This window comes from Marinococcus salis (assembly GCF_054971365.1).
In genome coordinates this window covers 286602-343888 of sequence record NZ_JBQOJB010000001.1, presented here as the reverse complement: position 1 = coordinate 343888, position 57287 = coordinate 286602, and the positions used below count along the sequence as shown (strand labels likewise).

Genomic DNA, 57287 nt, shown 5'->3' with positions numbered 1-57287 from the left:
GCATCCGTGGACAGCCGGGAAGAGCTTTCAAGCGTCTCAATCACTTTCTGCTGATCCTCGTTTAAAGCACCAGTCGATGCCGAAGCGGCTTCTTTTGTTTCGGTTTCGGCACCGTCCTCTGTTTCAGCGGAAGGGGAGGCGCTATCTGCTTCCTGGTATTTATCCTGCAGGTCATCCTTGAGCGTGCGGAGCACGTCCGGCAGATGATGAGTAATCCAGCCTGCTTTATCCGCTTCATCGTCCGGCACAGAGCCGGTAACGCTTTTGATGACATCATCGGCGAAGTCGGGATGGAACGGCAGCAGACCAAGCATCGGGTACCACTTATCCTCTACAGGAACTAAAAAGGCAAGGAATACAATGTTTTCCTGCAGATCGCGGAAAAAGGACAAAGGTTCAATATGGTGAACTTCTTCGCTCAGCAGGTCAGTGACTTCGTACCAGTCGTCGGTCATTTTATTCAGGCGGAACAATGACAGGTTATGTCCGGTCCAGTTGGAATAAAGCCGCTGGAGCCGGGGATGCTGATTATTTTGCTCGATCTGCTGGTGAATATTCATCCATTTCCGGCGTTCGTTGCCGTGCAGTAAAAAGTCGGCAAGCGCCAGGTTTTGGACAAATTTATGCCAGGCGTAAGGAAAATAATTCGGCCGGTAGACGCGGCGGTAATAATGGCTGAAATCCTTCCGGCTGTCTTTGTTGGCAGCGGCGGCAAGATCCAGCTGTATGTTGGTTACTTCTTCGGTCGTATAAGCTGGCTGGTTGGCGGGATCGCCGCAGCATTTTTTGTATTTTTTTCCGCTGCCGCAAGGGCACGGGTCATTTCGTGAAATACTCATACATTCAAGCTCCTTCTCACTAGTATGTTGCTATTCCTTCAAATTCTAACATACATTGCCCCAAAATGGGGAATCACTGCGCTTTAAGGGCCTGCGGACAGAGAAAAACCCTCCACAGCGGAAGGGCTATTCAGGCTTTAAGTTTGTTTTAATAAAGGGATCGCTTAGTTTGTTGTCTGCCCGTTCGCGTTTTCCCATACACGGCGGAGCGTATCTGCGCTGTGACGGAAATTATCCGTTTCTTCTTCGTCCAGCGGTAGTTCGATTACTTCCCGTATACCCTCGCGGTTAATTACAGCCGGAACGCCAATGCACAGATTGTGTTCTCCGTACTGTCCCTCGAGATAGGCACTGACGGTCAGAACGCTGTTTTCGTTCTTTAAGATGGCGTTTGTGATGCGGGTAAGGCCCATAGCAATGCCGTGACTCGTAGCGCCTTTACGTTCAATGATTTCATAAGCAGCTCCGCGCACGTCTTTAATCATCTTTTTTACTTCATCTACGCTTTTCCTTTCCTGCTTCTCTGCTAAATCCAGAACGTTCCGGCCGCCCACGTTAGCCTGGCTCCAGACGGCAAGTGAGGTATCCCCGTGTTCACCAATGATATAGGCGTGAGCATTCTGGGCGGCAGTGTCGAAGTAATCACTCAGCATAAACCGCAGGCGGGCAGTATCAAGAATGGTGCCGCTCCCGATGACTCTTTCACTCGAAAGCCCGCTGAACTGCTGCGTGGCATACGTAAGGATATCCACAGGGTTAGTAGCGATAAGAAATATCCCGTCAAAGCCGCTGCCCATTACCTGTCCGACAATATTTTTAAAAATTGCTGTATTTTTGCCAACAAGGTCGAGACGGCTCTCGCCGGGTTTTTGGTTGGCACCGGCTGTAATACATACAATATCGGCATCCCGGCAGTCTTCATACGTGCCAACCCATGTTTTGGTAGGATGGGGCGCAAAGGCTTTGCCGTGGTTCAGGTCCATCACGTCACCTTCGGCTTTGCGTTCATCCAGATCGATGATCACGAGCTCCTCGACGACAGCCTGATTAATTAACGAAAATGCATATCCGCTGCCGACAGCTCCGGCTCCGACAACAACAACCCGGTGGACGTGATTTCTTTTCATGTATAAAATCCCCTTTCGAATTTAAATCATGTGAATACCTGAGCAATATTTACCTACTTGCATTGTGCACTATTTCACAAAAGGATGCAAGCAGGAAGATTATATAATTGTGAACAAATAACGAATTTAAGTATTGGTCAGGTTTTGCAAAGGGAAGAGTCAGAAAAGAGGAGGAATGTTTCAATGGAAAATACATTAAAATACGCCCTCCCGGCAGCATTGACATGGGCGGTTATTGGACTGCTTGCCGGCCTTAATCTGGAGCGGGGATGGCTGTGGGTGCTAGCTTTTGTAGTTTTTGGTTTCCTTGTCAGCTTTGTTACGATGATAATTGCGCAATGGATTATTTCAAAAATAAATATGTAATTAACTCCGGAATAATTAGGGAAAGGTATACGTAACGATTCTAGACAAAAAGGAGCGTGTGGAGATGGAGAGAACAAACAGCCGGCGGCCAGTCATAGCTATAACTGGAGCGAGCGGTTACATCGGAAGAAATCTGATGACGGAGCTGAAGAAGCATGCAGATATTATTGCCCTGTCGAGAAATATAAGCACAAAAGAAAACGAAGAGCACGTAACGTGGCGCTCGTGTGACTTGTTTTCACTAAAGGACGCAGAGAAAGCACTTGAAGGCGCAGATTACGCGCTGTACTTAGTTCATTCTATGATGCCGACGTCCAAATTAACCCAGGGCCGGTTTGAGGATATGGATGTCATTCTGGCGGATAATTTCGCGCGCGCTGCCGAGCAGCAGCAGGTAAAGCAGGTCGTTTATTTGAGTGGCATCATTCCTAAGGCCGACCGGTTGTCCCGTCATTTAAGCAGCCGCCTGGAAGTCGAAAATATCCTAAAGTCGTACCGTACCCCGGTAACTGCCATACGGGCTGGATTAATCGTAGGTCCGCAGGGATCGTCATTCCCTATTCTGGCAAAGCTGGTGAAACGGCTGCCGGTGATGATTCTTCCGAAATGGACACAAACAAAGACCCATCCGATCGCCCTCTCCGATGTATTGAACAGCCTGCAGAAGAGCATCGGGGAAGAGTCACTCTACAACCGCTCCATTGATGTTGGAGGCCCGGATGTCATGACGTACCGGAAAATGATGGGGGTCACATCACAGGTGATGGGGAAAAAGCGGTACGCAGTTACTGTTCCGTTTTTCACCGTGCGTCTTTCCAGACTGTGGGTGAGTGTGACGACTGGAACGCCGAAAAGCCTTGTCTACCCCTTAATTGAAAGCCTGATCCATCCGATGGTGGCCGATCCAGCCAAAAGTGTAAAAGGGATTAGTGATGGAAAAGTTTCATTCCGGGAGGCGGCAGAAAATTCCCTGCGTGAGAGCAGGAAAGATCAGTCCTCCATCCTGGCACGCCTGAAGCCGGCGCCGGTGGAACGGAATGTGCGCTCCGTCCAGCGCGTGACGATTCCAAATGGCAGAGACGCAGACTGGACGGCACGCTACTATATAAAATGGCTGCCGAAGCTTCTGCGCCCGTTTGTAAAAGTGGAAACGACCGACCGTTATCAGTATGGGCTCCGGCCTGCTTTTATGAAAAGAACATTTCTTGAGCTTTCTTATTCCAAGGAGCGCAGTGAAGAAGACCGCGCGCTGTATTATATTACCGGGGGGCTCCTGGCTCAGGTAAACGAAGGAGAGCGGGGCCGGTTGGAATTCCGTAAAATTCCTCATACCAATCAGTGCATTGTAGCGGTCCATGACTACGTCCCGGCTATGCCATGGTATTTTTATCAGTACACCCAGGCATTTATTCACCTTTGGATCATGAACCGCTTTAAAGCCCATCTTGAAAAAGACCAGTGGACGCTAAGAGAATCCTATCCGCTCCAACCGGAGTCATAAATTTTCTTGTTTAATTATAATTTTTTAAAGGAACATGAAACATGATATAAGTAGTTTCCACACAGAAGGGAGACGGTGCCGTATGAGCACCAACCAGTTGATCCGTGATTATTTTGTCAATCACGCAGCGGAGATGGCGAAATCATGGTACGAAACGTTAGAGGAATCAGATAGAGAATCTGTTTACGCAACCACGGATCCAAAAGAAGTCGAGGAGCTGAAGGCCCAGACCTACGAATTTCATTTACACTTTTCAAGCATTTTTGTTGAAGACTGGAATACGTGGGAGAATACCTTAGCAGTATGGATAGATGGCATTATAAGCGATCCTAAGTACTTCCGTACGAAGGACGCGCGGGTTGTCCGGGAAATGATGAGGCACCGGGAGCAGTATACAGCCTATTTGAAGCGTTTTTACGCTGAAGAGCATACCGAGCTTTCCGCCAATATGAAAGAACAGCTTCGGGAGGTCGTCACAAACGGCGTGGACCAGATTATTCTTTCGTATGTGGAAAAATCCAACCGGCTGCTCCTGCAGAAGCTGGAAGCTAAAGAAAGCATCATCAATGAACTGAGTGCACCAATCATTTCGCTGAATAAATCCTCTGCCCTTCTTCCGTTAATAGGAGAAATTGATGAAGAAAGGGCCGCAGTAATACTCGAACACTCGCTTGAGGCGTGTGCGAAAAAACAGGTGTCCGAACTTTTTATTGATCTATCCGGCGTAGCCGGTATTGATACCCATGTTGCCCATCAGATTTTCGGCCTGATCCGTTCGCTGAAGCTGATTGGCGTGAAGCCTGTCCTGGCAGGGATGCGTCCTGAAATTGCCCAGACCTCCGTCAATCTCGGCATTAGCTTTAAGGATGTGCCGATCGCTTCGTCGCTTGCCCAGGCTATGGATCAGGAACACTATAAAGGCCGACACCCTTTTTAAGGGGCGCCGGCCTTTCTGTGTTTTCAAAACAAATGGACGCTGTTTTTAGACTTTTTCTACAACGTACGTTGGTTTTTCAACGAATTCTTTTCCGCCAAGTTCCTTCGAATGATCGAAATAGCCGCCGAATTTATAGACGACTTTGTACTCGCGGTCAGGTTCTGTAAACAGTTGATTTTCGTTGTTAGAAATAACCGTAACATGATTGTTTTCTACAAAGCTGTCGATTTCACTCGCTTTATAGTTCGTACCTGCGGTTAGTTCGGAAACGGATTGGCTTCCCATATATAATCGCTCCTTTGTTTAATAATTTGTCCACTAGTACAATTACCCGGGATGAAACTGTGTTAATCATACGATTTAATATCCGCCCCGGATGCTTGGCTCCACGTCCTCTAAATAAAACTTCGTCAGCTTCTCCTGCTCCTCCCTGGAGAAGGACGGCACACTGACTGCTTCGAGGCTGTCAGACACTTGTTTTTCATTCCGGAATCCTGGTATAACGCAGGTAACATCGTCATTATCCAGAATCCAGCGAAGAGCAGCCTGCGCCATCGTACCCCGTTCCTCTTTAATCCACTGGAGGGAGGAACTGAGCTCCACGCCCTTTTGAAACGGAAGGCCGGCAAAAGTTTCCCCGACGTTGAAGGCTTCCCCGTCCCGATTGAAATTGCGGTGGTCATCTTCAGCGAAAGTCGTTTCCTGCGTGTATTTCCCCGTTAATAGTCCGCTGGCAAGCGGTACACGGGTCAGGATGCCGACACCCTGCTTTTTCGCCTGTGGAAACAGTCGTTCTGCCGGCTTTTGGCGGAAAATATTGTAGATCACCTGAAGGGCCTTCACATTCGGATAACGCAGGCATTCCAATCCCTCTTCCACTGTCTCCACGCTGACCCCGTAATGACGGATTTTTCCTTCTTTCTGCAGATCATCAAGCACCTGAAACACCGAGCCGTCTTTTAAAATATCAATCGGCGGGCAGTGAATCTGATAAAGATCCAGGCGTTCGCGTCCAAGACGCTTCAGCGTAGCGTCGAGATAAGCAGTGACGCTTTCCTTCGAATAAGTATTTGGGTCATTGATATCGCCGCCGCGGGCAAACTTGCTGGCAACATGTACTTCCTCTTCCTTCCCTTTCGTTGCTTTTCCGATCAATTCCTCGCTGTGTCCGTCCCCATACACGTCAGCGGTGTCGAAAAAATTCACGCCGGCGTCCATGGCGGCCTCGAGGCCCTTCAGTGCTTCGGTATCATTTGTTGCTCCCCAGGCTCCGCCAATGGCCCACGTGCCAAAACTCAGTTCACTTACGTTCAAATCAGTATCTCCCAATTGCCGATATTTCATATCGTCCACCTGCCTTTTAATCAAAGTATGGTACGCTATTCCCGTTCTGCAAATATTTAAGCGTTCTCATGATTGATGGTTTTGATTTGATGCAATGTTTCCTATAATAAAAATAGCTCACTTTAAAGGAGGCGGAGTCCGTGTATTTATTTAAAGAAAAACCGATCAGAAATACGATTGACGTTAATCAACAGGCCCTTGCTCTCATTGAAGACGGTTTCCGGCGCCTGCAGGCAGGAGAGGTAACCATGCCCCCGGTTCTTAGTATGCCAATTGCTGACAAAAACGGTGAAATGGACGCAAAAACGGCGTATGTCAAAGGCATGGATCAGTTTGCCCTGAAAATTTCGACCGGTTTTTTCGACAATCCGGACAAAGGACTTCCAAGCCTTAGCGGCATGATGCTGTTATTTCATTCGGATACCGGCTTCCCGGCAGCGGTACTTCAGGACAACGGATATTTAACCGATGTGCGTACAGGCATCGCCGGTGCTGCAGCAGCAAAGTATCTGGCTAAGGATGAGGCGAAAATTGCAGGTATTGTCGGCACCGGTACGCAGGCGCGCTTTCAGCTTCGGGCGCTGAAAATGGTGCGGCCTTCAATTGAGAAAGTCTACGTGTACGGACGCAAAAAAGAACGGATCGAAGCGTATCAGCGCGAGATGGAGCACGAGCTTGGCGTTACGACAGAAGCAGCCGATCTGGAAACGGTAGTACGAAATTGCGACGTGCTCGTAACAACGACACCGGCGACGGAGCCGTTTATTAAAAAAGAATGGCTGCACCCGGGACTCCACATTACTGCTATGGGCTCGGATGCCGCGGAAAAAAATGAAATCGAGCCGGAGGTGCTGGGAGCGGTGGACATTCTTGCCTGTGATGCTGCTTCGCAGGTGTTTTCCATCGGAGAACACCGGACGGCCAAAGAAGCGGGAGCCATTGATGAAAGCAGCACGGTGGAAATTGGGGCGATCATCAGCGGAGACACGCCCGCCCGGGAAACGATGGAGCAGATAACCTTTTGCGATCTTACGGGCACCGGGGTGCAAGACACAGCTATTGCTGTCTACACGTATGAGCAGCTCAAAGCGGCTGGAGAAGGACTTGAAATAACAGAAGACGAATAAACAGAGGGCGCCGGGGGCCATAGACCCGGCGTCTTTTTTATGCCCTTTGCAGCGGAGGGGGGGGTGGCGATTTTTGGGAAAAGTTATATAATTATTTGTAAGCGATTTCAAAAAAAGGGGGGGCAGCAGTTATGGGCAAACGGCGAAAGCATTGGATGTTTGCGGTTTTCTTTTTCGCGTGTCTGGCCAGCCTGGTGGCTACCGTTTATTTTGGGACAAAGGCTTTTTACGTGGAACCGGTAAATTCAGAGGAGAACGAAACATACCAGACGAGAGTAGCGCTCATTATGGAAGAGGCGGGAAACCCCTACTGGGAGCAGATTAAAGAGGGAGCCGTCGAAGCCGGCAAGGAATCGGGAATTTACGTTGAAACGCATGGCCCTGCCAAGGCGGATAAAAATGAACAGCTTGAAACGATGAACCGGATGATTGAAAGCAACGTGGATGCCATTATCACCCAGGGCATCGATGATCCGGTTTTTCAGGAGCTGGTGCAGAAGGCGCTTGAAAAAGGCGTGCCGGTTCTTACAGTAGACAGTGATGTACCCGGCAGCGGGCGGCGCGCCTATATCGGCACAGATAATTATGAAGCCGGCATTTTAGCAGGCGAGGAGCTTCTGCAGAAGACAGAAGGAACACAGCAGGTCGGCATTGTTTCGGGAAGTGCGCAGGCAGTTAATCAACAGGAGCGGGTGAAGGGTTTCCGGGACACGGTGGAAGCAAGCGGGCGTGTGGAAATTAAAGATATCGGTTATTCCGGGATATCTGAGATCGGGGCCGCCCAGGCCACGTACAGTTTATTAAAGGAGCATCCTTCCATCACGGCAATGTACGGCACAAGTGCCCTGGATGCTATCGGCATTTCCCAGGGGATTGAAGAGATTGAAGGTGCCGGTGATCTGTATGTAATCGGGTTCGATACGCTGCCTGAAACAGTACAGCTGCTTAAAGAAGGAAAAATTGACGCCGCGGTCCGTCAGCATCCCGGGCGGATGGGAGAGCAGGCAATCTATGACGTGGCCCGGCTGCATCAGCAGCAGCATGTACCGGCAGTGCAGCATACAGAGACAATTATCTGGCGGGCTTCTGAAGCTGCCCGGGAAGGAGAGCTGGAGCAGTGATACGGTCTATTCGCTCGAAAATGGTGTTCTTTTCCTTTGCGTTTATTGTGCTCTTTAACGCAGTAGCAATCGGTATCTACTGGAGTTCGGAGCGTATTACCAATGAATACAGCTCAAGCTTTGACCGTTTTGTATTACTTAATTCCATTTCCCGCCAGGCTGAAGAATGGACGGCTGCGACTCAGCAGGTCGCCACCAATCCTTCTCAGGAAACGTGGGCTGCTTATTATCAAGCATCCGGGGAAATGAAAGCTCTGACGAAAAAAATCGCAGAAGAGGAAAATCAGCCGGGATCGGTAGAGATGCAGAGCTACATGCAGCTGCTTGAGTCGCTCGAACAAAACAGCGAAACGACTGCCGGATTCGTGCTCCAGGGAGATATTGAAAAATACGGGGACAAGCTTGCGGAAACCGAGCAGTCGAATACGTATATCCAGGAAAGTACGCTAACCCTCATCGACCAGTCCCTGACAGATTATCAGCAGCTCTATGCCCAGCTGCAGGAGCGAAATACCGCATTTGGCTATTTTATCATTTGCTTGTTTGCCACATCGCTGTTGATTGCGGCTTTTATCGCATTCAAGTTTTCTTCAAGCATTACAAAGCCCGTGCACGAATTGTCCCAGGCGGCAGGGGAGGTCTCACGCGGCCATTTTCAGGGGGAGCCGCTCCGTATTCGTTCTGGAGATGAACTGGAGCTTCTCGGCCACACGTTCAACCGCATGCGTACAGATCTTCATACGTACGTGGGCGAAATGGAAAAAAAGGCCGAGATGGACCAGCTCATGAAGCAGCTCGAGCTGAAGCATCTGCAGAATCAAATCAATCCGCATTTTTTATTCAATACGCTGAATACCATTTCGAAAATGGCTTATTTAGAAGATGCAGAGGAAACGTCGGAATTAATAGGGTCGGTTTCTTCTCTGCTCCGCTACAGTTTGGGGAATATCGAAAAAGAAGTAACGCTCCGGGAGGAAATTGACGTGATCCAGAGCTATTTTCACATACAGGAAACAAGGTTTCGGAACCGCTTATCTACGCATATTGATATCGAAACAACGGAGCTCGATCTCCCAATCCCGAGGCTAACGCTGCAGCCGGTGATTGAGAATGCCTTTATCCACGGGGTGGAAGGCATGGAGGAAAATGCCGAAGTACGGGTGCAGGTGCGCATGGAAGACAACCAGATCGTCGTCCGGATAACGGATAATGGAAAAGGGATGAACGAGCGGCAGCGTCAGCAGCTTCTCGGTGCCGGTAAAGAACCGGAAGCGCATATTGGCCATTCGACCGGTCTCGGCATGCAGAACGTCCGCAGGCGCCTGGAATTGTTTTTTCACGCTGAAGCGCTGGTGGATGTGGCCTCTGTGCCGTCACGCGGCACCACAGTGACACTTCGTATGCCTTTCAGAGAATGGCAGACAGGGGGGCAGGCAGGATGATACGACTACTGATGGCAGAAGACGAATGGCTTGAACGAAAAGCGATGAAAAAACTGATAGCGGCACACTTACCGGAAATAGAAGTGATAGGAGAAGCGGAGAACGGCCTCGAGGCGATAGAGCAGGCCACCCGGAGCAAGCCGGATATTATGCTGATGGATATTAAAATGCCGGGATGTAACGGCCTTGAAGCCATCCAGCATATCCAGCAGAAAGCTCCTGGTATTCACTTTATTATGGTCACCGCCTATGATTCCTTTGATTACGCCAGGGAGGCACTTAAACTGGGCGTGAAAGAATATCTACTGAAGCCCGGCAAAAAAGATGAGACTATCCAGACACTCGAACGCATACAAACGGCTGTGCTCCGCAGCAGGCAGGAGCAGAAGCAGTACAGCCACAGACTGCAAAAGCTCCTTTTTCAAAGTGTCTGCCACGGAGAACCGCATGAAAATTATGCAGAGCTCCTGGCGGAAGCAGTGCCCCGTGCTTCGTACGGTTTTGCGGCAGTGATGCGTGAAGAGGAAGCGCCGGAAGATATAGAAGAACGACTGGCGCAGTGGACGAGTGATGTCTTTCTCACAGACCGTCAGCCGAACGGCTGGTTTCGGGCATTTTTCTTCCACACGGGGAAAAGCAGAGGGTCCGAAGAGATTGAACGCCTTCGGCGCCGCATGCATTTTGAGCTCGGGAAAAAAGCAGCGGTCGGCGTCTCTCATAAAGAATACGAAATGAAGCTGCTGTTTCAGGCCTACGTGGAAGCTTTATCCGGACTTGAAAAAAACCAGGCGGCCATGCCGGAGCAGAGCAGCCAGTGGGTTTCCTCCATTGTAAATGCACTGCGGACAGGCGAAGAAAAATCCGCCGTCTACTATTGGAGTGAATGGTGGCACACCCATCCCCAAAAATCATCCCGGAGGCATTTGTGGCTTCAGCTTGAGGAGCTGGTCAAAGAAATGAACGGAACGCTTGAAGAAGATATGCCGTCTGACGCTGCCGAATGGAAACGGCTTCTTCATCTTGTAGGAGCTTACAGAGGTCTTCATTTCCAGGAGCATCACCAGATTGAAAAAGTGAAAGCTTACGTGAAAGAGCACTACGCGAAATCACTTCAGCTCGAGGACATGGCAGGATACGTGCAGTGGAGCCCGGCCTATTTTTCCCATCAGTTTAAGGAAGTCACCGGTGTCTCGTTTGTTGATTATGTCGCGCGTATACGGATGCAGGAAGCCAAAAGGATGCTTCAGGACCGCGAACGGCCATTAAAGGAAATCAGCATCAGCATCGGGTACAAAGACCCGAACTATTTCAGCCGGGTGTTTAAAAAACAGGTGGGGTGCTCTCCAAAACAGTACCAGCAGGGCAGAAAGTAATAGGATAAAGTAACCTAAAGATAATGCAGAAAATCAAAAGATTGTATAGAAAATAATTCCATACAAACATTGCAAGCTAACTTATAATCAAATTTGTAAGCGTTATCATAAAATATAATTATTCCTGCAAGGGGGAGGGTTCATGTTGAAAAAAAGTGTTGGTCTGGTAGGGAGTTCACTGCTGTTGTTCGGTTTGGCAGCCTGTGGCGGAGGCGGCTCGGATTCCGGGTCCGGTTCGGAAAATGAAGGAAGCTCCGGAGGGCCCGGGGAAGGCGGAAGCGACGCTGAAGTTGAAATCTTCAGCTGGTGGACAGGCGCAGGCGAGGAAGACGGCCTGATGGCTTTAATCGACATGTTTGAAGAGGAGCATCCGGATATTTCGGTGGAAAACGCAGCTGTAGCCGGCGGAGCCGGCACAAATGCTAAAGCAGTGCTCGCAACAAGAATGCAGGGCGACGATCCGCCATCCACGTTCCAGGTGCACGGCGGTGCTGAGCTGAATGACAGCTGGGTTGCAGCCGACAAGATGGAGCCGCTCAATGATTTCTACGAAGAAGAGGAGTTAAATGACAAGTTCCCGGAAGAACTGGTCGATATGGTCAGCTCTGACGGCGATATCTATTCCGTCCCGGTTAATATCCACCGCGGCAACGTCATGTTTTACAATATGGAAGTGTTTGAAGAGAACGACATTGAGCCCCCAAGTGATATCGACGAATTTTTTGAAGTCGCAGAAGAGCTTGAAGCAGCAGGGGTGACGCCGCTTGCGATGGGCGATAAAGAATCATGGCCGGCTACACAGATTTACGAAAACCTGCTCCTTGCTAATCTTGGTCCAGAGGACTATGAAGCTCTTTGGGAAGGAGAAGTCGGCTTTGATGATAAGCGCGTAGCAACAGCTACCGAGCAGTTCGGGCAGATGCTTGAATATGTCAACGAAGATCATGCTTCGAGAAACTGGCAGGATTCAGCGCAGATGGTTGCAGATGGCGAAGCTGCCATGATTAATATGGGCGACTGGGCAAAAGGCTACTTTGTAAATGACCTTGGACTCGAAGTAAATGAAGGCTTCGGCTACACGCCGTTCCCTGGCACTTCAGAAGAATTCATGGTTATCACTGATACGTTCGGCCTGCCAAAAGGAGTTGAAAATCCGGAGCAGGTAAAAGAATTCCTGAGTGTCCTCGGTTCGAAGGAAGGCCAGGACACGTTCAATCCGTTAAAAGGGTCGATCCCGGCACGAGTGGACGCGGACGAATCTAAATATGACGAATACGGACAGGACACAATGGAAGATTTCCAGGAAACCTCGCTTACGCCAAGTCTTGCGCACGGTTCAGCTGCCTCTGAGGGCTTTGTGACTAAAGCGAACCAGGCAGTAAATATCTTCGTTACCCAGGGCGATGAAGAAAAACTGATGGAATCGATGCAGACAGCACTGGATGAAGAACAACAATAGGATGGTTAACAGAAAGAAGCCCCGTGCCGGTACAAGCGGTGCCGGGCTTCTTTTGTTCAAAGGAGGGATGGAAGATGGCCGACGAAGTAATAGACAAAGCAGCAGCAAAAGATCGGGTGAAACGTAAAAAGGCAGTCAAGGACCGCTGGTGGGCCGTGGCGTTTATCGCTCCCTCGTTTTTACTGGTCGCTGTATTTGTATACGGATTTATCGGCTGGACGGGGTACGTATCACTTAGTAACTGGAACAGCCTGACGCCCGATTTTTCGTTTGCCGGGCTTGCAAACTATATTTATTTATTCCAGGACTTCCGTTTTCAAGCGGATTTAAGAAACACATTGTTTTTCACTCTATTATTTATCGGATTTGTGATCGTGAGCGGATTGGGACTGGCCGTGCTTATTGACCAGAAATTAAAAGCAGAAACGCTTTTCCGCAATATTTTTCTTTTTCCAATGGCGCTGTCCTTTGTTGTAACGGGCGTTGTATGGCAGTGGCTGTTAAACCCGTCTACGGGCTACAATACGTTTTTGGCGTTTTTCGGCATACAGCCGCTCTGGTACACCGATACAACGATTCTGGGCGGCTTTCAGTGGGGCAGTATTGAGTTTGGCCTCCCGGTAGCCATCATCGCGCTGGTTATTGCGGCTGTCTGGCAGATGACCGGTTTTTCCCTGGCGATGTATCTGGCCGGCCTGCGGGGCATTCCGGAGGAGCTCCGGGAAGCCGCCCGGGTCGACGGGGCGTCGGAGTGGAAAGTATACATGAAGGTAGTCATTCCGCTGCTTCTGCCGATTACCGTAAGTGTCGTTATCATTATGGCACACATTTCGCTGAAAATCTTCGACCTTGTGTACGCCATGACTGGTTCGGGTGCGAACTTTGTGACCGATGTTCCGGGTGTGTATATGTTCGAAACAACATTCCGGGCTAACTACTATGCAAACGGGGCAGCCATTGCAATGGTTATGCTCATCCTGGTCGCCATATTCATCGTACCGTACTTACTCGCCAATCGAAGGAGGGAGGGCTGATGGCCATTCGATTAACGCCGGTGTTCAAATACGCACTCGCCATTTTCATGTCGCTTCTGTTTTTATCGCCTATCTACGTTATCGTAGTAACCAGCCTGAAGCCGCTCGATGAAGTGAGTCTCGCTACGATGTGGGCATTCCCGACAGCGATTGACTTTTCAAGCTACGCAGAAGCCTTTAGTGCTTTGGCTCCGAATCTGGCCAACAGCCTGTATCTGGTTATTCCAGCAACGATTTTATCCGCGCTGCTCGGGGCAATGAACGGATACGTATTGTCCAAATGGAAGTTTAAAGGCTCGGAAATTCTCTTTACCGTCCTGCTGTTTGGGATGTTTATTCCGTATCAAAGTATCCTGATTCCACTGATTCAGTTTCTCAGAACCATCGAATTGTACAACTCGATTCCGGGGCTGATTCTCACCCATGTTGTATACGGTCTGCCGATCACCACCCTGATGTTTAGAAACTTCTACGCCAACATTCCCGATACAATGATCGAGGCAGCGAAAATTGATGGTGCTGGTTTTCTGCAGATATTTCGGCGCGTTATCATTCCGCTGTCCATTACAGGGTTTGTAGTGGTAGCCATCTGGCAGTTTACAAACATCTGGAACGAATTTTTGTTTGCAGTAACGATCACAAACGCAGACAGTCAACCGGTTATGGTGGCGCTGCAGAATTTATCCGGCAGCCAGATCGTGCAGTGGAACGTGCAGATGGCTGGTGCTATGCTTGCGGCCCTGCCAACGCTGATTGTCTATATTGTACTCGGAAGATACTTTGTCCGCGGGCTGCTTGCGGGCTCGGTAAAAGGGTAATCAAAGCTTCTCTGCTCCGGCAGGGGAGCTTTTTCGTGCCTGGGCTTTTCAATTGATCAATTTTCCCTTCTCAATGCGCGAAGACGTGTTAAAATAAGACAGTGATTAACCGGAACGTTAAAAGCGAGTACATGCAGGCATAGAGAAAGGTGGCTCATCGTGGCAGACACAGCGAAGACCCTGGTAAAAGTCGCTATGACGACCAACATGCAGCAGGAAGACGAACGTGAAACCATTCAGCTGAACGCAGATGGTGAAATGTATGAAAAACAGGAATGGACGTATGTCCGTTTTGAAGAAGAGCTCGAAGGCATAGGGAAAGTACAGACCACACTGAAAATCGGAAATGCGGAGGTTATGGTACTCCGAAGCGGGGCCGTGGCCATGCGACAGGTATACGCGTACGGTGAACGTACCGAAGGCACCTACGATATGGGCTACGGCCGTCTTCATACAGAAGCGGTAACAGATCATCTGGCTATAACGAAAGCCAATCTCGGCTGGATGATGCATATTGATTTTCATTACCGGCTAGTGTTGCAGGGAACGCCGGTAGGGCGTTACGAAATTTCGATCGTTATTGAGGAGGACGCATGAGCATATGAATATAATGGATCAGGTGAAAGAACAGCTAAAAACAGAAATTGCGGCGGCAATTGAAGCAGCAGGGCTTGCCCGGGAAGAGGAGGTCCCGGAAATTGTACTCGAAACCCCGAAGGAAAAAAGCCACGGGGACTTTGCGTCCAATGCAGCAATGAAGCTCGCAAGCGTGGCAAAAAAAGCACCAAAGGCCATTGCCGAAGACATCGTAAACCACTTGAACACGGATAAAGCCTCTGTTAAAGAAATTGAAATTGCAGGGCCCGGCTTTATTAACTTTTTCATGGATAACCGTTATTTGATCGATGTAATTCCGGAAGTGCTTAATCAGGGAGCGGACTATGGCCGTTCTGACGTTGGAAACCAGAAGAAGGTTCAGGTGGAATTTGTATCGGCGAACCCGACCGGCAATCTCCATCTTGGCCACGCCCGCGGCGCGGCTGTGGGGGACTCACTCTGCAATATTTTGGACTTCGCCGGCTATGATGTGACGCGTGAATATTACATTAACGATGCCGGCAATCAGATCGTAAATCTGGCAAGATCAGTCGAAAGTCGGTATTTCGAAGCCCTTGGCATGGAAATGGAAATGCCTGAAGGCGGCTATCAGGGGGCAGATGTGCGCCAGTTTGGCGAAGAACTGGCCAGTGAGCAGGGTGACCGGTTCATCCGCGTCGAGGAAGAAGAACGGCTCGAATTTTTCCGTGAGTACGGCCTGAAGCGCGAAATTGAAAAGCTGAAGCAGGACCTTGAAAAATTCAGAGTCCGTTTTGACGTATGGTATTCGGAAACCTCCCTTTACACAAACGGCAATGTTGAAGAAACCCTGCAGTATCTGCACGAACAGGGCGAGACGTACGAAGAGGAAGGGGCGGTATGGTTCCGCTCGAGCCGGTACGGAGACGATAAAGACCGGGTGCTCGTGAAAAACGACGGTACCTACACGTACCTGCTGCCGGATATTTCGTATCACCGGGACAAATTTGATCGCGGGTTTGAAAAAGTTATTAATATCTGGGGAGCGGACCACCACGGCTATATTCCGCGGATGGAGGCAGCAGTGCAGGCGCTCGGTCATGATAAAGAACAGCTTGAAACGCAGATCATTCAGATGGTAAATCTGTTTGAGAACGGCGAGCGCGTGAAAATGAGCAAGCGGACTGGCAAGGCCGTAACGCTGAAGGACCTGATGGAGGAAGTCGGCATCGATGCTACCCGGTATTTCTTTGCAATGAGAAGCCCGGACACACATATGGACTTTGATTTGAGTTTGGCCAAATCGCAGTCGAACGAAAACCCAGTATACTATGTACAGTACGCCCATGCCCGTCTTTGCAGCATTTTCCGTCAGGCGGAGGAGCGCGGCATTATCTTTGACCCCCGGGCAGATTTGACGCCAATTCACAGTGAAAAGGAACTGGACGTGCTGAAGAAAATCGGGGAATTCCCGGAAGAAGTGGCAATTGCAGCGGATAAATACGCTCCGCACCGCATGACCACCTACCTCCATGAGCTGGCTTCTGCTTTTCACAGCTTCTACAACGCAGACCGCGTCATGGACGCGGAAGACGAGCCTAAAACCCAGGCAAGACTCGTGCTGGCGAAGGCAGTCCAGACGACGGTTCAGAACGGTCTGGATCTTATCGGCGTAAATGCGCCGGAAACGATGTAATAAAAAGGCACCACCCGGGGCGGGAGGTGCCTTTTTATTATGCTTTGGCAGGTGCTTTTTCATATGTCGATTCGATCTGCTCGTCGACTGGGAATTTGGTTCCCATGTAGGCGCGGGCCCGTTTAACAAATAGGGCGATCACAACGAGCGTTCCTACGGCTGCAATCATATAGCTTAATTCCATTGGCAGCCCGAAGCCGATGGGGGCGTTTAAAATGTAGGTAAACGTTGCCATAGTCATAAAGGTGGCTGGAATGGAAGCGACCCAGTGATTTTTGCCGGCAAGTACGAGATACATGGCTCCCACCCACAGGGCGATCATAGCGGTCGACTGGTTAGCCCAGGAAAAATACCGCCATAAAATGGTAAAGTCCATGTTCGTTAAAGCAAACGAAGCGACAAACAACGGAAGCGCGATCCACAGCCGGTTTGGCATTTTCTTTTGGTTGATCCGAAAGTAATCGGCAATAATCATCCGGGCACTTCTGAACGACGTATCACCGGACGTGATTGGAAGCACTATAACCCCAATGACCGCGAGCGTACCGCCGACAGCGCCTAGCATTGTCATCGAAACCTCGCTTACGACCGCTCCCGGCCCTCCGGCAGCGATAATTTCATTCAGGTTCACCCCGTTGAAAATGCTCATGGCAGCAGCGGCCCAAATCATGGCGATGATGCCTTCGGCAATCATCATGCCGTAGAAAATTTTTCTTCCACTGCCTTCGCTCTGGGTCGTCCGGGAAATAATTGGCGTCTGGGTAGCATGGAAGCCCGAAATAGCCCCGCAGGAAATCGTTAGAAAGAGCAACGGGAAAATAGGTGCCTGATCAGGGTGCATGTTCTGGAACGAAAGCTCTGGAATCGGCTGTCCCTGGACGATGAGCCCGCCGCCGATACCGACAGCGCTGAGCAGAAGCAGCGCCCCGAGGATCGGATAGATTTTTCCGATAATTTTATCGACGGGAAGAAGCGTCGCAAGAGTATAATAGGCAAAAATAACTGTAATAATAACAGCAAGGCCGATGCCTGCAGGAAGTATTCCGCTCAGCAGTTCCGCAGGAGCAGTGACGAAAACGGTTCCAACCAATAATAAAAGAAGCACAGAAAATCCGTTTACAATATGCTTCATCGATTTTCCAAGAAATTTTCCGGCAAGCTGCGGAAGGTGGGCACCGCCGTTGCGGATGGAAATCATGCCGGTTAAGTAATCATGCACTGCACCGGCGAAAATAGCGCCAAACACGATCCATAAAAAAGCAACGGGCCCGTAAAGAGCGCCCATAATCGGGCCGAAAATAGGGCCGACGCCGGCAATGTTCAGCAGCTGAATCATGGAATTTCGTTTTGTTCCCATAGGTAGGTAGTCTACGTCGTCCTGTTTCGTGAAGGCAGGCGTTGCCCGCTTTTCATTTGTAGTGAATAATTTTTCAATAAAAGCGCCGTATGTAAAATAGCCGATAATCAGTAACGCTACTGCGATGATAAAAGTAATCATGATGTCGTCCTCCTGATAAATTTGAATACGCTTACAAATTAGTTATACAACTGGAAATGACAAACGTCAAGTAGAAAACGGGACAGGTCTGTACGGTTTTTATTGTAAACAGGAAGGGTAAATAATGGTAGACCGAGAAGAATATACAGGAAGGTGTGCTACTATGCAGAAGGAGGAAGCGATATGACTGTAATTATCCGTCCGATGGAATATAAAGATTTGGACAGAATCCGGGAAGTAGCAAGAGACTGCTGGCATGATGCCTATGAGGGCATTATTCCGCTGCCGGCCCAGGAGATGTATTTAAGCCAGGCTTACAACGATGAGATGTTAATGCGCCGGATATCGGGGCATACGTCCAAAGTAGCTGAAGTGGACGGGGAAGTCGTGGGGTTTTCTGATTTAGGGCCGATCGACGACAAACGAAGCTGCAAAATGTCTGCGATGTATTTGCTTCCTGATTATCAAAGCCGGGGAATTGGAAAACAGCTGTTTGACGAGACGCTGATGGAAGAGCCGAATGCTAAAAAGATCCGCGTCTATATAGAGGAAAAAAACACGCGCGGGCAGAAGTTTTACGAAGCGCAGGGATTTGAGAGAAAAGAAAAGCTGCAGGGGGAATTCGGCGGCTATCAGATACCAATGCTGATTATGGAGAAGGAGATGTAAAAGAAAAGCGGAGCCGACTTGAACAGCCGTTCCGGACGGCTGGTGTAAGCCTTGTTGGAAGCGTCGTTAGACGGTGAAACAAGGATGAAGCCAATGGACCGGACGGCTGGGAGGCGGAGCTGGACAGGTAGAGACACGGCTGACTAAACGTCGAACTGACCCGCATCGTGCGGGATCGAAAAGCGGGGGAGGTGTCTTCCATCGAATTGATAACTTTAGGGATTTCGCTAGTATTATTGATTGGTATGATTGCCCAATGGCTTTCATGGAGGTGGGGGATACCTGCTATCGTAGGGATGACCCTGACGGGGTTATTTATTGGCCCGGGAATAAAACTTGATTCATCCGGAACAATTGTTTGGGGATTTGCTTGAGCCGATTATTTCTTTAGCCGTTGCGATCATTCTGTTCGAAGGAAGTCTAAGCTTGGATCGAAGGGAAATTTTTCATTTTAAAGGACCGGTCAGGCGGATGTACACGTTAGTGCCGTTAATATCCTGGCTTTTAACAGCGGTCATTGCCAACGTGGTAGTTGGCCTGTCCTGGGTGACCGCTTTTGTCATAGGCGGATTGTTTATTGTTACGGGCCCTACGGTTATTACTCCGTTATTAAAGAACGCCAATTTAAAAGAAAGACCTGATAGGATGCTCCGTTGGGAAGGGATTATTGTCGATCCCATGGGCGCCCTGGCGGCTTTATTTGCTCTTCAAATTGGCCTTGCGGCAAGCGGAGTCATAGATTCTGCTGCTCTTGGATTCTACATTTTGGGAGCATTTACAGCTCTCGTTTTAGGAATAGGGGCTGGGCTTGGGACCAGCTATTCTTTCCGGCGATCCATAATCCCCGTCGATATGCAGGCGCCTATGATGTTTGCGCTGGTTATTTTTATCTTTGCGGTCTCGGATTTGATCATGGAAGAGAGTGGATTACTGGCTGTGACAGCCATGGGTATTACCCTGGCCAACAGGGGGTTGAATGTTCCTATCTTAAATAACATACGCCATTTTAAAGAGAACATATCAACGTTGTTTATCAGTGCTGTATTTGTTTTGTTAACTTCTTCTCTTACGCGAACAGAATTAATGGAGCTATGGGATATCCGGATCATCGGGTTCGTACTTCTAATGATGTTGGTTGTGCGGCCATTGTCAGTCTGGATAGGCTTAGCGAACACGAAAGTGAGCCTGGGGGAAAAAGCCTTTATTGGCTGGATCGCCCCGCGTGGTGTTGTTGCTTTGACTGTCAGCGGCTATTTTCAGACAATATTGGTGGAAGCAGGTTTTACGGATGCGGAGCGGATACTCCCAATGACGCTGGCACTTGTGTTTATTACGGTAGTCATCCATGGTTACACATTGACACCCCTGGCAAAAAGGTTGAAATTGACCAAATAACAATTAAAGAAATATAAGTAATGCCCAAAAGCAAGACCGGCTCTGATAGTGAAGGTTATCGTCCTTTAGAGCTTTGAGCCGCCTTTTTATTTTGAGGTCATAAACAAAGACCTCCGAAAATAGATTCCCGGAGACCTTTGGCCAAATTTTAAAGCTGCTCCTCTATTGTGAGAAAGCAGCTTTGCACTTAATAAATGATTATTTTAATGGGTTACTTCATTTTTTAAGAGGACGATGCGGTGGTAAGGAAACTCTTCTTCTTTTCCTACAATTGGGTAATCACTGAATTCCACAATAACTGTGCGTTCAAATTCAGAAATGACTTTCATTTCATACCCCTCGTAATGAACTACCTCTCCGGGTTCGAATTGGTCGAATTGTTTTTCGCCAGCCATTTATATCAACACCTTTAACTTTATTAAAATATAATACCCTTTTTTATAGTAATTAAACGTTGTTTGAAAATACAGGCATATTACGTATATTTTCGTGAAAGAGGAACGATTTGTCAATAAGGTTGCAGCATACTGGTAAATCAGCTAAACTAATTGAAGTTTTTGATAGAACGAAAAAATGGAGGATGGTCATGAGCCTGGAAGAAAAAGAGAGGAAGCTGCAGGAGCTCACAGCGAGGGAAGCGCTTCTTGGTGTTGCTATTGCTGTCGGCCATTTTATCTGGTGGCTTGGTTTTGCATACGGGCTTGGAGGCAGAGACCCGCAGAATTATCAATACATACTTGGCATGCCTGACTGGCTTTTTTACAGCTGTGTGCTTGGACCGGTTCTTTTACTCCTCACTCTATGGTTTGTCGTAAAATATGTACTGCGTGATATTCCTCTTGACCAGGAGGAAGACAAATGAATATAGAAGTGATTATCCCATTAGTCGTATTTTTACTATTTACATTTTTAATCGGTATTTGGTCGGCCAAAAAAAGGTCGGGAGCCGCTTCTTTTCTTCATGACTATTACTTAGGAAGCCGTGAACTCGGCGGCCTGGTGCTTGCGATGACGATGGTCGCGACATATGGCAGTGCTAGCAGCTTTGTCGGGGGCCCCGGAATTGCTTATGACCGCGGGCTTGGCTGGGTGCTTTTATCCATGGCCCAGGTGGTTACCGGCTATTTCACGCTGATGATCCTTGGCAAGCGTTTTGCCATCATGGCCCGCCGGTACAAGGCTGTGACCCTCGTGGATTTCCTCCGCTCCCGCTACAACAACGGGATGGTCGTTATTTTAGGGGCGTTCAGCATTGTGATCTTTTTATTTTCTGCCATGGCTGCCCAGTGGGTCGGCGGAGCCAGGCTCATCGAATCGGTGACAGGCATGAGCTATCAGGCGTCCCTGTTCCTTTTTGCTGCGGCCGTGCTGTTTTATGTCATTATTGGAGGCTTCCGGGCGGTGGTAGTCACTGACGCAGTCCAGGGTATTATTATGGTAGTTGGAACATTAATTATTTTCACCGCGACGCTGATAGCCGGCGGTGGCATGAACAATATTATGACTTCCCTGTACCAGGAAAATCCGAATCTCGTTACCCCATTCGGGGCGGACGGGGACTTAACCGCGCTTTACGTTTCTTCCTTCTGGATTTTAGTCGGTGTGGGGGTCGTCGGGCTGCCTCAGGTAGCTGTCCGTGCGATGTCGTATAAAAGCTCGGCTGCTATGCACCGTGCGCTTCTGATCGGAACGGCGGTAGTTGCTTTTATGATGTTTGGCATGCATATGGCCGGAGTTATGGGACGTGTCGTCGTCCCGGGCATTGAAGTTGCTGATACCGTTATGCCGGAGCTTACGATGACCGTCCTTCCCGGATGGCTGGCGGGCATCGTACTAGCAGCGCCAATGGCTGCCATCATGAGCACCGTGGATTCTCTGCTTTTGATGATCAGCTCCTCGGTAGTAAAAGATGTGTACATCAACTACGTAAAACCTGATGCCCGGGAACACAGAATACGTCTGCTGAGCCTGATTGTTACGGCCGCAGTTGGCATTATTGTCGTAGCTATTTCATGGAGTCCGCCGGAATTTTTAATCTGGCTGAATCTGTTTGCTTTTGGAGGGCTTGAAGCAGCGTTTATATGGCCAATCGTTTTAGGGTTATACTGGAAAAAAGCAAACGGCTGGGGAGCGCTGTCTGCAATGGTTACCGGCATTGCCTCTTACATGGTTATTTCGATCTGGCTTCCGGGGTGGCTTGGGATGCATGAAGTAGTGATGCCCGTTCTTTTTTCCCTGGCAGCGTTTGTACTTGTTTCCCTTATCACAAATCAGCGGCAGAACGGCTGGGCTCCGTTGGAGAATGATTAAGCAGGCAGGAAGGAAATTCTGTCAGGAAGAATTGAATAATAATTATGGAATTTTCCTTCAAAATATGTTTATAATTTTAGGTATGAATTTTCGTAGCGATGAAGCGATTAATATAAAAATAGTAGTATAAGGGCATGTTCGTGAAAAGGAGCGATGAAGCTGTGAAAATAAATGAGTTAAGCGAAGAAAAAGTACGGGAAATGTCTTCGATGGAACTGGCGTATATGATTCTTGAAGAAGAGGGCGGAGCATCAGGCTACACGAGAGTCATGGATCGTCTGACAGAGCTAAAAGGGTACACGGAGGAAGAAAGAAAAAGCCGGATGATCAAGTTGTTTACCTCCATGAATCTGGATGGCCGGTTTGTGCATCTGGGTGAAAACCACTGGGGACTTCGCGGATGGTATCCTCTTGATCAGTCAGATGAAGAACTGAGCCATACTGTGCAGGGCTCAGATGAACTTGCCGATGAGATCGATCCGGAAGAAGAAACGTATGATGACGACCTGGTAGACATCTCTGATGATCTGGACGCCATCTCTAAAAAAGATGATGCCGATGAAGACACTTTTGATGACAATGATCTCGAAGGCTTCGAGCCAGGCAATGCCGGTGCAGGATACGACGAGGACGAAGAGGAAGACGAAGAAGAAAGTGAAAGCGACAATACAGAAGAAAGTGAAGAAGAGCGGTAATTTTATCGTGGGCATATCTTGACTTTCGAAACACGTATAGGTACAATCATTTTTGGGCTGTGACGTAAAGGTGAAAATGATACCTATATAAGCATGAACGACAAACAAAAGTGTGCCCCCTCCATATGGTGGCAGGGCACCACTTTTGTTTTTTTTATGAATAAAGAAAAGCGAAGGAGCCTTGCTTAACCGCGACAGGTACTTCCCAGACGTGCAGGACAGCCTGCTGCCCGAAACCGGCTGGAAAGTAACCCCGAGCGGTTAGGCTCCGAAGCTGGACATCGAAAAGCGCAGGAAGCCTGTTCAGCAGCGCGGACCCTGGAAACACTATTTTAAAGGACATTTATATAAAGAGAGGCAGATAGGTATATGGCGAGTAAATATATTTTCGTTACTGGCGGCGTTGTATCTTCATTAGGTAAAGGCATTACAGCAGCTTCCCTTGGAAGACTGCTTAAAAACAGAGGACTTAGTGTTACTATCCAAAAGTTTGACCCGTATATCAACGTGGACCCGGGAACAATGAGCCCGTACCAGCACGGGGAGGTTTTTGTTACAGATGACGGAGCGGAAACTGATCTGGATCTCGGACACTATGAGCGCTTTATCGATATTAACCTCAGCAAAAACAGCAATGTCACCACCGGAAAAGTATACTCATCCGTTATTCGTAAAGAACGGCGCGGTGACTATCTCGGGGGCACCGTGCAGGTGATCCCGCACGTCACAAATGAAATCAAAGAGCGCGTGTACCGCGCCGGGAGAGAAACAGGAGCCGATGTAGTAATTACAGAAATCGGCGGCACGGTCGGGGATATTGAAAGCCTGCCGTTCCTCGAGGCCATTCGCCAGATTAAAAGCGATGTCGGACGCGATAATGTCATGTATGTACACTGTACATTAATTCCTTACTTATCTGCGGCGGGGGAAATGAAATCCAAACCGACGCAGCACAGTGTCAAAGAACTTCGCGGCATCGGTATCCAGCCGAACATCATTGTGCTTCGGACAGAAAAACCGGTACCGGAAAACATGAAAGAAAAAATTGCTTCGTTTTGTGATGTCCCATCAGAATCGGTCATTGAGGCAGGAGACGCAGAAGTGCTGTACCAGATCCCGCTGGAACTGCAGCGCCAGCATATGGATCAGATCGTTTGTGATCACTTGAAGCTCACAGCGCCACCGGCGGAAATGACTGAATGGACTGCGCTTGTCGACCGGGTAAAGAACTTAAGTAAAACCATACGTATCGCGCTTGTCGGAAAATACGTTGCTCTTCCGGATGCGTACCTGTCGGTAGCAGAGTCGCTGAAACATGCCGGCTACCACTTTGATGCAGATATTGAAATCGACTGGGTGCAGTCGGAGGATCTCGATAAAGACAACGTGGCAGAACGCCTGAAGGACGCTGATGGAATTCTCGTGCCTGGAGGCTTTGGAGACCGGGGCATTCAAGGTAAGATTGAAGCCATTACCTACGCCCGGGAGCAGAAAATTCCGTTTCTCGGAATTTGCCTCGGCATGCAGCTTGCAAGCGTGGAGTTTGCAAGAAACGTGGCTGGCATCAACGACGCCGGTTCGGCAGAATTCCATCCTGATGCCAAGAACGCAGTCATTGATCTGCTTCCGGAGCAGAAGGACGTAGAAGACCTTGGTGGCACGCTTCGGCTCGGTCTGTACCCTTGTAAATTAAAAGAAGGGTCCCGGGCAAAAGAAGCTTATGATGATGCTGAGATCGTTTACGAACGTCACCGCCACCGCTATGAATTCAGCAACGCTTACAGAGAGCAGCTTGAAAATAACGGATTTATCTTCAGTGGCACGAGCCCCGACGGCCGTCTGGCGGAAATTATTGAAGTAGCAGACCACCCTTACTTTGTTGCTTCGCAGTTCCACCCGGAATTTGTATCCCGCCCGACCCGCCCGCAGCCTTTGTTCCGCGAATTTATTCGTCACTCTGCAGGGGAATAACACGAAAGCAAGCCTGGATGGTGCATACCATCCAGGCTTTTTTGGGCCGGAAAAACAACTGCGTTATTCGAGTTCATCCGATAATTCTTTAATGTATAGATAGAAAAGCTGGCCGGCGAAAAAGGCTGATAAAGCAAATGGGTTCCCGTAGCGCTCTCCCTTTTCATCGGGAATCACCGGCTCGGCCGAAGGCGCAGAAATATGGCAGTTTAACGGCCCGAGCAGTTCATTTATCCGGGCCTCATCCTGCGAATAAATAATGAGAGGTGTTTCGCTGGCTTCGCACGTTTGGATAAACGAAAGCATTTCCTCCCCCTCATCGGGATGAACGATTAGAAACAGGCGGTCGACCTCGGACAGCGCTTCTGTATCAGGAGACGGCACAATAGCTGTCGTTCCTTCGGGGGCGTCAGGGTGGTCCGCAAGCGCCAGGGCAATCGAATGGGCAGACGGGGAGCCCGCGATCCAGAGCCTGCCCAGTCCCCGTACAGCCTGTACGGCTAAACGCGCTGCATCCTCAAATTCCTCCTCCTGGTCCATGATGCTTTGAAATTTCCCCTGTAGCTGAGTAGAAAAAATTTTCATAAAAATCCTCTTTTCTGCTTTGGAATTGATGCCTGGCTGAAACTTACGTGGTCATAAACCTCATAGTAATATATACTGCAGGGAGAAGAAAGTGGAGAAGGAGGGAATTGTGTCATGGAACGGGTGTTAATTGTAGATGATCAAATGGGGATCCGGCTTCTCTTGAAAGAGGTGCTCGAAGAAGAAGGCTATACCGTTAAAGAAGCCCATAACGGCGAACTTGCTTTACATATGGTGGAGGAGTGGACGCCTGACATTTTTATCATTGATATGAAACTCCCGGGCATCAACGGACTCACTCTGCTTAAAGAGCTCCAAAGTTCTTCGCGTCTTGACGATGCCTATGTAATTATAATGACTGCCTTTGGCGAAAAGGAGCAGGTGGAAGCGGCCAGGCAAAACGGAGCGGATTACTATATCGCCAAGCCTTTTGATATCGAAAACTTAAAGAGCGTCATCGGCAAACTTTCGGAAGAAGGGTGACAACCAGGCTTGATATGCTATAATGAATAAAGAATTTGAGTAAGATCTACATAGCATAGTTGGTTTGTTTTTAAGCAGAAGTATTTGTCAGTAAGGAAGCCCTGATTATACTATTTTCGCGCTTTTATACCCACTATTCGATGCAGCCTGCATAAAAGCTGCAGATACTTTCGTGTGCTTATATATATTTACTATGTATGGGAAGATGCTCAAACATTTTGCTTGAAACGAAGAGGGAGGATATTTTTTATGCCATTGGTATCAATGACGGAAATGCTGAAAACAGCACAAAAAAATCAGTATGCCGTAGGACAATTCAACTTGAACAACATGGAATTCACCCAGGCTATTCTTCAGGCGGCTGAAGAGGAAAAATCTCCAGTAATCTGCGGAGTTTCTGAAGGCGCGGCCCGCTACATGGGCGGTTTTGAAACAGTCGTTACTCTGGTAAAGGCGTTAATGAAAGAATACAACGTAACAGTGCCTGTAGCCATTCACCTCGACCACGGTTCGAGCTTTGAGAACTGCATGAAAGCCATGAAAGCGGGATTCACTTCTGTGATGATCGACGGATCACACCACCCGCTCGAATACAATATCGAAATGACTAAGCGCGTCGTAGACGCAGCCCACGCGATCGGCGTATCTGTAGAGGCTGAGCTTGGCCGTGTTGGCGGCCAGGAAGACGACCTGATCGTTTCTGAAGCGGAAGAAGCTTATGCTATTCCGGCAGAGTGTAAAGAGCTTGTAGAACAGACAGGCGTCGACTGCTTTGCAGCAGCGCTTGGTTCCGTGCACGGCCCTTATAAAGGGGAGCCGAATCTCAGCTTCACACGCATGGAAGAAATCCAGCAGCTCGTGGAGGTGCCATTTGTCCTGCACGGCGGCACAGGCATTCCGACCGAAGACGTGAAAAAAGCGATCCGCTACGGTCACGCAAAAGTGAATGTAAACACGGAAAGCCAGATGTCTTCTGCGGCAAAGGTACGTGAAGTATTGGCAGAGCAGCCGGATCAGTATGATCCTCGTAAATACCTCGGCCCGGCACGTGATGCTATTAAAGAAACAGTGAAGTTCAAAATGCAGGAATTTGGTTCTTCCAACCAGGCATAACTAATAAGCATAAAAGCGAAGAAAAGGGGCCCGCTGCCGGGCCGCCTTGTTCTCCGCCTTACTTTCTTCTTTTCATAGTAAAATAGTTTGCAAGCGTTTGCTTAGTCCGGATAAAGAGTATCAAATAATAGGAGGGAACATGTATGCAGTTTTTTGTAGATACAGCGAATGTCGATGAAATTAAAGAGGCGAATGCCCTCGGGATTCTTGCGGGCGTTACGACAAACCCGAGCCTGGTCGCTAAAGAAGGCGTCGATTTTCACGAACGGTTAAAGGAAATTACTGCGATTGTCGACGGCTCTGTCAGCGCTGAAGTTATTTCAACTGAAGCGGAAGGCATGATTACGGAAGGCCGGGAGCTAGCAAAAATCGCTCCGAATATTACAGTCAAAGTTCCGATGACGCTTGAAGGCATGAAGGCCGTAAAGGTTTTTACAGAAGAAAATATCCAAACAAACGTTACGCTCGTCTTTTCTTCCGTGCAGGCTCTGATTGCAGCGAGAGCGGGAGCGACATATGTGTCGCCTTTCCTTGGACGTCTCGACGATATCGGGCATAACGGACTGGATTTGATCAGTGAGATTTCCGAAATCTTTAACGTTCACGGCATCGAGACGAAAATTATTGCTGCTTCTGTGCGCCATTCCACTCACGTAGCAGAAGCAGCGGCCCGCGGTGCCCATATCGCGACGATTCCGTTTAAAGTGGTTCCTGGCCTTTTGAAGCACCCATTAACAGATCAGGGCATTGAAAAATTCCTGAACGACTGGGAAAACCGCAAGCAGTAAAAACAATAGCACAGGCTTCTGCAGCGTTTCTGCAGAAGCTTTTTTTGTATGAAAATTCAGCCAAATTCTCTTGCTAATAAGTGGAAAAACATCTATGCTAAAAAAAGAAAACACTTTTGTTAATTAGTAGGTCACAAATAGCCGAAAAGAAGCAGCATCTGGCAAGCACTGCTGCAGGATGCAGCTTTTACATACCGGTTCATATAAACTAGCTGTGGATTCCGGAAAATGACTGTAGAGGATGATTACATGCAGAAAATGATCATTGAAGGCGGCAGGCCTTTGGAAGGAAGGGTGTCGATCAGCGGGGCAAAAAACAGTGCGGTGGCCTTAGTGCCGGCTGCTTTAATGGCAAATGGCCACGTCACCCTGGAAAACCTTCCGGACATTGATGACATAGATACCCTGGCAGAGATTTTGCAGGGCGTTGGAGCGAATGTAAAAACAGAAAATCACCGAATGAAAATCAATGCGAAAGACGTTCGTCCGCTGCCGATGCCAAATGGCAAAGTAAAAAAGCTGCGTGCTTCCTACTATCTGATGGGAGCGATGCTCGGCCGGTTCAAAAAAGCGGTCATCGGCATGCCTGGTGGATGCTACCTGGGCCCGCGGCCGATTGATCAGCACATTAAAGGCTTTAAAGCTTTAGGTGCCACGGTCGAAAATGAACACGGTTCGCTCCATATTTACGCTAAAGAGCTGAAAGGGGCCCGTATTTATCTAGACGTAGTGAGTGTCGGCGCGACCATTAATATTATGATGGCAGCGGTGATGGCCAAGGGGCAGACAGTCATCGAAAATGCCGCGAAAGAGCCGGAAATCATCGATGTAGCCACGCTTCTGACGAATATGGGGGCAAATATTAAAGGCGCAGGAACAAACGTGATCCGCATTGACGGTGTAGAAGAATTAAACGGATGCACTCATTCGATTATTCCTGACCGGATCGAAGCAGGAACATATATGATTGCCGGTGCGGCTATGGGAAGTGAAGTAGTGATAGACAACGTGATCCCGGATCATTTAGAAGCGTTAACGGCAAAACTCCGGGAAACAGGAACGGGCGTTGAATGGTTTGACAATTCAGTCCGGGTTACCGGGGTAGACCGCCTGCAGGCAGTCCAGTTAAAAACACTCGTCTACCCCGGCTTTCCGACCGATCTGCAGCAGCCGTTTACGGCACTTATGACGAGAGCTGAAGGAAAAACAATTGTTCACGACACCATCTATCCGTCCCGGTTCAAGCATGTGGATGAGCTTGCACGAATGGGAGCAGAGGTAACCACAAGTGAAGGAACGGCAATTGTGCGGGGTCCGGCGGACCTTCAGGGCGTTCAGGTAACGGCGAGCGATCTGAGAGCAGGCGCCGCATTAATCGTGGCCGGGTTGATGGCCGACGGCAGGACCGTTATCACCGGGTTTGAACATGTGGCCCGGGGATATGAAAAAATCGAACATAAATTGCGTTATTTAGGCGCTGAGGTCCGTTTGGAAACCATCAGCGAACAGGAAATGCAGGAAATTCAAAATTCATAAGCCTGGGGGAATGTAACAATGGAAAGAAGTTTATCGATGGAGCTGGTACGAGTTACGGAAGCAGCAGCGCAAGCCTCTGCCCGCTGGATGGGCCGGGGCAAGAAGGACGAGGCTGACGACGCTGCAACCAGCGCCATGCGTGACGTATTTGACACAATTCCAATGAAGGGCACCGTCGTAATCGGTGAAGGGGAGATGGATGAAGCCCCGATGCTCTACATTGGAGAAAAACTCGGCACAGGCTTCGGCCCGAGAGTTGATGTAGCGGTAGATCCGCTTGAAGGCACAGAAATTGTTGCCAGCGGCTCATGGAACGCCCTGGCAGTGCTTGCTATTGCTGATCATGGACGACTTCTTCATGCGCCCGATATGTACATGGATAAAATTGCAGTAGGCCCTGAAGCGATCGGGCAAATAGATATCGATGCACCGGTCGCAGATAACCTGCATGCTGTAGCAAAGGCAAAAGGCAAGGATATCGAAGATGTAGTTGTCACTATTTTAGACAGAGAGCGTCATGCCAAGCTGATTCAGGAGGTCCGCGACACCGGCGCCCGCATTAAACTGATCCCGGCCGGGGACGTGGCCGGGGCGATTAATACGGCCTTTGATGAAACAGGTGTAGACATACTACTGGGCTCCGGAGGAGCGCCGGAGGGAGTAATCGCCGCTGTCGGTCTCAAGTGCCTGGGCGGGGAAATGCAGGGCAAGCTTCTTCCCCAGAACGACGATGAGCTGGCCCGGTGCACAGAAATGGGCATTGATGATGTCAACCGGCCGCTTCTCATGCCGGATCTGGTGGGCGGAGAGGACTGCATTTTCGCCGCTACCGGGGTAACAGAGGGCGAACTGCTGAAGGGCGTGAATTTCAAAAGCTCCAAGGCTACAACTCAGTCCCTCGTTATGCGGGCAAAATCAGGGACGGTCCGCTTTGTTGACGGCAAGCACAACGTGCAGAAAAAGCCGGATTTTGTCATTAGAGACGAATAGCACGGGGAGAGGCCGGGGAGATCTGGCCTCTTCTTATTTGATGCAGGAAGCATGTTAAACTGATAATTTTGCTTGCAGACAGAGGCATTCAAAGTTAAAATAATGAAGTACAATCTGTATTTATAATATATGTACGGCCATTCAACAGTTCTCCTCTCCTTTATGCAGAGTGAAGGCATATCTGCTTCAACGCTTCATGAACGCAGGGCACCCATTCCTTTTCTTATCTTTCATTTATCCCAACACGCTGTGCAGGAAAACCATAACAGAAATAAAAAAGACAGCTTACATTCGCAAAGTGTAAGTGTTTCTTCACGTTAATAAAACTAATATACACGATTAATTTGTCCGCATTCAGAATAGAAAAAGAAAGTGGTGACGGCATTGGCAGTCAACATCGCAGAGCTCGAAACAATGACGTTGAAAGAATTGTACCGGCTCGCCAAAGAATACAAGGTATCGTATTACAGCAAATTAAACAAACGGGAGCTTGTGTTTGCGATTTTAAAGGGGCAGGCAGAAAAAGACGGCCTGATGTTTATGGAAGGCGTGCTCGAAATTATCCAGACAGAAGGCTATGGTTTTTTGCGCCCAATCAACTACCTGCCCAGTACAGAAGATATTTACATCTCTGCGTCCCAGATCCGCCGTTTTGATCTAAGAAACGGGGATAAGGTTTCCGGCAAAGTACGGCCGCCGAAGGATTCAGAGCGCTACCACGGCCTCCTGCAGGTGGAGGCGGTCAACGGGGAAGATCCGGACTCTTCGAAGGAGCGACCACATTTTCCTGCTTTGACCCCGCTGTACCCGGAGGAGCGTATGCAGATGGAAACCCATCCAAATCGTGCTTCTTCCCGGATTATCGACCTGATTACCCCGGTCGGCTTCGGCCAGCGCGGGCTTATTGTAGCTCCACCCAAAGCCGGTAAGACGTCGCTGCTGAAAGAAATAGCCAACAGCATCACCGAAAACCATCCGGAAACCGAACTGATTGTGCTGCTTGTGGACGAGCGCCCGGAGGAAGTAACAGACATTGAGCGTTCTGTCGACGGGGACGTGGCTAGTTCGACGTTTGACGAAGTGCCGGAAAATCACATTAAGGTTTCGGAGCTTGTACTCGAACGGGCAATGCGCCTTGTGGAGCATAAAAAGGATGTCGTCATTCTGCTCGACAGCATTACCCGTCTTGCAAGAGCATACAACCTTGTACTGCCGCCGAGCGGACGTACGCTCTCCGGTGGTATTGACCCGGCGGCGCTTCACCGTCCGAAGCGTTTTTTCGGAGCAGCGCGCAATATTGAAGAAGGCGGAAGCCTGACCATTCTAGCGACAGCTCTTGTAGAAACCGGATCGCGGATGGATGATGTGATTTATGAAGAATTTAAAGGCACCGGCAACATGGAACTCCACCTTGACCGCCGATTGGCCGAGCGTCGTATCTTCCCGTCAATCGACATCCGCCGCTCGAGTACCCGGAAGGAAGAACTGCTCGTTTCTAAGGAGCACCTGGATAATTTATGGGCGATCCGCAAAACCATGAACGATTCCCCGGACTTTGTGGATCACTTTATCCGGCGCATCAAACAGACCAAGACGAACGAAGAATTTTTTGAAGAACTTCAAAAAGATAAACAGGGAAAAGTAACGACCGGAAAGAAATAACCGAAATGAACGATTGATAAATTTCGGGGAAGTTGTTATAATCTCGTTATGTGTGAAAAAGAGAAGAATCGAAAGGAAGTGACCAGCTATGAAACAACAGGTGCATCCGGAATATCATAAAGTTGTGTTTATGGATACAAGTACGGGATTCAAGTTTTTGAGCGGTTCGACAGAAAGCTCGTCGGAAACCATCGAATGGGAAGACGGAAACACGTACCCAGTAATCAAAATTGAGGTAAGCTCCGACTCCCACCCGTTCTATACCGGTAAGCAGAAGCAGAATACTGCCGGCGGCCGTGTGGACAAGTTCAAAAGAAAATACAACCGCTAAGCACAATGGTTGGGTAAAGGCGGAAGCTGCGGCTTCCGCCTTTTTTATGTAACAAATAGATGTTGATAAGCAGGGGAGACTAATATGGCGCAGTTATTTTTTAAATACGGCACAATGAACAGCGGCAAGTCCATCGAAATTTTAAAGGTGGCCCATAATTATGAAGAGCAGAATAAACCGGTGCTGATCTTCACTTCTGGTCTTGATGACCGGCGCGGTGTCGGGTTTGTAGCGAGCAGAATCGGAGTGGAGCGCGAAGCCGTTCCAATTTTTGAAGAAACAAACATTTACGATATCGTGCGAAAAGAAGCGGAGCGTCCGTTCTGTATTCTCGTGGATGAGGCACAGTTTCTTTCCCAGGAGCACATCATTCAACTGGCAGAAATTGTAGACAACCTCGATATTCCAGTGATGAGCTTTGGGCTGAAAAACGATTTTCAAAATGAGCTGTTTGAAGGCAGCAAGCATTTGCTGCTGTACGCGGACAAAATTGAGGAAATGAAAACCATCTGCTGGTTCTGCCATAAAAAAGCAGTCATGAATTTAAGGCTCGACGGCGAGGGGCGCCCGATTTATACAGGGGAGCAGATTCATATCGGCGGCAATGACTCCTATTATCCGGTATGCCGAAGATGCCATGCCAATCCGCCTATTGCTCTGTAAAAAGAGAACAAGCCAACCGGTGCAATGCTGGTTGGCTTGTTTTGTTCAGTACAGTGAAGTTATTTCGCACGCCGGATCACCTGTTGCAGTGGATCCCATACCTTGTTGTACGGAGGGGCATAGCTTAAATCCAGGTCTTCAAATTCAGCGATGGTCATACGGTGAAAGAGAGCGGTTGCTAGAACGTCGAGCCGTTTATCGGTGCCGTCCCCGCCGATAAGCTGGCCTCCGAGGATAATGCCGGTGTCCGGACAGTACGTCACTTTAATATGAAGCTTGCTATTTCCCGGGAAATAGCCGGCATGGCTCGATGTAGTAAGTGTTTGGCTGCGGTAAGGAAAACGCATGTCGGCAGCTTCCGCTTCAGAAATACCGGTTTTGCCGAGCGTTAAACTAAAAAAGCGGAGAATAGACGTCCCGGTCACGCCTTTAAAGGACTTTCCGCTTCCGGCCATGTTGAGCCCGGCAACCCGTCCCTGTTTATTGGCATGCGTTCCGAGCGGAAGATAATCATCGATTTCCTTAATCCGGTGGAACTGGGTAGCACAGTCTCCAGCGGCATAAATGCCGGGGACATTGGTCTCCATATAGCGGTTCACCTGAAGAGCGCCGTTGCCGTGCCGGAACAGACCGCATTTGGACACCATCTCCGTATTCGGGCGAAGGCCAACGCCGGCAATTACCGCGTCAGTTTTAACCACTTGCAGCTCCGTATGGACGGCTTCCACCCGGCTGCTGCCTGACAGACGCTGAATGTTTTCCCCGAAAAGCAGTTCAATGCCGTTTGCTTCCGCTTCTTCGGCAATATGCGCTGCCATGTCAGGGTCGAATATGCCCGCAAGCTGGTCGCCGCGCTGCACGAGCGTCACTTTTTTCCCGGCATGAATACAGTTTTCTGCCACTTCAAGGCCGATGTAGCCGCCTCCTACAACAGTAACATGGTCCACGTTAACGAGCTCCGCTTTGATCGTTTCGGCGTCCGGAATCGTTTTTAACGTATGGACGCCCTCGAGCTCCCGGCCCGGCCAGTTGGGCAGGAGCGGACGCCCGCCGGAAGCGATCAGCAGTTTATCATACGAAATTTGAAACGATTCCTCCGTGTCGGTGCGTGTGCCCATCACTTCTTTTTTATCCGCATTGACATCGGTAACCTCGTGATTCACCCGGGCATCGATGCCGTACTTTTCCCGAAACGTATCAACATCGCGGGCAATTAAATTCGAGCTGTCTTCGACTTCACCCCCGAGTATGTATGGAAGTCCGCACTGGGCGTAGGAATACACTTCCCCGGCTTCAAGCGTAACAATCTCTGCGTTCTCATCCTGCCGGTAGATCTGCATGGCTGCACTCATGCCGGCGGCATCTCCGCCAATAATGACGTATTTCATCTTTTTTCCCCCTTCTGCTGGAACAATAGGCACTTACAGAGCGGTTCCCCGCGCCCGGCCTGATCAAACGAAATTTATAGAAGCGGCGGTATTTTGACGCCCCTATGCCCCTGTATTATAATTAGTATACTGTAAAAGAGAGCGAGAAACGTGTAAACGTAACGATATGCCCTTGAAACGGATAAAATTTAAAAGTAGAGGTGAACGGTGTGTTAGAGCGACTGCAGACGGTAGAAGACCGTTATGAATATTTAAACGAACAGCTGAGCGACCCGGAAATCGCGAACGATCCGAATAAAATTAAGGAGCTGTCCAAAGAACAGGCCCAGATGGAGCGGACAGTAGAGGTTTACCGGGAATATAAAGAAGCCCGGCAGCAGCTTGATGAGGCAAAATCAATGCTTGAAGACGAGCTCGATGCAGAAATGAAAGACATGGTGAAGTCGGAAGTGGAAGAATTGAGTGAGCGTATTGAAAACCAGGAGGAAGAGCTTCGGCGGCTGCTTCTTCCGAAGGATCCAAACGACGACAAAAACGTCATTATTGAAATACGGGGAGCCGCAGGCGGCGAAGAAGCGGCGCTGTTTGCCGCTGATTTATATAAGATGTATTCCCGCTATGCGGAAAAACAAGGATGGAAAGCAGAAATCGTGGAATCGACTGCAAGCGACCTCGGCGGCTTCCGGGAAATCATTTTTATGATAAACGGTGATTCGGCCTATTCGAAAATGAAATACGAGAACGGAGCCCACCGGGTTCAGCGGGTGCCGAGCACAGAGTCGGGTGGACGGGTGCATACGTCCACAGCCACAGTGGCTGTGCTTCCGGAAGCTGAGGAAGTCGAGGTAGATATTCACGATAAGGACATTCGTGTGGATACATTCGCAGCAAGCGGTCCCGGCGGCCAGAGCGTTAACACTACCATGTCGGCGGTGCGGCTCACTCACGTGCCGACAGGCATTGTGGCTTCTTGCCAGGACGGCAAATCCCAGATTAAAAATAAAGAAAAAGCAATGACAATTCTCCGTGCCCGCGTATATGATAAATTCCAGCAGGAGGCCCAGGCAGAGTACGATGAAACCCGGAAATCAGCGGTAGGGACCGGGGACCGTTCCGAACGGATCCGGACATACAATTTTCCGCAGACGCGTGTCACGGACCACCGTATCGGACTGACGCTGCAGAAGCTCGACCAGATTCTCCAGGGAGAGCTGGATCAGGTTATTGAGCCGCTCGTGATGGAAGAGCAGGCTGAACTGATGGAAAAAGCAGGCGAAGCGTAATGAAAGAGGAACCATTTGTATTTGAAGCCCGAAAATGGGCTTCTTCTTTTTTAAGTGAACACGGAAGAGAAGAAACGGCGGCGGATTGGCTTTTGGAGCATCACCTGCAGCTCTCCCGCTCCCAGCTGCTGGCTGCTTCGAGGGAGCCGGTAGCTCGACAGACGTGGGAGCAGTTCCAGCAGGACGTACGTATCCACGCAGCGGGAACCCCGGTTCAGCATTTAACCGGGAGAAGCTCCTTTTATGATCGTGATTTTCACGTCAACGCCAATGTGCTGATCCCGCGGATGGAAACCGAGGAGCTTGTCTGGTACGTGATTGACTGGGTACAAAAAAATAAAGATCTGAAGGCTCCGCGCATTGTCGACGTAGGTACAGGCAGCGGAATTATCGCCGTTACGCTTGCACTGGAAATTCCGCCGGCCCGGGTGCAGGCTGTGGATATTGACAGCCGGGCGCTTGAAATGGCTAAGCAGAACGCGGCACGACTCCAGGCGCCGGTCACCTTTCATCAGGAATCATTTCTTGAAGGCATGGTGCTCCGGAAAGAGAAGGCTGATGTGGTTGTATCCAATCCGCCGTATATTCCAAAGAAGGAATGGGAACAGCTTGACCCGCTTGTCCGGGACAAGGAGCCTGCGGTTGCATTGATTGGTGAAGGCGAAGAAGGCATTCACAGCTATGAAGAAATTATTAAACATGCTGTTGATATTCTCGCTCCCGGTGGCCTGCTCGCTTTTGAAATTGGCTGGCAGCAGGGACACTCCGTGAAGAAAGCGGTCGAAAAAGCGTTTCCGGGAAAAATGGCCCAAGTAATAAAAGACTTGAATGGAAACGACCGAATCGTTACAGTTGTGAATAAGTAGGGACGTTATCCCAGAGATGTGGATAAAAAAAGATAAATCATCCTTATATGTGGAAAACATTAATTTTTCGTAAAAAATGTAAATTCAAAGGCTGAATTAACAGGAAAATCCAAAGTTATCCACAGAAAATTAGAGCTTGTTGATAGTGTGAAAAAACAAAAATAAACCAAAATGGACCTTGGTATGAAAGCATTTTAACTTTTTGGAAGGAAAGAAAGCTGCATGAGTTATAAACAGACAGTTATAAGAAATGTGGATAATATTAGCGGGGGAATTCCAGAGAAGTCGGTATTAAAGGAAATGGGGCTGTGGATAAAGCAGGGTAAGACAGTGGCTCTCCCTACGGAGACCGTATACGGACTGGGGGCAAGCGCCGTATGCACGGAAGCCGTCCGGGCTATTTTTAAAGCCAAAAACCGGCCGCCGGACAATCCGTTGATTGCCCATATCGCTGACCGCGCGCAGCTTGACGCACTCGGGGTTACGTGGACAGAGAACATGAAAAAGCTGATGGACACGTTCTGGCCTGGCCCTTTAACGCTTATATTTCCACTGACGAAAGAAACCCCTCTCTCCTCTCTTGTCACCGCCGGGTTACCTACGGTGGCAGTCCGTATTCCGGAGCATGAGGTGGCGAGAGCACTGCTAACTTACGCTGGGGTTCCAGTAGCGGCACCAAGCGCCAATCGTTCCGGCTCTCCGAGTCCGACAACCGCAGAGCATGTTTACAATGACCTGAGCGGAAAAATTGATGCGGTAATTGACGGCGGCGCGTGCGGCTACGGAGTAGAATCCACCGTCGTGGATTGCACCACAGAGGTTTGCTGGATTCTGCGTCCGGGTGGAGTAACGAAGGAACAGCTCGAGCGGGTGGTCGGCCCGGGGACAGTCCGCTATTCCCACAGCGCGTCCTCCGAAGAATCTCCTGCAGCGCCAGGAATGAAATACCGCCACTATTCCCCCGCAACGCCTCTCTATTTAATGGAAGGACCGGAAGAGATGTGGCAGAACAGGCTGAGGGCATACCAGCAGGAAGGGAAAAAAGTTGCGGTGCTTGCTGTGGAGGAAAACAAACCTGCATGGAAGCAGGCGGATGCTTTCTTTAGTTTAGGTTCACGCCGGGCCCCTGAAGAAACGGCAGCAAAATTATACGCAGTACTCCGCGAATTAGATACAATAGATGCAGACGCAGCCTTCTGCGAAGTTTTTGCAAAAGAAGGCATTGGGGCCGCGCTCATGAACCGCCTGGAAAAAGCAGCATCTTCAGAAGCATGAAAATTTCTGCAAGGAGTCGATGACAATGAGTTATCATGTATTGTTTATTTGTACAGGAAACACATGCCGGAGTCCGATGGCAGCTGCGCTGATGAAGCACCACTATCCCGAGGTGGAAGTGGCTTCTGCCGGCGTGATGGCTGCAGGCGGAGAACCGGCAGCGGCCGAAGCCATCCATGCAATGGATGAAAGACAGGTAAAGATTGACCACGAATCCCAGCCGCTCACAAAGGAATTAATCGACTGGGCGGACGTTATCTTTGCAATGACCCAGGGGCATAAAGATATCATGCAGAGGATGTTTCCGGGTGCGGAACAGAAAACCGTGCTGCTGAAGGAATACGCGGGCGCCAGGGGAGACAGGGATATTGGAGACCCTATCGGTGGCGGATCGAAGGTGTACCAGGATACGGCTGAGGAAATGGAAGAGGCTCTGCAGGCAGCGTGGGAACGGTATACAAAAGAAAAATCGCCGGACTGAGCCTGAAGATTTACAGGCTGCCGAATACGTGAGAAACTAAAAACAGTATAATCAAACGGAGGAGAGGTCGAAATGAAAGTAGCGTTGGGTGCCGATCACGGCGGATATGAATTAAAAGAGGAAATTAAATCTGTACTGGATGAAGCAGGAGTGGAATACGAAGATCTGGGCTGTGACTGCAGTGATTCCGTGGATTACCCGGACTACGCTGTTCCGGTGGCTGAAAAAGTCACGGCCGGAGAAGCTGACCGTGGTATTCTTGTCTGCGGCACAGGTATTGGCATGTCGATTGCTGCAAACAAAGTAAACGGTATCCGCTGCGCGCTTGTCCATGATGTATTCAGCGCGAAAATGACCCGGGCGCATAACGACAGCAATGTGCTGGCCATGGGCTCAAGGGTCATCGGCTCCGGCCTGGCCGGCGAAATCGTCAAGGCATGGCTCAGTACGGAACACGAAGGCGGCCGGCATGCAGACCGTATCCAAAAAGTCGCGGCTATTGAACAATAAGGAACGAAGAAAGGACGGGTTGTCATGGTAAACAAAACAGAATGGCAGCAGCCTTTACGGGAATTGTTGACTTCATTAAAAGACCAGGCACCGCTTCGTCGCGGCCAGGTGCTCGTGATTGGGACGAGTACGAGTGAAGTGCTCGGTGAGCATATTGGCAAGGCCGGCTCCGAGGAAGTCGCTGAAGCACTGTTTGATGTCTTTCAGGAATTTCGCGAAGAAACCGGTGTGCGCCTTGCATTTCAGGGATGTGAGCATATTAACCGCGCCTTGACCGTAGAGAGGGAAACGGCAGATGCTTATGGCCTCGAAGCAGTGAGTGTAGTGCCTCACCCACGGGCAGGCGGTTCAATGAGTTCATATGCATATAAACACATGAGTGAGCCGGTCGTTATCGAATCAGTAAAAGCAGATGCAGGCATCGATATCGGATCCACCCTGATCGGTATGCATTTGAAACCGGTAGCGGTTCCGGTGCGCGGCCCAAAGAAGCAGATCGGTTCTGCTTACGTGACGATGGCAAAAACACGGCCGAAGCTGATCGGCGGCGAGCGTGCACGCTACGAATAGCCCTTCGGTGTACGGAGATGAGCCAGAAAAAAGAATCGCATGCCGCGGTTCTTTTTTCTTCACGTCCAGGCGAAGAAAAAAGAAAGAAATCCGAAAAAATTTCGAAAGGTACGGAAATTCGTAAAAAATACGTGTTACAATGAAAAACATGGTGACAAGAGGAGAAAAATAACGAACGAAATATTTTCATTAAAGTCAATCGTTCGTTGTTGTACCGAAGGGAAGGGAGATTTACAGATGGAAACAAAGGTAAATGCAGAAAGTGTACAAACGCAGGATCCGGCCATATTTGAGGCAATGCAGAAGGAACTGGGACGTCAACGCGATAAGATTGAGCTAATCGCTTCGGAAAACTTTACGAGTCGTGCAGTAATGGAAGCGCAAGGTTCCGTTCTTACTAATAAATATGCGGAAGGCTATCCAAACCGCCGCTATTACGGCGGTTGTGAGCACGTGGATACGGTTGAACAGCTCGCGATTGACCGGGCTAAGGAATTATTCGCCGCAGAATATGCAAACGTGCAGCCCCACTCCGGCGCCCAGGCAAACATGGCTGTTTACTATACGGTCTTAAATCACGGTGACACCGTGCTTGGCATGAATCTCTCCCACGGGGGCCACTTAACACACGGCAGTCCCGTTAACTTCAGCGGTGTGCAGTACAATTTCGTGGAATACGGTGTGACCAAAGAAGATCAGGTAATTGATTATGATGAAGTGCTTCGTGTAGCTAAAGAAACACAGCCAAAATTAATCGTTGCCGGCGCAAGTGCGTATCCACGTGAAATCGATTTTAAAAAATTCCGCGAAATCGCCGATGAAGTAGATGCATACTTAATGGTTGATATGGCGCACATTGCCGGACTTGTAGCAGCTGGCGTTCATCAGAATCCGGTCCCTCATTCGCATTTTGTTACGACCACAACCCATAAAACGCTGCGTGGACCGCGCGGAGGCCTGGTGCTGTGTAAGGAAGAATTCGGCAAAAAGATTGATAAAGCAGTATTTCCGGGCCTGCAGGGCGGACCGCTCATGCACGTAATCGCTGCGAAAGCCGTGGCCTTCGGAGAAGCGCTGCAACAGGATTTCGTAGCGTATTCCGAAAATGTTGTGAAAAATGCCCGCAGCCTAAGCGACTCCTTGCAGAATGAAGGCATTACTGTGGTTTCAGGCGGTACGGACAACCATCTCGTGCTGATGGATACCCGCAGCCTGGAACTGACAGGGAAAATAGCGGAAAAGGCTTTGGATGAAGTCGGCCTTACGGCGAATAAAAACGCCATCCCGTATGACCCGGAAAAGCCATTTGTCACAAGCGGTATCCGTCTTGGCTCTGCAGCTGTTACATCCCGCGGCTTTGGCGAAGAAGAAATGAAAGAAATCGGCTCCATTATCGCCTATACGTTGAAAAACCATGAAGACGCGGAAGCGTTAAAAGAAGCGGCCGGACGTGTAAAAACTTTAACGGGCCGGTTTCCAATTTACGAATATCTGTAATATCCCCAGCTTGCGGTAACAAACGAGCATGCTGAAACAGCTGTTCTCCTATTTAAAGGAGGCAGCTGTTTTTTGGCTTTCAGGAGAGACCTGTATTTTTCGGGGGTGAACACAAGTGTGTTAGGGTATATATAGATTGGGAAAAGGAGGAGTTCAAATGGTTTTTGCAATAAATGAGAAGGCACCAATGTTCACGCTTGCTGACGTTCATGGCGAAGAATTTAAACTCGAAGAAAAAATAGGTAAAGGCTGGCAGCTGCTCGTCTTTTTCCGGGGGTCATGGTGCCCGGTATGTAAAGAAGAGCTTCAAGCCTGGGAAGAGCACCGCAGCTTTTTTGAAAAAAATAACGTAAACATCACCGCTATTTCTACCGATAACCCCGAAGACTTGCGGACCATGGCAGAAGAATACGGGCTCACCTTTCCAGTGCTCGTCGATGAAGCCCTGAAAGTACTCGATGATTACGGCGTCTTTTACCACAGCTCGGAAGCTCCTTATGAAGACCACGGAGCGCACGGGGAACCGGCATACTTTCTGCTCGATGAAGAAGGCAGATTTTTATACCAGCACCGCCAGACAAATCCATTCGGCCGTCCGGGCCCGAAAGAGCTTCGCAAAACCGTAAAGTATATCGAAGACAATTTAAAATAAACGTTCGCAGCAGTGCATGCCGGCGCTGCTGTTATTTATAACCGGGCCTTGGAATTGCGGCATATTTCTGTCATTTCATATTACCTTGAATCCACCACGCTTTTTAGGTAGAATTTTTAAAGAATATGTTCGATAGGGACATGGGTTAATAAGCACCGGCTGGCGCCGGGGAAAAAGGAGCCGACTATACTTATGGGAAATGTACATGTATTGGATCATCCGCTCATTCAACATAAACTTACATTCATCCGGGACGTCTCAACAGGAACGAAGGAATTCCGGGAGCTTGTCGACGAAGTGTCTACCCTGATGGCATTTGAAATCACAAGAAATCTACAGCTGCAGGAAGTAACCGTGGAAACACCGGTAGGGCCGGCAAAATCCTATACGCTTGCAGGCAAAAAACTGGGAGTAGTGCCGATACTGCGTGCAGGGCTTGGCATGACCGACGGTATTATCAAACTGATCCCGGCCGCGAAAGTAGGGCACGTCGGGCTGTACCGGGATCCGGAAACACTGCAGCCGGTCGAGTATTACGTAAAGCTGCCAAGTGATGTCGAGGAGCGGGAATTTATTGTGATTGATCCGATGCTTGCAACAGGCGGTTCTGCTATTGAAGCGTTGACCAGCCTGAAAAAACGTGGAGCCCAGAACCTTAAGCTCATGTGTTTAATTGCTGCGCCTGAAGGAGTGGAGCTCGTACAGGAAGCGCATCCGGATGTGGACATTTACCTGGCTTCAATGGATGAGAAACTAAACGAAAAGGGCTATATTGTCCCGGGACTCGGAGATGCCGGCGACCGTTTATTCGGCACAAAATAAAAGGTGACAAGGGCTTTGTCCGCATGCACGGAGAAGCCCTTTGGTTTGTAAAGGATGTATACATCCCAAACAGTCAGGCAGGGAGATGACGTATATGCATATGAGAAATAACGAATATGCATATGCTTCATTTAGTCTTTTCTTGACGTAAGGATATGAAAATGTCACTTAATAGACACAAAATAAAAAATGCCTGAAACGTGCGCCAATACAGGGTTTTGTTAATTTTCGTCCATTGACATCAAGGGGCGGCTATTGTACGATGATGAAGAACGTATGATAAGGTTTACATATGGGAGAAATTTGGAATTCCTTCATGAACGGCATGATTCACGCATTTGTTTCTTTTTTTTGCCTAAAACATGTAGGAGGCAGCTATTGTTACGAAAAGTTGTGTAAAAATTTTCTCAATGGATTTCGTAGTGTATTAACGGACTAATCAGTCTGTTTCGGAGGAAAAGGTGGACCGCGCATGAATGATACAAGCTTGTATCTCCGCTCGTTATTTATAGGATTGGCTGGAATGCTTGTATTGTACATAGCTCCGGCGCTGATTCCAGCGTTCCGGCAGGAAGCAGTGAGCTTATTTGCAGGAGCATGCGGAGGAGCCTTTAACATCTGGCACGCCCACCGGGAAACAAAACGAATCCAGAAGGCGGTACTCGCGGAAAAAAAGATTTTTCCGTTTGGCATGGCCACGAGGCTCGCAGTAGGAGTAGTCATTGCCATGCTCTATGTCCGGTTTCCGGAACAATTCCGTCTGCTTTACCTGGTGATTGGATTGTTCAGTCCTTATCTGCTGCTTTACGCTTTATCCGTTCACTTCAGCAAAGAAAAATAATTTTTAGCTGCAGCGCACAATTGACTAACATAGTAAAGGGGTGACTGAGACTTGAATATAGAGCACGAATCGCCGTATGTTTATGATTTGTTTGGTATACCCGGCTTCCACATTAATCTTTCCAATGTCATGATGCTGACTATTGCAGCAGTTATTGTGTTCATCATTGGACTGATAAGTGCGCGGACTCTTTCGATGAGACCAACCGGCATGCAGAACGTGTTTGAAATGGTGATTGAATTCGTCCGCAATATGATTGGAAGCACCATGGACTGGAAAACCGGAGAGCGCTTCTTCGGCCTGGGAATTACGATCTTCCTATTCATTCTGGTAGCGAATCTGCTCGGGATTCCGTTCATGCTGATTAATGATGAAACCCACGTGCTTTGGTGGAAATCACCGACGGCTGATCCGGTGGTGACGATGACGCTGGCTGTAATGGTCATTGTGCTTTCGCACTTCTACGGTATTAAGCTTCGCGGGGCAAAGGAGTACGGAAAGAACTATTTCCGTCCAAAGAAATTTCTCTTTCCGATCAACATTCTTGAGGAGTTCACCAACACACTGACACTCGGGGCACGGCTTTTCGGCAACCTTTATGCCAAGGAGATACTTCTGACGCTTTTGGCGACAGTGGGTACGACTTTTCCAATCGGTACCGCTCTTGGCATTATTCCAATGGTTGCCTGGCAGGGATACAGCCTGTTCATCGGTTTTATCCAGGCGTTTATCTTCCTGGTACTGACCATGGTCTACATTTCGCACAAAGTGGAAACGGATCATTAATTACAGCAGCATCTGCAGAAACAACGAAATAACAATATAGTTTTAAACTAATTTAAGGAGGATTTGCACATGGGTCTTTTAGCAGCTGCAATCGCAGCAGGTTTAGCAGCAATTGGTGCAGGTATTGGCAACGCAATCGTAATCAAAGGGGCGATCGACGGTACTTCCCGTCAGCCGGAGCTTGGCGGCAGATTGCAGACACTTATGTTCATTGGTATCGGTCTTGTTGAGGCAGTTCCGATCATCGCAGTCGTTGTTGGTTTTATCACGCTTTTCCAATAAACATACAGTTTTGGAAAGGGAAGCAAAATGGCGGAGTGGGGGAACTGGCTTCGCCATTCCTTTTGTATATCTAAGAAAGGAGTGAAATCTTTTGCCATCTACATTTGCGTTCGGAGATGTGCTTTTCTCACTTTTTACGTTTTTCATTTTACTGCTGTTGCTTCGCCGGTTCGCCTGGGGTCCAATTGTTGAACAGATGAAAAAACGTGAAAATCACATTTCCAATGAAATAGAGACAGCGGAAAATCACCGTCAGGAAGCGGAAAAATATTTAGAAGAGCAGCGGGTGGAAATGGAGAAAGCGCGCGAAGAAGCGCAATCTATCATTGAAACGTCCCGCAAGACAGCTCAGGAACAGTCCAAGGAAATTATCCGGGAGTCCCACGAAGAAGCCAACCGTATGAAAGACAACGCCCTTGCTGATATTACGAGAGAGCGGGAGCAGGCAGTTGAAGCACTTCGTGCCCAGGTCGGCCAGCTTTCTGTGCTGATTGCTACGAAAATTATTGAAAAAGAATTAGATGAAGAAGAACAGGAAAAACTGATTCAGGAATACGTACAGGAAAGCGGCGGTCGCTTATGAGTAATCCAACCCTCGCGAAACGCTATGCCCGTGCGCTTTTAAAAAGTGCGGAAGAGCACGGGGCTCTTGAAGAAACGAAGCAGGAATGGGAAGCTATGCTCGAAGTGTTCCACGCGCATCCGGAGATGTACCAGATTTTTAGATATCCGTCGATCAGCCGTGAAAGAAAGCAGTCTTTCATTGCGAGTACATTCGGCTCCTGGAGCGAACGCAGCCGTTCAATGATGAGTGTGCTGCTTGACCGCAAACGGCTTCATCTGATTGATGAAGTGGCAAAGGAAACAATTGCGCTTATCAATGAACGGCTTGGCGTGGCCAATGCAGTTGTTTATACGGTGAAACCATTATCGGATGAAGAAAAACAGGCAGTTTCCCGCAAGTTTGCCCAGCGGGTCGGCAAGCACGAGCTTTATATTGAAAACAGAGTGGACTCTTCTCTCATTGGCGGCATGAAGGTACACATTGGACATACGATTTTTGACGGAAGCATTCAAGGTCAGCTAGACCGCTTGCAGCGTAATATAACGCAAACGAATTTATCATGAATGGGGTGAATCCTGGTGAGTATCAAACCCGATGAAATTAGTTCTTTAATTAAACAGCAGATTGAACAGTTTGAAGCGGAGACAGAGTCCAAAGAAGTCGGCATCGTCATTCAGGTAGGGGACGGTATCGCCCGTGCCTACGGCCTGGACAACGCGATGGCTGGTGAGCTTCTGGAATTCGAAAACGGCGTCATGGGCATGGCTCAGAATCTTGAAGAAGGAAACGTCGGTATTATCATTCTCGGCGCTTACGAAGAAATCCGTGAAGGTGACCAGGTTAAACGGACCGGCCGCATCATGGAAGTGCCGGTCGGCGAAGAGCTGCTCGGACGTGTAGTTAACGCCCTCGGCCAGCCTGTGGATGGACTTGGCTCCACAAACACAACCAAATCCCGCCCAATTGAAAGCGGTGCGCCGGGCATTATGGACCGGCAGTCGGTATCTGAGCCGCTCCAGACCGGTATTAAAGCCGTGGATACGATGATTCCTATTGGGCGCGGCCAGCGTGAGCTTATTATCGGCGACCGCCAGACCGGTAAAACGGCAGTGGCGATCGATACAATTTTGAATCAGAAAGATGAGGACGTTATCTGCATTTATGTAGCCATTGGCCAGAAAGACTCGACCGTGGCAGAGGTTGTGGATACATTCCGCCAGAAAGGCGCGCTTGATTACACGATTGTCGTAAACGCAGGGGCTTCCGAGCCGGCACCAATGCTTTATCTGGCGCCGTATGCCGGAGCTTCCATGGGCGAAGAGTTTATGTACAACGGCAAGCATGTGCTTATTGTATATGATGACTTAACCAAACAGGCAAACGCCTATCGTGAACTTTCTCTCCTTCTTCGCCGCCCGCCGGGCCGTGAAGCCTTCCCAGGGGACGTCTTTTACCTTCACTCCCGCCTGCTCGAACGGGCAGCGAAATTGAGTGACGACAAAGGCGCTGGTTCACTGACAGCTCTTCCAATCATTGAAACCCAGGCAGGGGACGTAGGTGCCTATATTCCAACAAACGTGATTTCCATCACCGACGGCCAGATCTTCCTCCAGGCGAACCTTTTCAACTCTGGCGTCCGTCCGGCCATCAACCCGGGTATTTCCGTATCCCGTGTCGGCGGCTCGGCCCAGACAAAGGCAATGAAAAAAGTATCCGGTACGCTCCGTCTCGACCTGGCCTCGTTCCGTGAACTTGAAGCCTTCTCCCAGTTCGGGTCCGACCTGGACAAATCCACGCAGGATAAACTGGCCCGCGGGGGGAGAACCGTGGAAGTGCTCAAACAGGGGCTGCACCAGCCGCTTCGTATGGAGCTTCAGGTAGCGATTGTGTTTGCCCTGACAAGAGGATTTCTGGACGACATTCCGACAGAAGACATCCGCCGTTACGAAAAGGAACTGCTTGCGTACCTTGAATCAAGCCATTCGGAGTTGCTCGCAGGAATTCGTGACACTGGAAAACTTCCGGACGAAGAAGAGTTCAAACAGGCGATTCAATCGTTTGAGAAGTCATTTAATCCTTCAAAATAAAGCTTGCCGCACGTAAAAAGGTTCAAAAGGTGGTGAACAGATGGCTTCCTTAAAAGAAATTAAAGGCCGTATCCAGTCGACGAAAAAAACGAAGCAGATTACAAGTGCCATGGAAATGGTGTCTGCGTCAAAGTTGAATAAGGCCCAGCAAAATGCTCAGCGATACGAGCCGTACACGAAAAAAATTAAAGACGTTGTCTCCGGCATCGCTGCCGGAAGCAGCGGTATATCTCACCCGATGCTTGAAGAACGGCCTGTAAAGAAGACCGGTTATATTGCCATATTTACAGACCAGGGGCTTGCAGGGGCCTACAACTCGAACATTCTCCGGGACTTAATGCAAACGCTGCGGGAGCGCCACCAGTCAAAGGACGAATACAGCGTCATTGTAATCGGCCGGACCGGGCGGGACCTGTTAAAGCGTTATGGCATTCCGATGTTCGATGAAATCACGGGCCTGCCGGACCAGCCGTCCTTTAACGATATTAAAAACGTCACGCGTCTTGCAGTGGACTTGTACGCAAACGAAGATGTGGACGAATTATATATCTGGTATAACCACTTTATTAACCCGATTCAGCAAAAGGTAACAGAAAAGAAACTGCTGCCGCTGACGGAGGAAGTAAGTGAAGAGAACAGCAAAGGCACGGCGCAGTATGAATACGAGCCTTCGCCTGAGGCAATTTTAAAACAGCTTCTCCCGCAGTACGCAGAAAGCTTAATCTACGGGGCTCTGCTTGATGCCAAAGCAAGTGAGTTCGGGGCCCGGATGACAGCGATGAGTGCAGCAACCGATAACGCAAACAATATGGTCGATGATTTAACCCTTTCCTACAACCGCGCCCGCCAGGCAGCTGTTACGCAGGAAATCACAGAAATCGTCGGCGGTGCAGCTGCGCTTGAATAGAAGAATTATTTCGTCCGGCCCTGCCGGACAGTAAGGAGGGAACGATTACAATGAGTGAAGAAAACGGTCGAATTACCCAGATTACGGGACCGGTTATTGATGTTCAGTTTCCAAGCGGCCAGCTTCCGGAACTAAACAACGCGCTCCGCGTATCACAGCCGGCAACTGAAAATAAAGAAGCCATAGACGTCACCCTGGAAGTTGCCCAGCATTTGGGCGACAATTCTGTGCGTACGATCGCGATGTCTTCGACAGACGGCCTCATTCGCGGAACGGAAGTAACAAACACAGGAGGATCTATTTCGGTACCGGTCGGAAACGATACGCTCAGCCGCGTATTTAACGTTCTCGGGGAGCCGATTGACATGAAAGAGCAGGTGGCAGACAGCGTTGAACGTAAGCCGATCCACCGCAAACCTCCGAAGTTTGACGAGCTCGCTGTGGAAACACAGGTGCTTGAAACAGGTATCAAAGTCGTAGATCTGCTCGCCCCTTACGTAAAAGGCGGAAAAATCGGCCTTTTTGGCGGTGCAGGCGTAGGGAAAACAGTACTTATTCAGGAGCTCATTAACAACATTGCCCAGGAACACGGCGGGATTTCCGTGTTCGCAGGTGTAGGGGAGCGTACCCGTGAAGGGAACGACCTGTACTTTGAGATGAGCGATTCCGGAGTTATTAACAAAGCAGCCATGGTGTTCGGCCAGATGAACGAGCCGCCGGGTGCCCGGATGCGCGTAGCCCTGACCGGCCTGACCATGGCAGAGCATTTCCGTGATGAAGAAGGGGCCGACGTGCTTCTCTTTATCGACAACATCTACCGTTTCACGCAGGCAGGCTCGGAAGTATCCGCCCTTCTCGGCCGGATGCCGTCCGCGGTTGGTTATCAGCCGACCCTTGCAACGGAAATGGGTCAGCTGCAGGAGCGTATCACGTCCACGAAAAAAGGATCGGTTACCTCGATTCAGGCAGTGTATGTACCGGCGGACGACTACACAGACCCGGCACCGGCAACAACGTTTGCCCACCTGGATGCGACAACCAACCTGGAGCGCCGGTTAACAGAGATGGGTATTTATCCGGCTGTGGATCCGCTTGCCTCCACTTCACGTGCACTTGCACCGGAGGTTGTTGGTGAAGAGCATTACGAGGTTGCGCAGCAGGTAAAACAAACAATCCAGAAATACAATGAACTCCAGGATATTATTGCTATCCTCGGGATGGAAGAGCTTTCCGAAGAAGACAAGCTCACGGTAAACCGTGCCCGCCGCATTCAGTTCTTCCTTTCACAGAATTTCCACGTGGCGGAGCAGTTTACCGGCCAGAAGGGTACGTACGTACCCGTAAAGGATACGGTACGCGGATTTAAGGAAATTCTTGACGGGCAGCACGATGACGTGCCGGAAGACGCCTTCCGCCTTGTCGGCCCAATTGAAGATGTAGTTGAAAAAGCAAAATCTATGTCCTAAGGACGACACGGGGGAGGGAGAACACAGATGGCAACGATGCATCTCAGCGTAGTGACTCCGGACGGGTCCGTCTTTGATGGAGAAGTAGAGATGGTCAGTGTTCGTGCGGAAAGTGGCGAAATGGGGATTCTCCCCGGCCACGTTCCGACCGTGGCTCCTCTAAAAATCGATGCAGTCCGCATTAAGTATGAAAACAAAGTAAAGTTACTGGCCGTGAGTGAAGGATTCGTAGAAGTCCGCTCCGACGCCGTTAATATTTTGGCGGAAGCTGCAGAAACTCCAGGAGAGATCGATCCGGAACGGGCCCGCATTGCCAAAGAACGGGCAGAAGAAAGACTGAACCGGATAAATGAAGAAGAAATTGACGTCATGCGGGCACGGCTTGCCTTAAAGCGGGCAAACACCCGCCTGAAGGTTTCCGAAGGCTCATAAATTACATCTGAAGAATCGTTTTTCCGAAAGGAGAAACGGTTCTTTTTTACATACTCAGCCGACTCCGGGGGAAGGCGGTAGGGAAGGACAGGAAGCTCTGCCTTTTCTAAAGAAGATAGAACTATAGATGTTTGGTTACGAATCCTTTATAATGAAATATGCTTATAGTTATATAAATCATTAAAAATAGTAAAAGAATCCTTAATCCCAATTATCTTCGCACATAGTAGCAGAACCTTTGACTCTTGTTTTCCCTGGTACATTTAATTATTCTGAAACGTAGCTTAAAATTTGCAAAGACATTGTACGGCAACAAAGAAAGACATGAAAGAAAGGCATGATGGCATGAATCCGGACGGTCAGGAAGCACTAATACATATTCTGCTTCATCTCTCTTTTTTTATCTTGACCTGGTGGTGTCTGCAGGCGTTTCGGTTTGACGTTTTTATCCGAAGGCCGGAAAGCCTGAAGGGAAGACTTTTGATTATATTGTTCGCTATTGCAATCAGCTACTCTGTAAGCAGCTTCTTTATTGACTATTTTGATTTTTCTTTGTATCTTCGTTACCTGTTTTTCACACTTTTGGCATAAAAGATTATGAAAATGCGGGAGCGGGTAAAGAATTCTGTATGAAACTCATCGATGGTGCCGGATCTGACAAGGAAAAAAAGGTCTCTTTACCGCTGTAACATTTCAAGACGGGAAGCGACTAATGAAAAGGCTAGACAAAAGGACGAAAACAGTACAGCTTTGCAGGTAAAGCACGCAGCACAAAAAGATAATATGCATAAGTATAGCGGAGGGAATTAAATTGGATAAAATTATTGTACAGGGAGGCAGACGCCTAAAGGGGTCCGTCAAAGCAGAAGGAGCAAAAAATGCGGTTCTGCCTGTTATTGCAGCTACTCTTTTGGCAGAAGAAGGGCAAAGCACGCTTTATGATGTGCCGCCGCTTGCAGATGTAGACACGATTTCTAATGTTCTTCGCCACGTCGGAACAGAAGTCACTTATGAAGATCACCGTTGGATTGCTGACGCTACCGGGGATCTTTCCACAGAAGCCCCGTTTGAGTATGTCAGTAAAATGCGGGCATCGTTTCTTGTCATGGGGCCGCTTCTGGCAAGAAAAGGTATTGCCCACATTGCACTTCCGGGGGGATGTGCAATTGGTTCCCGGCCGATTGACCAGCATTTGAAAGGCTTTGAAGCCATGGGCGCGCACGTTGAAATCGGCAATGGCTATATCGAAGCAAAAGTAGAAGAGCGTCTGCAGGGGGCTCGTATCTATCTGGATTTTCCAAGCGTTGGTGCCACCGAAAATATTATGATGGCCGCGGCGCTTGCAGAAGGCACCACAACGCTTGAAAACGTAGCAGAGGAACCGGAAATTGTAGACCTTGCCAACTTTATTAACGCCATGGGAGGCAAAGTGCGCGGCGCCGGCACCGGCACGATTCGTATTGAAGGCGTGGACAAACTAACTGGAGCGGAACACACTATCATTCCGGACCGGATTGAAGCTGGTACCTTCATGATTGCTGCAGCAATCACTGGAGGCGAAGTATTTGTGGAAGGCGCGATGCATGAGCATTTACGTCCTCTTGTAGCGAAGATGCGGGAAATGGGCGTCAAGATTGAAGAAAGCGACGGAGGTATGCTTGTCACCGGCCCGGACATTTTAAAGCCGGTAGATATTAAAACAATGCCGCATCCCGGTTTTCCAACGGATATGCAGGCACAGTTCATGGCGCTCCTTACCCAGGCAAAGGGTACGGGCCTCATCACAGAAACAGTTTTTGAAAACCGCTTTATGCACGTAGAAGAATTCCAGCGCATGAATGCAAGCATCAAAATTGAAGGACGTACGGCGGTTATCAGCGGGCCGAAAAAGCTGCAGGGCGCCGAAGTATCGGCCACGGACCTCCGCGCAGGAGCAGCATTAATTGTTGCCGGTCTCGTAGCCGAAGGAGAAACGACAGTAACAGAGCTCCGTCACCTTGACCGTGGATATGTGGATTTTCATAAAAAGCTGCAGAGTCTCGGCGCGAACGTAAAGCGCGTGAATGCAGACGAAGCTGCAGATACTTCCTTAAAAACAGCCGAGCGCTCCTAAACGTTACTAACGCAAGCCATCACTACACAGTGGTGGCTTTTTTAATACTTTAAAACTAGGTATATAACGATTGTTAAAATAGGATATACATCACTAAATGCCGGATTCTGCTCCTTGAAGCATGCTCGTGTGGTAAAATAGAACTAATTATCAATAAACAATTCATACGGAAAAAGCATGCCCGCTGAGTTGACACTGGGACTACATGCACGGAAACGGGGAATAGGATTATGCTGAGAGGTTTTTATAATGCTGCTTCTGGTATGGCAGCCCAGCAGAGAAAGACAGATATGCTGAATAATAATATTGCCAATGCCAATACCCCGGGATATAAATCCGATCAAAGCGCGATCCGGACGTTCCCGGAACAGCTGCTTCATGCGGAGAATGCAGGGAGGGGGCCGCACACAATCGGTGCACTCGGTACAGGCGTTTACATGCAGGACCAGGCTCCGTCATTTACTCCGGGAGAGCTGCAGGAAACGAACGCGCCAGCCGACGCCGCTCTGCTTCAGGCAGAGGTGCCGGATGAAAACGGGGCGGTGCTGTTTACGGTCCAGGGAGAAGAAGGAACGGCCTACACCCGGAACGGCAACTGGGCAGTGGATGCAGAAGGGTTTTTAACGACGGCAGATGGGCAGTACATACTGAATAACGAAGGCGCCCCTGTGGAAACTGGAAATGAAAGTTTTCAAATCACCGGAAACGGCACCGTGCTACTTGAAAATGGCGGGGAAGCCGGGCAGCTGGGTGTGGCGTACGCTCCCGATACTAATGATTTAGTTAAAACTGAAGCAGGCATGTTCGAAGCAGAGGAAGAGCTCGGTGCTGCGGCGGATAATGAAAACATCCGCTACCAGATCAAGCAGGGCTTTCTCGAACAATCCAATACCGATTCCACTCAGGCGATGACGGAGCTGATGGAAGCATACCGGATGTTTGAATCCAACCAGAAGGTCATGCAGACGTATGACCGCAGCATGGAAAAGGCGGTAAACGAAGTGGGGCGGCTCGGCTAATCTATTAAAAACGTAAAATAGAATTCAGGAGGAAAACAGCATGTATTCGGGATTACGCATACCATTTCAATCCATGGGGGCCGTTCAGCAGCAGATGGATACCATCAGTAACAATCTGTCCAATGCAGAAACGACAGGATTTAAATCAAGACAGGCGACCTTCAGCGAAATGATGTATCAGCAGGAAGACAACATGCCAATGCCGGAAAATGGAACGGGTCGGCTTACTCCGCCCGGGATCCGGACAGGCGGGGGGGCAGCAATCGGACAGACCGCGCTTCGCATGGAGCAGGGGGCGCTGAAAGAGAGCGAACGGGAGCTCGATTTTGCTCTTGAAGATAAGGATACTTTTTTTCAAATAGAGGCAGAAGATGGGACGACTGAATATACCAGAGACGGGCAGCTGTATCTTTCAGAAAATCCGGCAGCGCCCGGCAGCTATACGCTCGTTGATCAAAATGGCGGCTTTGTATTAAACGAAGCTGGAGGAAGATTCGATATTCCTGCAGGGACTTCGGAGTTTTCGATGCAGGAAAACGGGGAGCTGACAGGAGTAACGGCAGCCGGAGAGACTGTGAATATTGGTTCATTTGGCATCGTGCAGGTGGAGCGTCCGCAGGCGCTGACGTCTGTCGGGGGCAATCGGTACCGTTTTGAGGATTTAGATGGACTCGGGGCAGCGGAAAATGATATGGTTATAGAAGCTGACCCGTCCAGCGTAAAGCAGGGAATGGTCGAGCAGTCTAATGTGGATTTATCGAACGAATTAGTAAATATGATGAATGCCCAAAGACAATACTCGTTTAATTCCCGTGCGCTGACGCAGGGGGACCAGATGCTTGGATTGATTAACAGCATTCGATAAGTCTTTGTGGTTAAGGGAGCATAGATAGTACATATGAGCAATCAGAATAACCGTACAAGGACTTCGAAGCCGAATAGAAAAGAACAGCTGAAAAGAGGCACACAGAAGGTGCGTGCACGTCTTCAGCAGCTGCTCTGGTGGCATTGGCTGATTATTATTGTAATTCTGGCCTTTATTTGTGCGATTATAGGCCTGATGATCGGCTATGCGGTCGGAGGTGGCAATCCTTTTCAGGCCCTGAATCCATCGACCTGGTGGGAAATTTATCAGTTGATTCGAGGAAACTAGTTTAAAAGCGAGGGAAAATGATGCTTTCGATTGAACAAATTAAAGAAATTATTCCCCACCGCTACCCATTTCTGCTTGTCGATAAAATTATTGAGGTAGAACCCGGAGAGCGGGCCGTAGGCATTAAAAATGTCAGCGCCAATGAAGAATTTTTCAATGGGCATTTCCCTGACTATCCGGTAATGCCAGGGGTGCTTATTATTGAAGCGATCGCCCAGGCCGGCGGCGTCGCGCTGATGCAGCAGGAGGACATGAAGGGAAAGCTCGCCTTATTTGCAGGCATTGATGAATGCCGCTTTAAAGGCCAGGTGAAGCCGGGAGACCAGCTCCGCCTTGAAATGGAAGTCACCAAACAGAGACGCTCTATCGTCAAAGGAAAAGGGACGGCTTCCGTGGACGGCAAGGTCGTCGCAGAAGCAGACCTGATGTTTGCGATTCAATAGTAAAAGGGACTGCAGCCAGGTTAAGCTGCAGTCCCTTTTTTGTTATATGCCGTTATTCGTCATTTTCTTCTAATGCGTCTTCAATGTGTTCTTTAAGAGCAGGTCCCGTGGTTCGGGAATAAAGCGTGGAAATATGGTGATTATCCCGGAAAGTGATGACATTACCAATCACGGGATCGCACGTGTCATCATCACAGAAGTAGGTGGACATATCCGCAAAGGTAACATTGTCAGGAATTTTTTCCTCTTCAGTATTTTCCCATGGAGGATTTGCAGCCAAAACCTCATCTCGTGGAACAGCACAATCGGCTGGGTCATCGTTTTCTTCTAAGCAGGTGGGAATGTCTTCCTGCATTCGTGGATTATCGCGTATTGCGAATATTTCTGCATGGCCTTCGAACTCTTTCCAAATTTCCAGATAGCCTTCCGGTATAGTGGCTCCTACGTTTACATTAGCAGTCGTGAAAAGTAAATCAGGATCGTTTTTCTTCAGTGGTTCGATGGAGTCCTCATTCCACTGCATGCATGAGTCAGAGAGGGTGCCATCGAAATCGTCTGTCGAAAAGCGGCAGCCGTCTTTATTAAACACATCGATCCGCAGGCTGAGTTCATCGGACATTTTTTCGAGGGCCGGAAACCAGTGCCCAGAATGAGAACCGCCTACCAAAGCGATGGTGTATTCAGGATCGGTGGTGTCCCCGTAGGAGCACATGCTGATTTCCGTTTCTTCAAGGTCGGAATAGCACTCGCTATCAGAATAAAATTCCGGCATCTCGCTTTCAGCCTGCGCCACGTTATCGAGGGGATCAATGTCAGGGTTTGGTTCAATATCCTCTGATATTGCGCGGGCTCCGGGGTAGTCAGTTACTGTATAATCCTCGCTGATACTGGACTGGCTTTTTTCGACATAATTCTCCCATACGCCGGCAGCTGTCAGCGCGGGCAACAGAAACAAAGCCAGTGCTGTGACTGCTTTTCTTTTAGAATGTTTAATATTTATTTTGCGCAGAGGCGTTTCAATAACCTTGACAGATAGTACCGATGCAGCGAAGGCAAGGACTATAATAGCAATGCCGCCCTCAATTGATACAGTCGTGTTATCGAAATAGGCAAAATAAAAAATAAGTATCGGCCAATGCCACAAATAAAACCCATAGGAAATACTGCCGAAATAAAGAAACGGCTTGGAGCCCAGCAGTCTGTCTGGACCAAAACGGCTGCTGTTTTCGGCCGCTGTAATAATAAGAAGTGCCCCGGAAGTAGGAAGTAAAGCAGCGGCGCCAGGGAATACAGTAGAAACAGGCAGAAGCAGGCCGGTAAGAGAAATGATGGCCAGTCCAAGCCACCCAAGAATAAAACTTACGGTCTTGTTCATTGTTAAGTAAGGGAGTAATAGCGCTACAAGACCACCAAGGCTGAATTCCCATACCCGGGCAAACGTGTCGAAATAAGCCCAGGGCTGATTAGCAAAAGTAATATAGATAGAATAGCTGAGAGATAATGCGAAGACGAGGGCCAGTACGCCCAATAGCGTTTTACGCAGAGGCGTTTTAAATATTTTTTTTGCAAGAAAATAAGTTAGTAATATAAGCAAAGGCCAAAAAACATAAAACTGCCCCTGAATCGAAAGCGCCCAAAAGTGCTGAAACGGACTGGCCTCGTTATTTTGAGCCAGATAGTCGACCGCACTTGTTGCCAATTCCCAGTTCTGAAAATACAGTGCCGAGGCAAACGTTTCTGAAACGATCTGTGCCCACTGGGTTTGAGGCAGAAGCAGGATGGAGCCGACCATCGTAAATAAGATAACAATTATAGCGAGGGGCAGGAGGCGACGACCCAAGCCAAGCAGATATTCAGGCAGGTTGATTGTGCCTTCCCGTTCGAATCTGGATAACAGGGAAGTGGTAATTAAGTAACCGGAAACTACGAAAAATACATCCACCCCACCTGAAACTGAACCTAGCCAGATGTGATACACAGCCACTAAAAAAGCAGCTACAGCCCGCACCCCTTCTACTTCAGGCCGGAATCTTTTCTCAGGTACCCGTAAGTCATTCATGACATCCACTCCTAACTCGTACACTACTTCAGCCAAAACGTAATCACTAATATTCCCGATGCTATGCACTACGTAATCGTTATAAATTTTAACATGAAATATACAAGAATATGTTTTTCAAAGAATTTTTATCTGAAGCATAAGCTGAATTAAATTAAACCTGCCCCGGAAGAAAGGGATGCTGTAAAAAGATTAGTAAATAATGGCTAAATTTGGCGCTATTAATGAATAAAGATTCAGGTAGAAAACTTGCAAAAAGGGTACTATTTATTGATTTTTTAGCGTTTTCGATTCTTTTTGTTACGAAAATGATAAGATAATTTTGTATTACTTGATTTTCG

59 protein-coding genes (1 of these 59 only partly in view) are annotated in these 57287 nt (G+C 49.0%); 50 read left to right on the top strand and 9 right to left on the bottom strand.

Annotated features, from left to right (window positions below; all coding sequences use genetic code 11):
• Together ACTTK6_RS01640 and ACTTK6_RS01635 are read right to left on the bottom strand one after the other, a co-directional pair.
• Nucleotides 1-839: the 5' portion of an SEC-C metal-binding domain-containing protein gene (locus ACTTK6_RS01640; protein ID WP_462832456.1), read on the bottom strand. It extends 208 nt beyond the left edge of the window; the window shows 839 of its 1047 coding nt (coding positions 1-839); its start codon is at nt 837-839; its stop codon lies off the left edge, out of view.
• A 164-nt stretch (nt 840-1003) separates the two neighbouring features.
• Nucleotides 1004-1966, bottom strand: a complete 963-nt coding sequence (locus tag ACTTK6_RS01635) for an L-lactate dehydrogenase (protein WP_079474659.1) — start codon at nt 1964-1966, stop codon at nt 1004-1006.
• 183 nt (nt 1967-2149) lie between these two features.
• Between ACTTK6_RS01635 and ACTTK6_RS01630 the strand changes: the two genes are divergently transcribed.
• The 3 genes from ACTTK6_RS01630 (at nt 2150) to ACTTK6_RS01620 (ending at nt 4770) form a co-directional block, all read left to right on the top strand.
• Complete coding sequence (locus ACTTK6_RS01630) at nt 2150-2332, top strand: hypothetical protein (protein WP_079474660.1); 183 nt, start codon at nt 2150-2152, stop codon at nt 2330-2332.
• A gap of 64 nt (nt 2333-2396) precedes the next feature.
• On the top strand, nt 2397-3833 hold the full coding sequence (locus ACTTK6_RS01625; RefSeq protein ID WP_079474661.1) for an NAD-dependent epimerase/dehydratase family protein: 1437 nt from the start codon (nt 2397-2399) through the stop codon (nt 3831-3833).
• An 82-nt stretch (nt 3834-3915) separates the two neighbouring features.
• Nucleotides 3916-4770, top strand: a complete 855-nt coding sequence (locus ACTTK6_RS01620; protein WP_158219031.1) for an STAS domain-containing protein — start codon at nt 3916-3918, stop codon at nt 4768-4770.
• Between the two features lie 45 nt (nt 4771-4815).
• On the opposite strand, the gene ACTTK6_RS01615 is transcribed toward ACTTK6_RS01620, so the two are convergent.
• A complete protein-coding gene (locus tag ACTTK6_RS01615; RefSeq protein WP_022794616.1) occupies nt 4816-5055 on the bottom strand; it encodes a hypothetical protein in 240 nt (79 codons plus the stop codon).
• 75 nt (nt 5056-5130) lie between these two features.
• Nucleotides 5131-6114: an aldo/keto reductase gene (locus tag ACTTK6_RS01610; RefSeq protein ID WP_462832455.1), complete on the bottom strand. Its 984-nt coding sequence runs from the start codon at nt 6112-6114 to the stop codon at nt 5131-5133.
• A gap of 140 nt (nt 6115-6254) precedes the next feature.
• On the opposite strand from ACTTK6_RS01610, the gene ACTTK6_RS01605 reads away from it, so the two are divergent.
• From ACTTK6_RS01605 to argS, 9 genes are all read left to right on the top strand, one after another.
• The gene (locus tag ACTTK6_RS01605) at nt 6255-7241 is read left to right on the top strand and encodes a cyclodeaminase (protein WP_079474664.1); all 987 of its coding nucleotides are present in this window, start codon (nt 6255-6257) and stop codon (nt 7239-7241) included.
• A gap of 131 nt (nt 7242-7372) precedes the next feature.
• Nucleotides 7373-8362 carry a substrate-binding domain-containing protein gene (locus ACTTK6_RS01600; protein WP_462832454.1) on the top strand — a complete coding sequence of 330 codons (990 nt, stop codon included), beginning with the start codon at nt 7373-7375 and terminating at the stop codon, nt 8360-8362.
• A complete protein-coding gene (locus tag ACTTK6_RS01595; RefSeq protein WP_462832453.1) occupies nt 8359-9804 on the top strand; it encodes a sensor histidine kinase in 1446 nt (481 codons plus the stop codon). The genes ACTTK6_RS01600 and ACTTK6_RS01595 overlap by 4 nt, the downstream gene beginning before the upstream one ends.
• Nucleotides 9801-11177 carry a response regulator gene (locus tag ACTTK6_RS01590; RefSeq protein ID WP_462832452.1) on the top strand — a complete coding sequence of 459 codons (1377 nt, stop codon included), beginning with the start codon at nt 9801-9803 and terminating at the stop codon, nt 11175-11177. The genes ACTTK6_RS01595 and ACTTK6_RS01590 overlap by 4 nt, the downstream gene beginning before the upstream one ends.
• Before the next feature lie 142 nt (nt 11178-11319).
• Nucleotides 11320-12636 (top strand): ABC transporter substrate-binding protein, encoded by a 1317-nt coding sequence (locus tag ACTTK6_RS01585; protein WP_462832451.1) that lies wholly within the window; start codon nt 11320-11322, stop codon nt 12634-12636.
• A gap of 74 nt (nt 12637-12710) precedes the next feature.
• Nucleotides 12711-13670 (top strand): carbohydrate ABC transporter permease, encoded by a 960-nt coding sequence (locus ACTTK6_RS01580; protein WP_462832450.1) that lies wholly within the window; start codon nt 12711-12713, stop codon nt 13668-13670.
• Nucleotides 13670-14488: a carbohydrate ABC transporter permease gene (locus ACTTK6_RS01575; protein ID WP_079474670.1), complete on the top strand. Its 819-nt coding sequence runs from the start codon at nt 13670-13672 to the stop codon at nt 14486-14488. Before ACTTK6_RS01580 ends, ACTTK6_RS01575 begins: the two co-directional genes overlap by 1 nt.
• A gap of 159 nt (nt 14489-14647) precedes the next feature.
• Nucleotides 14648-15085, top strand: a complete 438-nt coding sequence (locus ACTTK6_RS01570; RefSeq protein ID WP_462832449.1) for a YwiB family protein — start codon at nt 14648-14650, stop codon at nt 15083-15085.
• 4 nt (nt 15086-15089) lie between these two features.
• Complete coding sequence (gene argS / locus ACTTK6_RS01565; protein ID WP_462832448.1) at nt 15090-16760, top strand: arginine--tRNA ligase; 1671 nt, start codon at nt 15090-15092, stop codon at nt 16758-16760.
• A gap of 37 nt (nt 16761-16797) precedes the next feature.
• On the opposite strand, the gene ACTTK6_RS01560 is transcribed toward argS, so the two are convergent.
• A complete protein-coding gene (locus tag ACTTK6_RS01560) occupies nt 16798-18258 on the bottom strand; it encodes a carbon starvation CstA family protein (RefSeq protein WP_462832447.1) in 1461 nt (486 codons plus the stop codon).
• Between the two features lie 183 nt (nt 18259-18441).
• On the opposite strand from ACTTK6_RS01560, the gene ACTTK6_RS01555 reads away from it, so the two are divergent.
• Both ACTTK6_RS01555 and ACTTK6_RS01550 read left to right on the top strand, forming a co-directional pair.
• Nucleotides 18442-18927 carry an N-acetyltransferase family protein gene (locus tag ACTTK6_RS01555; RefSeq protein ID WP_462832446.1) on the top strand — a complete coding sequence of 162 codons (486 nt, stop codon included), beginning with the start codon at nt 18442-18444 and terminating at the stop codon, nt 18925-18927.
• A gap of 336 nt (nt 18928-19263) precedes the next feature.
• Entirely contained in the window at nt 19264-20322 is a 1059-nt protein-coding gene (locus ACTTK6_RS01550) for a cation:proton antiporter (protein WP_462832445.1), read from the top strand.
• 203 nt (nt 20323-20525) lie between these two features.
• Here the strand turns inward: ACTTK6_RS01550 and ACTTK6_RS01545 are convergent, their stop codons facing one another.
• Nucleotides 20526-20717 carry a hypothetical protein gene (locus ACTTK6_RS01545; RefSeq protein ID WP_022794603.1) on the bottom strand — a complete coding sequence of 64 codons (192 nt, stop codon included), beginning with the start codon at nt 20715-20717 and terminating at the stop codon, nt 20526-20528.
• A gap of 191 nt (nt 20718-20908) precedes the next feature.
• On the opposite strand from ACTTK6_RS01545, the gene ACTTK6_RS01540 reads away from it, so the two are divergent.
• The 4 genes from ACTTK6_RS01540 to ACTTK6_RS01525 all read left to right on the top strand — a co-directional run bounded on the left by ACTTK6_RS01540 (nt 20909) and on the right by ACTTK6_RS01525 (nt 25298).
• Nucleotides 20909-21184: a YhdT family protein gene (locus tag ACTTK6_RS01540; RefSeq protein WP_462832444.1), complete on the top strand. Its 276-nt coding sequence runs from the start codon at nt 20909-20911 to the stop codon at nt 21182-21184.
• The gene (panF, locus tag ACTTK6_RS01535) at nt 21181-22632 is read left to right on the top strand and encodes a sodium/pantothenate symporter (protein ID WP_462832443.1); all 1452 of its coding nucleotides are present in this window, start codon (nt 21181-21183) and stop codon (nt 22630-22632) included. The genes ACTTK6_RS01540 and panF overlap by 4 nt, the downstream gene beginning before the upstream one ends.
• Before the next feature lie 161 nt (nt 22633-22793).
• Entirely contained in the window at nt 22794-23327 is a 534-nt protein-coding gene (rpoE, locus tag ACTTK6_RS01530) for a DNA-directed RNA polymerase subunit delta (RefSeq protein WP_158219028.1), read from the top strand.
• 369 nt (nt 23328-23696) lie between these two features.
• A complete protein-coding gene (locus tag ACTTK6_RS01525; RefSeq protein ID WP_079474677.1) occupies nt 23697-25298 on the top strand; it encodes a CTP synthase in 1602 nt (533 codons plus the stop codon).
• Between the two features lie 63 nt (nt 25299-25361).
• Here the strand turns inward: ACTTK6_RS01525 and ACTTK6_RS01520 are convergent, their stop codons facing one another.
• On the bottom strand, nt 25362-25883 hold the full coding sequence (locus ACTTK6_RS01520; protein ID WP_462832442.1) for a DUF2529 family protein: 522 nt from the start codon (nt 25881-25883) through the stop codon (nt 25362-25364).
• Between the two features lie 114 nt (nt 25884-25997).
• Between ACTTK6_RS01520 and ACTTK6_RS01515 the strand changes: the two genes are divergently transcribed.
• The 8 genes from ACTTK6_RS01515 to ACTTK6_RS01480 all read left to right on the top strand — a co-directional run bounded on the left by ACTTK6_RS01515 (nt 25998) and on the right by ACTTK6_RS01480 (nt 33449).
• Nucleotides 25998-26366, top strand: a complete 369-nt coding sequence (locus ACTTK6_RS01515; RefSeq protein ID WP_094907700.1) for a response regulator — start codon at nt 25998-26000, stop codon at nt 26364-26366.
• Nucleotides 26367-26615: 249 nt separating this feature from the next.
• Nucleotides 26616-27479: a class II fructose-1,6-bisphosphate aldolase gene (gene fba, locus ACTTK6_RS01510; protein WP_079474680.1), complete on the top strand. Its 864-nt coding sequence runs from the start codon at nt 26616-26618 to the stop codon at nt 27477-27479.
• 143 nt (nt 27480-27622) lie between these two features.
• The gene (gene fsa / locus ACTTK6_RS01505; RefSeq protein WP_079474681.1) at nt 27623-28267 is read left to right on the top strand and encodes a fructose-6-phosphate aldolase; all 645 of its coding nucleotides are present in this window, start codon (nt 27623-27625) and stop codon (nt 28265-28267) included.
• Between the two features lie 249 nt (nt 28268-28516).
• Complete coding sequence (locus tag ACTTK6_RS01500; RefSeq protein WP_462832484.1) at nt 28517-29803, top strand: UDP-N-acetylglucosamine 1-carboxyvinyltransferase; 1287 nt, start codon at nt 28517-28519, stop codon at nt 29801-29803.
• An 18-nt stretch (nt 29804-29821) separates the two neighbouring features.
• A complete protein-coding gene (gene glpX / locus ACTTK6_RS01495) occupies nt 29822-30793 on the top strand; it encodes a class II fructose-bisphosphatase (RefSeq protein WP_079474683.1) in 972 nt (323 codons plus the stop codon).
• Between the two features lie 384 nt (nt 30794-31177).
• Nucleotides 31178-32455: a transcription termination factor Rho gene (gene rho / locus ACTTK6_RS01490; RefSeq protein WP_079474684.1), complete on the top strand. Its 1278-nt coding sequence runs from the start codon at nt 31178-31180 to the stop codon at nt 32453-32455.
• 88 nt (nt 32456-32543) lie between these two features.
• Nucleotides 32544-32786: a type B 50S ribosomal protein L31 gene (locus tag ACTTK6_RS01485; RefSeq protein WP_022794589.1), complete on the top strand. Its 243-nt coding sequence runs from the start codon at nt 32544-32546 to the stop codon at nt 32784-32786.
• Between the two features lie 84 nt (nt 32787-32870).
• On the top strand, nt 32871-33449 hold the full coding sequence (locus tag ACTTK6_RS01480) for a thymidine kinase (protein WP_079474685.1): 579 nt from the start codon (nt 32871-32873) through the stop codon (nt 33447-33449).
• A gap of 59 nt (nt 33450-33508) precedes the next feature.
• Here ACTTK6_RS01480 and ACTTK6_RS01475 read toward each other — a convergent pair whose 3' ends face one another.
• On the bottom strand, nt 33509-34837 hold the full coding sequence (locus tag ACTTK6_RS01475) for an FAD-dependent oxidoreductase (protein ID WP_462832441.1): 1329 nt from the start codon (nt 34835-34837) through the stop codon (nt 33509-33511).
• Between the two features lie 209 nt (nt 34838-35046).
• Between ACTTK6_RS01475 and prfA the strand changes: the two genes are divergently transcribed.
• The 24 genes from prfA to fabZ all read left to right on the top strand — a co-directional run bounded on the left by prfA (nt 35047) and on the right by fabZ (nt 54887).
• The gene (gene prfA, locus ACTTK6_RS01470; RefSeq protein ID WP_079474687.1) at nt 35047-36120 is read left to right on the top strand and encodes a peptide chain release factor 1; all 1074 of its coding nucleotides are present in this window, start codon (nt 35047-35049) and stop codon (nt 36118-36120) included.
• Nucleotides 36120-36986: a peptide chain release factor N(5)-glutamine methyltransferase gene (gene prmC / locus ACTTK6_RS01465; protein ID WP_462832440.1), complete on the top strand. Its 867-nt coding sequence runs from the start codon at nt 36120-36122 to the stop codon at nt 36984-36986. Before prfA ends, prmC begins: the two co-directional genes overlap by 1 nt.
• A 222-nt stretch (nt 36987-37208) precedes the next feature.
• Nucleotides 37209-38261 (top strand): L-threonylcarbamoyladenylate synthase, encoded by a 1053-nt coding sequence (locus tag ACTTK6_RS01460; protein WP_462832439.1) that lies wholly within the window; start codon nt 37209-37211, stop codon nt 38259-38261.
• Between the two features lie 25 nt (nt 38262-38286).
• Complete coding sequence (locus ACTTK6_RS01455) at nt 38287-38742, top strand: low molecular weight protein arginine phosphatase (protein WP_462832438.1); 456 nt, start codon at nt 38287-38289, stop codon at nt 38740-38742.
• 72 nt (nt 38743-38814) lie between these two features.
• Nucleotides 38815-39252, top strand: a complete 438-nt coding sequence (rpiB, locus tag ACTTK6_RS01450; protein ID WP_462832437.1) for a ribose 5-phosphate isomerase B — start codon at nt 38815-38817, stop codon at nt 39250-39252.
• A 24-nt stretch (nt 39253-39276) separates the two neighbouring features.
• Nucleotides 39277-39822 carry a TIGR01440 family protein gene (locus ACTTK6_RS01445; RefSeq protein WP_462832436.1) on the top strand — a complete coding sequence of 182 codons (546 nt, stop codon included), beginning with the start codon at nt 39277-39279 and terminating at the stop codon, nt 39820-39822.
• 237 nt (nt 39823-40059) lie between these two features.
• A complete protein-coding gene (gene glyA, locus ACTTK6_RS01440) occupies nt 40060-41319 on the top strand; it encodes a serine hydroxymethyltransferase (RefSeq protein ID WP_079474693.1) in 1260 nt (419 codons plus the stop codon).
• Nucleotides 41320-41476: 157 nt separating this feature from the next.
• Nucleotides 41477-41971: a peroxiredoxin family protein gene (locus tag ACTTK6_RS01435; protein ID WP_079474694.1), complete on the top strand. Its 495-nt coding sequence runs from the start codon at nt 41477-41479 to the stop codon at nt 41969-41971.
• A 192-nt stretch (nt 41972-42163) separates the two neighbouring features.
• Nucleotides 42164-42793, top strand: a complete 630-nt coding sequence (gene upp / locus ACTTK6_RS01430) for a uracil phosphoribosyltransferase (RefSeq protein ID WP_079474695.1) — start codon at nt 42164-42166, stop codon at nt 42791-42793.
• Between the two features lie 472 nt (nt 42794-43265).
• Entirely contained in the window at nt 43266-43634 is a 369-nt protein-coding gene (locus ACTTK6_RS01425; protein WP_079474696.1) for an ATP synthase subunit I, read from the top strand.
• A 57-nt stretch (nt 43635-43691) separates the two neighbouring features.
• Nucleotides 43692-44420, top strand: coding sequence for a F0F1 ATP synthase subunit A (atpB, locus tag ACTTK6_RS01420; protein WP_079475056.1), 729 nt, complete (start codon nt 43692-43694; stop codon nt 44418-44420).
• 69 nt (nt 44421-44489) lie between these two features.
• On the top strand, nt 44490-44702 hold the full coding sequence (gene atpE, locus ACTTK6_RS01415; protein WP_022794575.1) for a F0F1 ATP synthase subunit C: 213 nt from the start codon (nt 44490-44492) through the stop codon (nt 44700-44702).
• A gap of 91 nt (nt 44703-44793) precedes the next feature.
• Nucleotides 44794-45285 carry a F0F1 ATP synthase subunit B gene (gene atpF / locus ACTTK6_RS01410; RefSeq protein ID WP_079474697.1) on the top strand — a complete coding sequence of 164 codons (492 nt, stop codon included), beginning with the start codon at nt 44794-44796 and terminating at the stop codon, nt 45283-45285.
• Nucleotides 45282-45830, top strand: coding sequence for a F0F1 ATP synthase subunit delta (locus ACTTK6_RS01405; RefSeq protein WP_462832435.1), 549 nt, complete (start codon nt 45282-45284; stop codon nt 45828-45830). Before atpF ends, ACTTK6_RS01405 begins: the two co-directional genes overlap by 4 nt.
• Before the next feature lie 15 nt (nt 45831-45845).
• The gene (gene atpA, locus ACTTK6_RS01400; RefSeq protein WP_079474699.1) at nt 45846-47354 is read left to right on the top strand and encodes a F0F1 ATP synthase subunit alpha; all 1509 of its coding nucleotides are present in this window, start codon (nt 45846-45848) and stop codon (nt 47352-47354) included.
• A 40-nt stretch (nt 47355-47394) separates the two neighbouring features.
• Nucleotides 47395-48261, top strand: a complete 867-nt coding sequence (gene atpG / locus ACTTK6_RS01395) for an ATP synthase F1 subunit gamma (protein ID WP_079474700.1) — start codon at nt 47395-47397, stop codon at nt 48259-48261.
• 50 nt (nt 48262-48311) lie between these two features.
• Nucleotides 48312-49727: a F0F1 ATP synthase subunit beta gene (atpD, locus tag ACTTK6_RS01390; RefSeq protein ID WP_462832434.1), complete on the top strand. Its 1416-nt coding sequence runs from the start codon at nt 48312-48314 to the stop codon at nt 49725-49727.
• A 27-nt stretch (nt 49728-49754) separates the two neighbouring features.
• On the top strand, nt 49755-50159 hold the full coding sequence (locus ACTTK6_RS01385; protein WP_462832433.1) for a F0F1 ATP synthase subunit epsilon: 405 nt from the start codon (nt 49755-49757) through the stop codon (nt 50157-50159).
• A gap of 324 nt (nt 50160-50483) precedes the next feature.
• The gene (locus tag ACTTK6_RS01380) at nt 50484-50750 is read left to right on the top strand and encodes a DUF1146 family protein (protein WP_233133188.1); all 267 of its coding nucleotides are present in this window, start codon (nt 50484-50486) and stop codon (nt 50748-50750) included.
• Between the two features lie 220 nt (nt 50751-50970).
• On the top strand, nt 50971-52272 hold the full coding sequence (gene murA / locus ACTTK6_RS01375; protein ID WP_079474703.1) for a UDP-N-acetylglucosamine 1-carboxyvinyltransferase: 1302 nt from the start codon (nt 50971-50973) through the stop codon (nt 52270-52272).
• Between the two features lie 230 nt (nt 52273-52502).
• Entirely contained in the window at nt 52503-53291 is a 789-nt protein-coding gene (locus tag ACTTK6_RS01370; RefSeq protein WP_462832432.1) for a flagellar hook-basal body protein, read from the top strand.
• Between the two features lie 40 nt (nt 53292-53331).
• A complete protein-coding gene (locus ACTTK6_RS01365; RefSeq protein ID WP_462832431.1) occupies nt 53332-54156 on the top strand; it encodes a flagellar hook-basal body protein in 825 nt (274 codons plus the stop codon).
• A 33-nt stretch (nt 54157-54189) separates the two neighbouring features.
• Nucleotides 54190-54444: a DNA-directed RNA polymerase subunit beta gene (locus ACTTK6_RS01360; protein ID WP_079474706.1), complete on the top strand. Its 255-nt coding sequence runs from the start codon at nt 54190-54192 to the stop codon at nt 54442-54444.
• A 20-nt stretch (nt 54445-54464) separates the two neighbouring features.
• Entirely contained in the window at nt 54465-54887 is a 423-nt protein-coding gene (gene fabZ / locus ACTTK6_RS01355) for a 3-hydroxyacyl-ACP dehydratase FabZ (protein ID WP_027847263.1), read from the top strand.
• A 52-nt stretch (nt 54888-54939) separates the two neighbouring features.
• On the opposite strand, the gene ACTTK6_RS01350 is transcribed toward fabZ, so the two are convergent.
• Nucleotides 54940-56946, bottom strand: coding sequence for an acyltransferase family protein (locus ACTTK6_RS01350; protein WP_462832430.1), 2007 nt, complete (start codon nt 56944-56946; stop codon nt 54940-54942).
• Nucleotides 56947-57287 lie beyond the last annotated feature (341 nt).

Bases quoted from the DNA above. Each gene is read 5' to 3' on its own strand.
- ACTTK6_RS01635 (WP_079474659.1), bottom strand. From the start codon at position 1,966: ATGAAAAGAAATCACGTCCACCGGGTTGTTGTTGTCGGAGCCGGAGCT.
- ACTTK6_RS01630 (WP_079474660.1), top strand. From the start codon at position 2,150: ATGGAAAATACATTAAAATACGCCCTCCCGGCAGCATTGACATGGGCG.
- ACTTK6_RS01625 (WP_079474661.1), top strand. From the start codon at position 2,397: ATGGAGAGAACAAACAGCCGGCGGCCAGTCATAGCTATAACTGGAGCG.
- ACTTK6_RS01620 (WP_158219031.1), top strand. From the start codon at position 3,916: ATGAGCACCAACCAGTTGATCCGTGATTATTTTGTCAATCACGCAGCG.
- ACTTK6_RS01615 (WP_022794616.1), bottom strand. From the start codon at position 5,055: ATGGGAAGCCAATCCGTTTCCGAACTAACCGCAGGTACGAACTATAAA.
- ACTTK6_RS01610 (WP_462832455.1), bottom strand. From the start codon at position 6,114: ATGAAATATCGGCAATTGGGAGATACTGATTTGAACGTAAGTGAACTG.
- ACTTK6_RS01600 (WP_462832454.1), top strand. From the start codon at position 7,373: ATGGGCAAACGGCGAAAGCATTGGATGTTTGCGGTTTTCTTTTTCGCG.
- ACTTK6_RS01590 (WP_462832452.1), top strand. From the start codon at position 9,801: ATGATACGACTACTGATGGCAGAAGACGAATGGCTTGAACGAAAAGCG.
- ACTTK6_RS01585 (WP_462832451.1), top strand. From the start codon at position 11,320: ATGTTGAAAAAAAGTGTTGGTCTGGTAGGGAGTTCACTGCTGTTGTTC.
- ACTTK6_RS01580 (WP_462832450.1), top strand. From the start codon at position 12,711: ATGGCCGACGAAGTAATAGACAAAGCAGCAGCAAAAGATCGGGTGAAA.
- ACTTK6_RS01575 (WP_079474670.1), top strand. From the start codon at position 13,670: ATGGCCATTCGATTAACGCCGGTGTTCAAATACGCACTCGCCATTTTC.
- argS (WP_462832448.1), top strand. From the start codon at position 15,090: ATGAATATAATGGATCAGGTGAAAGAACAGCTAAAAACAGAAATTGCG.
- ACTTK6_RS01560 (WP_462832447.1), bottom strand. From the start codon at position 18,258: ATGATTACTTTTATCATCGCAGTAGCGTTACTGATTATCGGCTATTTT.
- ACTTK6_RS01555 (WP_462832446.1), top strand. From the start codon at position 18,442: ATGACTGTAATTATCCGTCCGATGGAATATAAAGATTTGGACAGAATC.
- ACTTK6_RS01545 (WP_022794603.1), bottom strand. From the start codon at position 20,717: ATGGCTGGCGAAAAACAATTCGACCAATTCGAACCCGGAGAGGTAGTT.
- ACTTK6_RS01540 (WP_462832444.1), top strand. From the start codon at position 20,909: ATGAGCCTGGAAGAAAAAGAGAGGAAGCTGCAGGAGCTCACAGCGAGG.
- panF (WP_462832443.1), top strand. From the start codon at position 21,181: ATGAATATAGAAGTGATTATCCCATTAGTCGTATTTTTACTATTTACA.
- ACTTK6_RS01525 (WP_079474677.1), top strand. From the start codon at position 23,697: ATGGCGAGTAAATATATTTTCGTTACTGGCGGCGTTGTATCTTCATTA.
- ACTTK6_RS01520 (WP_462832442.1), bottom strand. From the start codon at position 25,883: ATGAAAATTTTTTCTACTCAGCTACAGGGGAAATTTCAAAGCATCATG.
- ACTTK6_RS01515 (WP_094907700.1), top strand. From the start codon at position 25,998: ATGGAACGGGTGTTAATTGTAGATGATCAAATGGGGATCCGGCTTCTC.
- fba (WP_079474680.1), top strand. From the start codon at position 26,616: ATGCCATTGGTATCAATGACGGAAATGCTGAAAACAGCACAAAAAAAT.
- fsa (WP_079474681.1), top strand. From the start codon at position 27,623: ATGCAGTTTTTTGTAGATACAGCGAATGTCGATGAAATTAAAGAGGCG.
- ACTTK6_RS01500 (WP_462832484.1), top strand. From the start codon at position 28,517: ATGCAGAAAATGATCATTGAAGGCGGCAGGCCTTTGGAAGGAAGGGTG.
- glpX (WP_079474683.1), top strand. From the start codon at position 29,822: ATGGAAAGAAGTTTATCGATGGAGCTGGTACGAGTTACGGAAGCAGCA.
- ACTTK6_RS01485 (WP_022794589.1), top strand. From the start codon at position 32,544: ATGAAACAACAGGTGCATCCGGAATATCATAAAGTTGTGTTTATGGAT.
- ACTTK6_RS01480 (WP_079474685.1), top strand. From the start codon at position 32,871: ATGGCGCAGTTATTTTTTAAATACGGCACAATGAACAGCGGCAAGTCC.
- ACTTK6_RS01475 (WP_462832441.1), bottom strand. From the start codon at position 34,837: ATGAAATACGTCATTATTGGCGGAGATGCCGCCGGCATGAGTGCAGCC.
- prmC (WP_462832440.1), top strand. From the start codon at position 36,120: ATGAAAGAGGAACCATTTGTATTTGAAGCCCGAAAATGGGCTTCTTCT.
- ACTTK6_RS01460 (WP_462832439.1), top strand. From the start codon at position 37,209: ATGAGTTATAAACAGACAGTTATAAGAAATGTGGATAATATTAGCGGG.
- ACTTK6_RS01455 (WP_462832438.1), top strand. From the start codon at position 38,287: ATGAGTTATCATGTATTGTTTATTTGTACAGGAAACACATGCCGGAGT.
- rpiB (WP_462832437.1), top strand. From the start codon at position 38,815: ATGAAAGTAGCGTTGGGTGCCGATCACGGCGGATATGAATTAAAAGAG.
- ACTTK6_RS01445 (WP_462832436.1), top strand. From the start codon at position 39,277: ATGGTAAACAAAACAGAATGGCAGCAGCCTTTACGGGAATTGTTGACT.
- glyA (WP_079474693.1), top strand. From the start codon at position 40,060: ATGGAAACAAAGGTAAATGCAGAAAGTGTACAAACGCAGGATCCGGCC.
- ACTTK6_RS01435 (WP_079474694.1), top strand. From the start codon at position 41,477: ATGGTTTTTGCAATAAATGAGAAGGCACCAATGTTCACGCTTGCTGAC.
- upp (WP_079474695.1), top strand. From the start codon at position 42,164: ATGGGAAATGTACATGTATTGGATCATCCGCTCATTCAACATAAACTT.
- ACTTK6_RS01425 (WP_079474696.1), top strand. From the start codon at position 43,266: ATGAATGATACAAGCTTGTATCTCCGCTCGTTATTTATAGGATTGGCT.
- atpE (WP_022794575.1), top strand. From the start codon at position 44,490: ATGGGTCTTTTAGCAGCTGCAATCGCAGCAGGTTTAGCAGCAATTGGT.
- ACTTK6_RS01405 (WP_462832435.1), top strand. From the start codon at position 45,282: ATGAGTAATCCAACCCTCGCGAAACGCTATGCCCGTGCGCTTTTAAAA.
- atpG (WP_079474700.1), top strand. From the start codon at position 47,395: ATGGCTTCCTTAAAAGAAATTAAAGGCCGTATCCAGTCGACGAAAAAA.
- atpD (WP_462832434.1), top strand. From the start codon at position 48,312: ATGAGTGAAGAAAACGGTCGAATTACCCAGATTACGGGACCGGTTATT.
- ACTTK6_RS01385 (WP_462832433.1), top strand. From the start codon at position 49,755: ATGGCAACGATGCATCTCAGCGTAGTGACTCCGGACGGGTCCGTCTTT.
- ACTTK6_RS01380 (WP_233133188.1), top strand. From the start codon at position 50,484: ATGAAAGAAAGGCATGATGGCATGAATCCGGACGGTCAGGAAGCACTA.
- ACTTK6_RS01370 (WP_462832432.1), top strand. From the start codon at position 52,503: ATGCTGAGAGGTTTTTATAATGCTGCTTCTGGTATGGCAGCCCAGCAG.
- ACTTK6_RS01365 (WP_462832431.1), top strand. From the start codon at position 53,332: ATGTATTCGGGATTACGCATACCATTTCAATCCATGGGGGCCGTTCAG.
- ACTTK6_RS01360 (WP_079474706.1), top strand. From the start codon at position 54,190: ATGAGCAATCAGAATAACCGTACAAGGACTTCGAAGCCGAATAGAAAA.
- fabZ (WP_027847263.1), top strand. From the start codon at position 54,465: ATGCTTTCGATTGAACAAATTAAAGAAATTATTCCCCACCGCTACCCA.
- ACTTK6_RS01350 (WP_462832430.1), bottom strand. From the start codon at position 56,946: ATGAATGACTTACGGGTACCTGAGAAAAGATTCCGGCCTGAAGTAGAA.